The organism is Zestomonas ipomoeae, from assembly GCF_057128665.1.
In genome coordinates this window covers 1-56,584 of sequence record NZ_JBSKHQ010000026.1, presented here as the reverse complement: position 1 = coordinate 56,584, position 56,584 = coordinate 1, and the positions used below count along the sequence as shown (strand labels likewise).

General features: G+C 66.7%; 49 protein-coding genes and 1 pseudogene (1 of these 50 cut by a window edge). 28 read left to right on the top strand and 22 right to left on the bottom strand.

What is annotated here, in order from left to right; genetic code table 11:
* Positions 1–1,846, bottom strand: the 5' portion of a protein-coding gene (gene mrcB, locus ACWKV7_RS21785; protein WP_483859802.1) for a penicillin-binding protein 1B. The gene continues 482 nt to the left of window position 1, outside the view; 1,846 of the gene's 2,328 nt are visible here — the first part of the coding sequence; its start codon is at positions 1,844–1,846; the stop codon falls past the left edge of the window.
* A gap of 115 nt (positions 1,847–1,961) precedes the next feature.
* Between mrcB and ACWKV7_RS21780 the strand changes: the two genes are divergently transcribed.
* The 5 genes from ACWKV7_RS21780 to ACWKV7_RS21760 all read left to right on the top strand — a co-directional run bounded on the left by ACWKV7_RS21780 (position 1,962) and on the right by ACWKV7_RS21760 (position 5,881).
* The gene (locus ACWKV7_RS21780; protein ID WP_483859801.1) at positions 1,962–3,524 is read left to right on the top strand and encodes a bifunctional aminoglycoside phosphotransferase/ATP-binding protein; all 1,563 of its coding nucleotides are present in this window, start codon (positions 1,962–1,964) and stop codon (positions 3,522–3,524) included.
* Between the two features lie 55 nt (positions 3,525–3,579).
* Positions 3,580–3,924 carry a pentapeptide repeat-containing protein gene (locus ACWKV7_RS21775; protein ID WP_483859800.1) on the top strand — a complete coding sequence of 115 codons (345 nt, stop codon included), beginning with the start codon at positions 3,580–3,582 and terminating at the stop codon, positions 3,922–3,924.
* Positions 3,921–4,673 carry a class I SAM-dependent methyltransferase gene (locus ACWKV7_RS21770; RefSeq protein ID WP_483859799.1) on the top strand — a complete coding sequence of 251 codons (753 nt, stop codon included), beginning with the start codon at positions 3,921–3,923 and terminating at the stop codon, positions 4,671–4,673. The genes ACWKV7_RS21775 and ACWKV7_RS21770 overlap by 4 nt, the downstream gene beginning before the upstream one ends.
* Before the next feature lie 30 nt (positions 4,674–4,703).
* Positions 4,704–4,976 carry a TfoX/Sxy family protein gene (locus tag ACWKV7_RS21765; RefSeq protein ID WP_483859798.1) on the top strand — a complete coding sequence of 91 codons (273 nt, stop codon included), beginning with the start codon at positions 4,704–4,706 and terminating at the stop codon, positions 4,974–4,976.
* A 104-nt stretch (positions 4,977–5,080) separates the two neighbouring features.
* A complete protein-coding gene (locus ACWKV7_RS21760; RefSeq protein WP_483859797.1) occupies positions 5,081–5,881 on the top strand; it encodes a Crp/Fnr family transcriptional regulator in 801 nt (266 codons plus the stop codon).
* Between the two features lie 297 nt (positions 5,882–6,178).
* On the opposite strand, the gene ACWKV7_RS21755 is transcribed toward ACWKV7_RS21760, so the two are convergent.
* The 8 genes from ACWKV7_RS21755 to cdd all read right to left on the bottom strand — a co-directional run bounded on the left by ACWKV7_RS21755 (position 6,179) and on the right by cdd (position 13,517).
* Positions 6,179–6,586 (bottom strand): nuclear transport factor 2 family protein, encoded by a 408-nt coding sequence (locus tag ACWKV7_RS21755; protein WP_483859796.1) that lies wholly within the window; start codon positions 6,584–6,586, stop codon positions 6,179–6,181.
* A 161-nt stretch (positions 6,587–6,747) separates the two neighbouring features.
* Complete coding sequence (deoD, locus tag ACWKV7_RS21750; RefSeq protein ID WP_483859795.1) at positions 6,748–7,452, bottom strand: purine-nucleoside phosphorylase; 705 nt, start codon at positions 7,450–7,452, stop codon at positions 6,748–6,750.
* Positions 7,453–7,489: 37 nt separating this feature from the next.
* On the bottom strand, positions 7,490–8,698 hold the full coding sequence (locus ACWKV7_RS21745; RefSeq protein WP_483859794.1) for a phosphopentomutase: 1,209 nt from the start codon (positions 8,696–8,698) through the stop codon (positions 7,490–7,492).
* A complete protein-coding gene (gene deoA, locus ACWKV7_RS21740; protein ID WP_483859793.1) occupies positions 8,691–10,016 on the bottom strand; it encodes a thymidine phosphorylase in 1,326 nt (441 codons plus the stop codon). Before deoA ends, ACWKV7_RS21745 begins: the two co-directional genes overlap by 8 nt.
* 1 nt (position 10,017) lies before the next feature.
* The gene (gene deoC / locus ACWKV7_RS21735; protein WP_483859792.1) at positions 10,018–10,791 is read right to left on the bottom strand and encodes a deoxyribose-phosphate aldolase; all 774 of its coding nucleotides are present in this window, start codon (positions 10,789–10,791) and stop codon (positions 10,018–10,020) included.
* Positions 10,792–10,871: 80 nt separating this feature from the next.
* Complete coding sequence (locus ACWKV7_RS21730; RefSeq protein ID WP_483859791.1) at positions 10,872–11,666, bottom strand: outer membrane protein OmpK; 795 nt, start codon at positions 11,664–11,666, stop codon at positions 10,872–10,874.
* Positions 11,667–11,762: 96 nt separating this feature from the next.
* The gene (locus ACWKV7_RS21725) at positions 11,763–13,022 is read right to left on the bottom strand and encodes a NupC/NupG family nucleoside CNT transporter (protein ID WP_483859790.1); all 1,260 of its coding nucleotides are present in this window, start codon (positions 13,020–13,022) and stop codon (positions 11,763–11,765) included.
* Between the two features lie 69 nt (positions 13,023–13,091).
* Positions 13,092–13,517: a cytidine deaminase gene (gene cdd / locus ACWKV7_RS21720; RefSeq protein ID WP_483859789.1), complete on the bottom strand. Its 426-nt coding sequence runs from the start codon at positions 13,515–13,517 to the stop codon at positions 13,092–13,094.
* 392 nt (positions 13,518–13,909) lie between these two features.
* Between cdd and ACWKV7_RS21715 the strand changes: the two genes are divergently transcribed.
* A complete protein-coding gene (locus ACWKV7_RS21715) occupies positions 13,910–15,256 on the top strand; it encodes a choice-of-anchor Q domain-containing protein (RefSeq protein ID WP_483859788.1) in 1,347 nt (448 codons plus the stop codon).
* Positions 15,257–15,260: 4 nt separating this feature from the next.
* Here the strand turns inward: ACWKV7_RS21715 and ACWKV7_RS21710 are convergent, their stop codons facing one another.
* The 9 genes from ACWKV7_RS21710 to ACWKV7_RS21670 form a co-directional block, all read right to left on the bottom strand.
* On the bottom strand, positions 15,261–17,378 hold the full coding sequence (locus ACWKV7_RS21710; protein ID WP_483859787.1) for a 3'-5' exonuclease: 2,118 nt from the start codon (positions 17,376–17,378) through the stop codon (positions 15,261–15,263).
* Positions 17,379–17,381: 3 nt separating this feature from the next.
* Positions 17,382–17,753 (bottom strand): response regulator transcription factor, encoded by a 372-nt coding sequence (locus ACWKV7_RS21705; RefSeq protein WP_483859786.1) that lies wholly within the window; start codon positions 17,751–17,753, stop codon positions 17,382–17,384.
* Positions 17,750–20,485: an ATP-binding protein gene (locus ACWKV7_RS21700; RefSeq protein ID WP_483859785.1), complete on the bottom strand. Its 2,736-nt coding sequence runs from the start codon at positions 20,483–20,485 to the stop codon at positions 17,750–17,752. Before ACWKV7_RS21700 ends, ACWKV7_RS21705 begins: the two co-directional genes overlap by 4 nt.
* A gap of 13 nt (positions 20,486–20,498) precedes the next feature.
* On the bottom strand, positions 20,499–20,699 hold the full coding sequence (locus tag ACWKV7_RS21695) for a hypothetical protein (RefSeq protein ID WP_483859784.1): 201 nt from the start codon (positions 20,697–20,699) through the stop codon (positions 20,499–20,501).
* Positions 20,700–20,967: 268 nt separating this feature from the next.
* Positions 20,968–21,843: a ChaN family lipoprotein gene (locus ACWKV7_RS21690; RefSeq protein WP_483859783.1), complete on the bottom strand. Its 876-nt coding sequence runs from the start codon at positions 21,841–21,843 to the stop codon at positions 20,968–20,970.
* 37 nt (positions 21,844–21,880) lie between these two features.
* Positions 21,881–22,648: a heme ABC transporter ATP-binding protein gene (locus tag ACWKV7_RS21685; protein ID WP_483859782.1), complete on the bottom strand. Its 768-nt coding sequence runs from the start codon at positions 22,646–22,648 to the stop codon at positions 21,881–21,883.
* Entirely contained in the window at positions 22,648–23,685 is a 1,038-nt protein-coding gene (locus ACWKV7_RS21680) for a FecCD family ABC transporter permease (protein WP_487249233.1), read from the bottom strand. The genes ACWKV7_RS21685 and ACWKV7_RS21680 overlap by 1 nt, the downstream gene beginning before the upstream one ends.
* On the bottom strand, positions 23,682–24,578 hold the full coding sequence (locus ACWKV7_RS21675; protein ID WP_483859781.1) for a heme/hemin ABC transporter substrate-binding protein: 897 nt from the start codon (positions 24,576–24,578) through the stop codon (positions 23,682–23,684). Before ACWKV7_RS21675 ends, ACWKV7_RS21680 begins: the two co-directional genes overlap by 4 nt.
* A gap of 1 nt (position 24,579) precedes the next feature.
* A complete protein-coding gene (locus ACWKV7_RS21670; protein ID WP_483859780.1) occupies positions 24,580–25,632 on the bottom strand; it encodes a hemin-degrading factor in 1,053 nt (350 codons plus the stop codon).
* Positions 25,633–25,819: 187 nt separating this feature from the next.
* On the opposite strand from ACWKV7_RS21670, the gene ACWKV7_RS21665 reads away from it, so the two are divergent.
* Entirely contained in the window at positions 25,820–28,114 is a 2,295-nt protein-coding gene (locus tag ACWKV7_RS21665) for a TonB-dependent hemoglobin/transferrin/lactoferrin family receptor (RefSeq protein ID WP_483859779.1), read from the top strand.
* Between the two features lie 68 nt (positions 28,115–28,182).
* Positions 28,183–28,500, top strand: a complete 318-nt coding sequence (locus ACWKV7_RS21660; protein WP_483859778.1) for a Rieske (2Fe-2S) protein — start codon at positions 28,183–28,185, stop codon at positions 28,498–28,500.
* A 39-nt stretch (positions 28,501–28,539) separates the two neighbouring features.
* Here ACWKV7_RS21660 and sfsA read toward each other — a convergent pair whose 3' ends face one another.
* Both sfsA and ACWKV7_RS21650 read right to left on the bottom strand, forming a co-directional pair.
* The gene (gene sfsA / locus ACWKV7_RS21655) at positions 28,540–29,247 is read right to left on the bottom strand and encodes a DNA/RNA nuclease SfsA (protein WP_483859777.1); all 708 of its coding nucleotides are present in this window, start codon (positions 29,245–29,247) and stop codon (positions 28,540–28,542) included.
* Positions 29,247–30,419 (bottom strand): pyridoxal phosphate-dependent aminotransferase, encoded by a 1,173-nt coding sequence (locus tag ACWKV7_RS21650; RefSeq protein ID WP_483859776.1) that lies wholly within the window; start codon positions 30,417–30,419, stop codon positions 29,247–29,249. The genes sfsA and ACWKV7_RS21650 overlap by 1 nt, the downstream gene beginning before the upstream one ends.
* A gap of 186 nt (positions 30,420–30,605) precedes the next feature.
* Here ACWKV7_RS21650 and dksA point away from each other — a divergent pair, with 186 nt between their 5' ends.
* The 11 genes from dksA (at position 30,606) to pgi (ending at position 43,453) form a co-directional block, all read left to right on the top strand.
* Entirely contained in the window at positions 30,606–31,052 is a 447-nt protein-coding gene (dksA, locus tag ACWKV7_RS21645) for an RNA polymerase-binding protein DksA (RefSeq protein WP_483859775.1), read from the top strand.
* Between the two features lie 41 nt (positions 31,053–31,093).
* Positions 31,094–31,981 (top strand): tRNA glutamyl-Q(34) synthetase GluQRS, encoded by an 888-nt coding sequence (gene gluQRS / locus ACWKV7_RS21640; RefSeq protein ID WP_483859774.1) that lies wholly within the window; start codon positions 31,094–31,096, stop codon positions 31,979–31,981.
* Positions 31,982–32,059: 78 nt separating this feature from the next.
* On the top strand, positions 32,060–32,236 hold the full coding sequence (locus tag ACWKV7_RS21635) for a hypothetical protein (RefSeq protein WP_003244646.1): 177 nt from the start codon (positions 32,060–32,062) through the stop codon (positions 32,234–32,236).
* Positions 32,220–35,174 (top strand): sensor histidine kinase, encoded by a 2,955-nt coding sequence (locus ACWKV7_RS21630; RefSeq protein ID WP_483859773.1) that lies wholly within the window; start codon positions 32,220–32,222, stop codon positions 35,172–35,174. The genes ACWKV7_RS21635 and ACWKV7_RS21630 overlap by 17 nt, the downstream gene beginning before the upstream one ends.
* Before the next feature lie 33 nt (positions 35,175–35,207).
* Positions 35,208–36,650, top strand: coding sequence for a sigma-54-dependent transcriptional regulator (locus ACWKV7_RS21625; protein ID WP_483859772.1), 1,443 nt, complete (start codon positions 35,208–35,210; stop codon positions 36,648–36,650).
* Positions 36,651–37,415: 765 nt separating this feature from the next.
* Positions 37,416–38,819, top strand: a complete 1,404-nt coding sequence (gene pcnB, locus ACWKV7_RS21620) for a polynucleotide adenylyltransferase PcnB (protein ID WP_483859771.1) — start codon at positions 37,416–37,418, stop codon at positions 38,817–38,819.
* 3 nt (positions 38,820–38,822) lie between these two features.
* Positions 38,823–39,302: a 2-amino-4-hydroxy-6-hydroxymethyldihydropteridine diphosphokinase gene (gene folK / locus ACWKV7_RS21615; RefSeq protein ID WP_483859770.1), complete on the top strand. Its 480-nt coding sequence runs from the start codon at positions 38,823–38,825 to the stop codon at positions 39,300–39,302.
* 194 nt (positions 39,303–39,496) lie between these two features.
* Entirely contained in the window at positions 39,497–40,297 is an 801-nt protein-coding gene (gene panB, locus ACWKV7_RS21610) for a 3-methyl-2-oxobutanoate hydroxymethyltransferase (RefSeq protein ID WP_483859769.1), read from the top strand.
* The gene (gene panC / locus ACWKV7_RS21605; RefSeq protein ID WP_483859768.1) at positions 40,294–41,145 is read left to right on the top strand and encodes a pantoate--beta-alanine ligase; all 852 of its coding nucleotides are present in this window, start codon (positions 40,294–40,296) and stop codon (positions 41,143–41,145) included. The genes panB and panC overlap by 4 nt, the downstream gene beginning before the upstream one ends.
* A 90-nt stretch (positions 41,146–41,235) precedes the next feature.
* On the top strand, positions 41,236–41,616 hold the full coding sequence (gene panD, locus ACWKV7_RS21600) for an aspartate 1-decarboxylase (protein WP_483859767.1): 381 nt from the start codon (positions 41,236–41,238) through the stop codon (positions 41,614–41,616).
* 172 nt (positions 41,617–41,788) lie between these two features.
* Positions 41,789–43,453, top strand: a complete 1,665-nt coding sequence (pgi, locus tag ACWKV7_RS21595) for a glucose-6-phosphate isomerase (RefSeq protein ID WP_483859766.1) — start codon at positions 41,789–41,791, stop codon at positions 43,451–43,453.
* 70 nt (positions 43,454–43,523) lie between these two features.
* Here the strand turns inward: pgi and ACWKV7_RS21590 are convergent, their stop codons facing one another.
* Positions 43,524–44,504, bottom strand: a complete 981-nt coding sequence (locus ACWKV7_RS21590) for a GlxA family transcriptional regulator (protein ID WP_483859765.1) — start codon at positions 44,502–44,504, stop codon at positions 43,524–43,526.
* A 94-nt stretch (positions 44,505–44,598) separates the two neighbouring features.
* Here ACWKV7_RS21590 and ACWKV7_RS21585 point away from each other — a divergent pair, with 94 nt between their 5' ends.
* From ACWKV7_RS21585 to ACWKV7_RS21545, 9 genes are all read left to right on the top strand, one after another.
* On the top strand, positions 44,599–45,651 hold the full coding sequence (locus ACWKV7_RS21585; RefSeq protein ID WP_483859764.1) for a DJ-1/PfpI family protein: 1,053 nt from the start codon (positions 44,599–44,601) through the stop codon (positions 45,649–45,651).
* Between the two features lie 87 nt (positions 45,652–45,738).
* The gene (gene acs, locus ACWKV7_RS21580; protein ID WP_483859763.1) at positions 45,739–47,676 is read left to right on the top strand and encodes an acetate--CoA ligase; all 1,938 of its coding nucleotides are present in this window, start codon (positions 45,739–45,741) and stop codon (positions 47,674–47,676) included.
* 50 nt (positions 47,677–47,726) lie between these two features.
* Positions 47,727–48,605, top strand: coding sequence for an oxygenase MpaB family protein (locus tag ACWKV7_RS21575; RefSeq protein WP_483859762.1), 879 nt, complete (start codon positions 47,727–47,729; stop codon positions 48,603–48,605).
* A 104-nt stretch (positions 48,606–48,709) separates the two neighbouring features.
* Positions 48,710–49,888, top strand: coding sequence for an acetyl-CoA C-acetyltransferase (locus ACWKV7_RS21570; protein ID WP_483859761.1), 1,179 nt, complete (start codon positions 48,710–48,712; stop codon positions 49,886–49,888).
* 266 nt (positions 49,889–50,154) lie between these two features.
* A complete protein-coding gene (locus tag ACWKV7_RS21565) occupies positions 50,155–51,171 on the top strand; it encodes a class I SAM-dependent rRNA methyltransferase (RefSeq protein WP_483859760.1) in 1,017 nt (338 codons plus the stop codon).
* A gap of 82 nt (positions 51,172–51,253) precedes the next feature.
* Positions 51,254–54,127: a DUF748 domain-containing protein gene (locus tag ACWKV7_RS21560; protein ID WP_483859759.1), complete on the top strand. Its 2,874-nt coding sequence runs from the start codon at positions 51,254–51,256 to the stop codon at positions 54,125–54,127.
* A 4-nt stretch (positions 54,128–54,131) separates the two neighbouring features.
* Positions 54,132–54,431 (top strand): DUF2845 domain-containing protein, encoded by a 300-nt coding sequence (locus tag ACWKV7_RS21555; protein WP_483859758.1) that lies wholly within the window; start codon positions 54,132–54,134, stop codon positions 54,429–54,431.
* 34 nt (positions 54,432–54,465) lie between these two features.
* Positions 54,466–54,765, top strand: coding sequence for a DUF2845 domain-containing protein (locus ACWKV7_RS21550; RefSeq protein ID WP_483859757.1), 300 nt, complete (start codon positions 54,466–54,468; stop codon positions 54,763–54,765).
* 60 nt (positions 54,766–54,825) lie between these two features.
* Complete coding sequence (locus ACWKV7_RS21545) at positions 54,826–56,289, top strand: rhomboid family intramembrane serine protease (protein WP_483859756.1); 1,464 nt, start codon at positions 54,826–54,828, stop codon at positions 56,287–56,289.
* 61 nt (positions 56,290–56,350) lie between these two features.
* Here ACWKV7_RS21545 and ACWKV7_RS21540 read toward each other — a convergent pair.
* Positions 56,351–56,584: pseudogene (locus tag ACWKV7_RS21540) on the bottom strand (hypothetical protein); the annotation flags it as partial.

Here is a 56,584-nt window from a genome sequence, read left to right as displayed (position 1 = left end):
GCTGGATCTGGAAGGGATAGCGCTTGAGCGGTTCGCCTTCGGCGGTGAGCACACTGCGAATGGCGCGCAACGGGGTGTTGAAGCCGCCGTTGGCCAGCGTCAGGTACATGGTGGTGACTTCCATAGGGCTGAGGGCACCCGCCCCCAGCAACATGGACGGATAGGCCGGCCACTCCCGCGACACTCCGAGCCGCTCGAGGGTTTTCAGTACCTGCGGTACGCCAAGCTCCAACCCTAGCTTGGCACTCGACAGGTTGTAGGAATGCGCGAGCCCCTGGTAGAGGTAGATGGTGCCGTGAGCCTGGTGGTCGTAGTTCTGCGGCGTCCAGACCTGGCCGTCCTGCCCCTTGATGGAGAAAGGCTCGTCGGCCAGCCAGCTGGTCAGCGTGTACTGGCTCGGGCGCTCCAGAGCCGTGAGGTAGATTGCCGGCTTGATCAGCGAACCTATCGGCCGCACCGCGTCCAACGCCCGGTTGAAGCCAGCGAAGCGCGGCTGGCGACTACCCAGCATGGCCTGAAGCTCGCCGGTTTCCGGATTGGTCACCACCATCGCCGCCTCGACCTGATCGACACCTTTGCGGCCATCGAGACGCTTGAGGGTTTCGGCCAGGGCGTTTTCTGCCTTGCGCTGCAGGATCGGGTCGAAGCTGGTGAAGATGCGCAACCCCTCCTCGGTGAGGTCTTCCTCGCGATAGTCCTGGCGCAACTGGCGCTTGACCAGATCGAGGAACGCCGGATACGAACTGTCCGCCAGGCTGCCGCGCGAGGTCACGCCCAACGGCCTGGCCTTGGCCTCGGATGCCTGCTCGGCGCTAACCACGCCCTGCTCCGCCAGCACGTCGAGCACCAGGTTGCGCCGCTCCAGTGCGCGCTCCGGAAAACGACGCGGATTGTAGTAGGACGGGCCCTTGACGATGCCCACCAGCAAGGCGACCTGATGCAGCTTGAGCTCGGCCAGCGGCTGGCTGAAGAAATACTGACTGGCCAGCCCGAAACCATGGACCGCCCGTTGACCGTCCTGGCCGAGGAAGACCTCATTGAGATACGCCTCGAGGATGTCCTGCTTGTCGTAGTGCAACTCCAGCAACAGGGCCATCATCGCCTCGTTGGCCTTGCGACTGAGGCTGCGCTCGTTGGTCAGGAAAAAGTTCTTCACCAACTGCTGAGTCAAGGTACTGCCGCCCTGGCGCAGGTGGCCGGCGGTGGCGTTCACCCAGATGGCGCGGGCAATCGACTTCAGGGAGACGCCGTGGTGGTTGAAAAACTCACGATCCTCCACTGCCACCAGGGTTTCCACCAGGTATGGGGGGACCTGGTCCAACTTGATCAGGATGCGGTCTTCCTGGTGAGCGGGATACAAGCCGCCGATCAGCAACGGCTCGAGCCTGGCCACCGGCAGCTTTTCGCCATTGCCCTGGCTCAGGCCGGCGACGAAATCACCGGAAAAATGCACGCGAATGCGTTGCGCGGGCTCGGCGCCCTCATAGAACTGGAAGCCGCGGGTATGCAGCTCGACGTCGTTGCCGGCCACCACCGAGGCACCAGGGCTGCTGGCCGTGCTTTCGCGGCGATAGCCCAGCGCCGACAGCTCGGTCAGGAAGTCTTCCTTGGCCAGCTTCAGGCCGACGAACAGCTCCAGCGGACGGGCATAGACCTTGGCCGGCACGGTCCAGCGCTTGCCGGAGAACTTCTCCTGCACGACGGCATCCAGATACACGGCGAAGCCAGCCAGCACCACCAGCCCCACGAGGCCGAGTTTGAAAGCCCAGCCGAGCCAGGGGCGCAGCCCGGAAGAGCGGCGCTTGCCGCGCGAGCGAGGAGAACGGGGGGAACGGGAACGAGTCATGGCGGCGCATTATACGCACTTTATCCACAGCCAACAGACGCGTCCCGGCGGTTTGCAGAGCCGCTCACAGCGGCCATAATGCCGCCTTTCGCCTGTCCAATAGCAAGGATTGACCGTGAGCCAAGCATTGATCGCAGCCCTGCAGAACCCGGCCCTCTTCCCCCACCCGGTGGAGGCGTTCCAGGTCATCGAGACACATATCTCCTGGGTGCTGCTCACCGGCCCCTATGCCTATAAATTCAAGAAGCCGGTGGACTTCGGCTTTCTCGACTTCACCGGCCTGGACGCGCGCAAGCACTTCTGCGAAGAAGAGGTACGCCTGAACCAGCGCCTGACCCAGGGCCTGTACCTGGAAGTGCTGCCGATTACCGGCAGCGAGCAGGCGCCGCGACTGGGCGGCGAAGGCCCGGCGATCGAGTACGCGATCAAGATGCGCCAGTTTCCGCAGGAGTTCCTGCTCGGCGAGATCCAGGCACGGGGCGAACTGAGCGCCGAGCACATCGACGCGCTGGCGGAGCTGATCGCCCGCTTCCACCTCGAAGCCCCGCGCGTGCCGGCGGAAAATCCGCTGGGCTCGCCGGAAACGGTGATGGCCCCGGTGCGGCAGAATTTCGAACAGGTCAGGCCCCTGCTCAGCGACAAGGCCGACCTGCAGCAGCTCGATGCCCTCGAAGCCTGGGCGGAGAGCAGCTACGAACGCCTGAAGCCCCTACTGGAGGAGCGTAAGGCCCAGGGCTTCATTCGCGAGTGCCATGGCGACATCCATCTGGGCAACGCCACCCTGCTCGACGGCCAGGTGGTGCTGTTCGACTGCATCGAGTTCAACGAGCCGTTCCGCCTGACCGATACCACCGCGGATGCCGCCTTCCTAGCCATGGACCTCGAAGACCGAGGCCTCAAGCCGCTGGCCCGACGCTTCGTCAGCAGTTGGCTGGAGCATACCGGCGACTACGCCGCCCTGGAGCTGCTGCATTTCTACAAGGCCTATCGCGCCATGGTGCGCGGCAAGGTCAGCCTATTCTCCCTGGGCCAGGAACAAGACGCCGTGCAGCGCGCGGTGATCCTGCGCCAGTACCGCCGCTACGCCGCCCTGGCGGAAAGCTACAGCGCCATCCCGTCGCGCTTTCTGGCCATCACCCATGGCGTATCGGCAGTAGGCAAGAGCCATGTAGCGATGCGCCTGGTAGAGGCGCTCGGCGCCATTCGCCTGCGCTCGGACATGGAGCGCAAGCGGCTGTTCGGCGAGCAGGCGGAGGCCGACAAGGGCAACCTGTCGACCGGCATCTACAGCCAGGATGCCAGCGCGGCCACCTATGCGCGCCTGCACCAGTTGGCCGACGCCGCGCTACATGCCGGCTTCCCGGTGGTGATCGACGCCACCTACCTAAAGCATGCCCAGCGCGATGCCGCGTGGCAGGTGGCCGAAGCCACCGGCGTGCCGTTCCTGATTCTCGACTGCCAGGCGCCGGAAGCGGTGATCGCCGGCTGGCTGGAACAACGCCAGGCGGAGGGCAAGGACCCGTCCGATGCCACCCTCGAAGTCGTAAAGGCCCAGCAGGCCAGCCGCGAGGCGCTTACGAACGAGGAGCTGGACCATAGCAAACGCGTCGACACCAACGACAGCTCCAGCCTCGACAGCCTGGTAGCGCGGATTCGCCAGCGTCTGCCCGGACTCTGAGCGCAGCGGCGCGAGGGCTTCTATACTCCCGGTGGACCTCCACCGGGAACGCACCATGAGCCAACCGCGCCAACTCGACCATCCGCTCTATCGACTGCTGCGCAACGACGACATCAAGGCCTTCAACGCGCAAAGACCGCAAGACGGCGGCGTCGATCTTTCCGGGGGCGACTTTCGCGGCATCGACCTGCGCACCCTCGACGCCCGCCATATCGACTTTACCGATGCCTATTTTCGCGGTGCCGACCTGCGCGGCGTGGACCTGCGTGAAACCCGCATGGAAGGCGCTAGCCTGGCCCATGCACAGATTTCCGGCACCTATTTCCCCGTGGAATTGAGTGCCGACGAGATCCTCATGTCGGTGAATTTCGGCACGCGACTACGCTATCGCACACGATGAGCGATGTCGTTCGCCTGTTCAGCGCCCGCGCAGGCGCCTATGCAAGTTTTCGCCCCCGTTACCCGGACGAATTGTTCGACTGGCTCGCCGAGCACAGCCCGACCCCGCAACGAGCCCTGGATATCGCCTGCGGCAACGGCCAGGCGAGCCACCCACTGCTCCGGCACTTCCAGCAGGTCCTGGCCTGCGATGCGAGCCTCGAGCAACTGGCTGAGATCGAGCGCCAGCCCGGGCTGGAAGTGTTCGCCGCGAATGCCGACGCACTACCCCTGGCCGATGCCAGCCTCGACCTGGTGGTGGTCGCACAAGCGCTGCACTGGTTCGCCGGCCCGGCGTTCTTCGCCGAGATGCGCCGCGTACTCAAGCCCGGAGGGCTGTTCTGTGCCTGGTGCTACAGCCTGATGCGCATCGAACCTGCGCTCGATCGACTGATCGAGCGCCTGCACGACCAGACCCTCGCCGGCTACTGGCCAGCAGGACGCAGCAGCGTGAACGCCGGCTACCGAGACATCGTCACCCCCTTCCCCCGATTACCCATGCCCGCGTTCGCCATCGTCGAGCGATGGACGTTCCAGCACCTGCTCGGCTACCTGCGCACCTGGTCGGCGGTACAGCGCTGGGAGGCAACCCACGGTCGAGATCCGCTGGACGACCTGACTGATGACCTGCATCAAGCCTGGGGCGATATCAATGAGCCACGCTATGCCCAGTGGCCGCTACACTTCATAACGGGCACGCCCAATCAGTGATCTTGCGCTTTGCGCTCCGCAGGAGGCTCGATGAATGACGAATTGCAGCATTTAAAGAATCTCGGCAAAACCTCGGCGCAATGGCTGCATGCAGTGGGTATTCACAGCGCTTCCGACCTGCGCCGCCTGGGCGCGGTCGACGCCTACCGGGCCGTACGGGCCCGCGGCTTCCGCGCCTCGAAAGTACTGCTGTACGCCATCGAGGGCGCCCTGCTGAACGTGCACTGGAGCGAACTGCCCCCTGCCCACAAGGCGCAGCTCAACGGCCAGCTCGACGCCCTGAGCACCCGCAACAAGAGCTAGCTCACATCCTTGACCAACGACGATTTACGGAAGACTCGGCACCGCCTATTGTTTCAGGGACGTTCGTGTATTCGTCAGCCTAGCCAGTCCAAGGAATTACCGTCATGTACCTACTCGGGGAGCAACCGGCCTACGCCGATCAGTTGATCAACCGTCTGCAAAGCATCCCCGCCCAGCTACTGGATGGGCTCGAACCCTCCGGCCCCGCACTGATCCTCGAGCGGGTCGACGATCTGGCCGAGGTACTGCCGGGCAACCAGCTGTTCATCATCGCCGACGGCCTGCTGCATGCGCTGATCGATGGGCGTCCGCTGTTCTACCTGCACGAAGGCGACCTGGTCGGCCTGCGCCAGGGCATCGAGCTGCCGAGCTGCCGCTACAGCAGCGAGGAACCGATCAGCCTGATCCCGTACAACCGCAGCGAGGTGTTCAAGCACATCTACGCCGACGAACAGCGCCAGGAATTGCTCATCCAGTACCTGATCGGCCATACCGCCCTGCTCTCCGACGCACTGGCGCGCCTCAAGCAGCCGGATATCCGCCCGGCCACCGGCTTCCAGCATTTCGCCGCTGGCGAGGAGCTGATCCTGCAAGGCGACGAGGCCGACCATGTGTTCATCATCATCGAGGGCCACGCCGAGGCATTCGTCGACGGGCACAAGGTGGGCGACGTACAGAAGGACGAGATCTTTGGCGCCATGGCCGTGTTCACCCGCGAGCGCCGCAGCGCCACGGTGATCGCCAGCGAAGCCTGCACCGTGATGGTGATCCCCAAGGACCAGTTCCTCAGCCTCATGCAAAGCAACCCGCGCATCGCCCACAGCCTGATCGAGAGCATGGCTCGGCGCATCGACCTGATGAACAAGGAAATCACCCAACTGCGCCACCCGCAGCCGACCGAGTAGCACCCCTCGTCGCCCGAAGCCCGGCCCAGCGCCGGGTTTTTCGTTGGTGGATCACGCGGCGCCGACCGGGCAAAAAAACCGGGAAAAGCGGTTGACATGATAATGAGAACCGTTATTATTATCACCAACTGGTCGCGAGATCAGCCGGTAAACTGAGGATTCCAGGTCGGATTTTTCAGGTTATCTCCTCATCAGGCTAATCACGGTTTTTGACCCGGCTGTTGCCGGGTCTTTTTTTGCCTGCGCAAAAAGGACCGCGAGAGCCGCCCGGGCCGAGGCCTGGGCGGCCAGCGCCGCTCAGGGGTCGACCTGGGCCAGCCAATCCGGCAGGTTGAAGTGGTAGCTGACCCGGGCGATGCCGAGGTCGCGAATCTCGAAGAAGGCACCGGCGTGGACCTGGTAGCGCTGGCCACAGGCATCCGGCAGGCCGTCGTCGGTGGCCAGGTATTCGCCGTCGATACGATACTCGCAGGCGGCATGGCGGCCGGTCGGCTCGGTGAGGATCACCAGGTCCTCGAAGCTTTCCCGGTAGCAGCGCAATTGCCGCTCGAGGAAGATGGCGAAGGCTTCGCGCCCCTGCTCGCGCAGCCCCTGGTTGATGTCAAGCACGGCGTCTTCGCAGAGCAGCGCCAGGCAGCCTTCGAGGTCGCGCTCATTGAGGGCCCGAAAGTACCGGGTCAGTAGATCGTGTGCAGCAGCGGACATGGGAATGACGGTCTCCTTGCGCGAAAAGCGCCGAGATTACCCCGCGCGCGAGAACCGCGACGCGTCTGGCGTCGCAGTTTCACGCTGCGGCACGGCCTGGATGTCGAGTGCGCACGGGTGGCCGGCGCACCCTTCAACTGTAGCCGCTGGCTCCCTGTTCGCTAGATCACTGCATCCAGGGTCAGACGCAGCATGTCGTGGAAGTCCTGCTGGCGCTGTTCGGCGGTCAGGTGTTCGCCTTCCAGGATGTGGTCGCTGACGGTCAGCACGCAAAGGGCCTGGCGTCCCAGTTCTGCCGCCACGCCGTAGAGCCCGGCGGCCTCCATTTCCACGGCCAGAATGCCCATCTTGGTCATGCGTGCGAACAGCTCCGGATCGGGCTCGTAGAACAGGTCGGCGGAAAACACGTTGCCCACGTGCACGGCCTGGCCATTCTCGTCGGCGCGACGCACCACGCGTTCGAGCAGGCGGAAGTCGGCGATGGCAGCGAAGTCGAAGCCGCCCAGACGCTTGCGGTTGACGGTCGAGTCGGTGGAGGCGCCCATGGCAATCACCACATCCCGCACCCGCACATGGCTCTGTACCGAACCACAACTGCCAACCCGCACGATGCGCTGCACGCCGTACTGGCTGAACAGTTCGTGGGCGTAGATGGACAGCGACGGAATGCCCATGCCCGAGCCCATCACCGAGACCGGCTTGCCGTTGTACTGACCGGTGTAACCGAGCATGTTGCGCACGCCGTTGACCTGGCGCACGTCGCTCAGGTAGGTATCGGCGATCATCTTCGCCCGCAGCGGGTCGCCGGGCATCAGCACGGTTTCCGCGAAGTCGCCCGCCTGGGCGCTGATATGAGGGGTTGCCATAGAAACTCCGTTTTTAGAACGACGCGGACCAGCCGCGTTACAGGAAGGATTGTCCGTGACTGCAGGGAGGCAGGCCGAAGAAGGTCGCCAGGCTCTGGCCGATATCGGCGAAGCTGCCGCGCTCGCCGAGGCTGCCGGGACTTACGCCAGCGCCGTAGGCCAATAGCGGGACGTGTTCGCGCGTGTGATCGCTGCCCGGCCAGCTCGGATCGCAGCCGTGGTCGGCGGAAAGGATCAGCAGGTCGTCCGGTTCCAGCAGCGCCATCAGCTCCGGCAGTCGCCGGTCGAAATCCTCGAGTGCCTGGGCATAACCGGCGATATCGCGGCGATGTCCGTAGAGCATGTCGAAATCGACGAAGTTGCTGAACACCAGTGTGCGTGGCGGTGCCTCGCGCAGCGCCTGCAAGGTGGTGTCGAACAGCGCGTGGTTGCCGTCGGCCTTGTCCAGCCGGCTGGTGCCGCGATGGGCGAAGATGTCGCCGATCTTGCCCACCGCGAACACCTGGCCGCCGGCCGCGCAGAGGCGGTCGAGCAAGGTCGGTGCCGGCGGCGGCACGGCGTAGTCATGGCGATTGCCGGTGCGCCGGAAATTCGCGGCGTTGTCGCCGAGGAACGGCCGAGCGATGACCCGGCCGATATTGTAGTCATCGCACAGTTCGCGGGCGATCTCGCAGATGTCGTAAAGACGCTCCAGGCCGAAGTGCTCTTCATGGGCGGCGATCTGGAACACGCTGTCGGCCGAGGTATAGCAGATCGGCTTGCCCGTGCGAATGTGCTCCTCGCCGTACTGCTCGATGATGGTGGTGCCGGAGGCGTGGCAGTTGCCGAGTATGCCCGGCAGACCGGCACGCTCGATCAGCTTGTCGAGCAGCTCGGGCGGGAACTGCTCGCCGAAGTAGCCCCACTCGAACAACACCGGCACCCCGGCCATTTCCCAATGGCCGGAGGGCGTGTCCTTGCCGCTGGAGAGTTCGCGGCAATAGCCATACGCACCGTTCACCGGTTGATCGGCACTGAAGCCGGGCGGGTAGCTGCCTCCGCTCAATGCCGCGGCGTGCCCAAGGCCGAGCTTCGCCAGGTTGGGCAGGTGCAGCGGGCCCTGCCGCTGGGCATTGTCCGCCTCGCCACGGGCGCAGGCCTCGGCGATGTGCAGCAGCGTGTTGGCGCCGACATCGCCGAAGCGGTCGGCGTCGGCGGTGGCGCCGATGCCGAAGGAATCCAGGACCAGCAGCAGGGCTCTATTCATGGTCGGGCTCCAGTACGCGTTCACTGATCAGCGGCGTCCCCGCCACCTCGCCTTCGCCCAGCCGATACGCCGCCCGCAACGCCTGGGCCGCTCGCTCGGCGCTGGCGGCGTCGCGAGCATGGACCAGGCCGAGCGGTCGGCTGGCATCGACGCACTCGCCCGGCAGCGCCAGCTGGCTGAAACCCACCGCGTGGTCGATGGAATCCTCGGGACGCCGGCGGCCACCGCCCAAGCCAATCACTGCCAGCCCGACACCTCGGGTATCGACCCCTTGCACGCAGCCCTCGCCCTGGGCATAGACCGGCTGCACCACAGGCGCCTGCGGCATGTGCTGCCACGGCTGCCGGTGCAGGTCGGCCGGGCCACCCAGGGCCGCGACCATCGCGGTGAAGCGCTGCAGCGCCGCACCGCTGCGCCAGGCCTCCAGCAGCTGCTCGCGGGCGGTTTTGCGATCCTGGGCCAGGCCGGCGGCCAACAGGGTTTCCTCGGCGAGGGCCAGGGTCACCTCCCACAGGCGCGGGCTGCGCACCTCGCCCTGCAACAGCGCCAGGGCTTCTTCCACTTCCAGCGCGTTGCCGGCACTGCGGGCCAGCGGCTGGTTCATGTCGGTGATCAGCGCGCGGGTCTTCACCCCCGCGCCGTTGGCCACCGCGACGATGCTTTCGGCCAGGCCGCGGGCCTCGGCCGGGTCCTGCATGAAGGCACCGTTACCGACCTTGACGTCCATGATCAGCACATCGAGCCCGGCCGCGAGTTTCTTCGACAGGATCGACGCGGTGATCAGGTCGATGGACTCCACCGTGCCGGTGACGTCGCGAATGGCATACAGACGCTTGTCCGCCGGGGCGAGGTCGGCGGTCTGGCCGATGATCGCGCAGCCCACGTCGGCCACCACCTGGCGCAGGCGCTCGGGCTCCGGTTGGGTGCAGTAGCCGGCGATGCTTTCCAGCTTGTCCAGGGTGCCGCCGGTATGACCGAGACCGCGCCCCGAGATCATCGGCACGTAGCAGCCGCACGCCGCCAGCAGCGGCGCCAGCGGCAGGCTGACCAGGTCGCCGACGCCGCCGGAGGAATGCTTGTCCACCACCGGGCCGGGCAGTTGCCAGTGCAGGACCTGCCCCGAGTCGCGCATGGCCTTGGTCAGTGCGATGCGTTCCGGCAGGCTCAAGCCCTTGAGCAGCACGGCCATGGCGAAGGCGGCGATCTGCCCCTCGCTCAGGCTGCCATCCTGGATGCCCTGCACGAAGCGCTGGATATCCGCCTCGTCCAGCTCCTTGCCATCGCGCTTGCGGCGGATCACTTCCTGAGCCAACCACATATCAATAACCCTCCCGGGAGACGTTCGCAGCCGCCAGGCCGAGGTGTTGCAGCAGGTCGTCGAGCAGGCTGGAGGCGCCCAGGCGCAGATGCGCCGGGCTCACCCAGTCAGCACCGAGGCGTTCGGTAGCGAGGTCCAGGTAGACGCGCGCATCGGCCAGCGTGCGCATGCCGCCAGCGGGCTTGAAGCCGACCTTGCCACCGGTTTCGGCAATCACGTCGAGCATGATCCGGGCGGCCTCGGCGGTGGCATTGACCGCCACCTTGCCGGTGCTGGTCTTGATGAAGTCGGCGCCCGCCTCGATGGCATCGCGGCTGGCCTGGCGGATCAGGTCGGCATCGCGCAGCTCGCCGGTTTCCAGGATCACCTTGAGCAAGGCCCGGTCGCCGCAGGCCTGCTTGCAGGCACGCACCAGGGCGCGGCCCACCTCTGCATCGCCGGCGCGCAGGGCGTTGTAGGGATAGACCACGTCCACCTCGTCCGCTCCCGCCTGCACCGCGGCGCGGGTTTCCTCGGCAGCCGCCTCGACATCCGCGGCACCCGCCGGGAAGTTGGTCACTGTGGCCACGCGTACCTGCTGGCCACCGAGGCTGTCCAACGTCTGCCGCGCCAGGGCGACGAAGCGCGGAAAGACACACACGGCCGCCACCGCGCCGGCCGGGGTCATGGCCCGCTGGCAGAGGGTTCGAATGCGGGTGTCGTCATCGTCGGTGTTGAGCGACGTCAGGTCCAGCAGACCGATCGCCTGGCGGGCGAGTTGTGGTTCCATGTCCATGGGGCAAATCTCTCTAGGCAGCAAGATAGAAGCTTAGGCCGCCCCGCCGCGACGGGGCACCTGCGCTTGGAACATCAAGGTTATTTGAAGTTGTATTTGACGGTGTAGATCATCGCGTTCTGGTAGTCGTCAGGGGTTCCCAGCTTGTTGTGCGAATAGCGGTACTGCACGCCGGTGGTGATCGCCTTGACCGGATGCCACCAGAGGGCCACGGCGCCGTTGGTGCCCAACTCGCCGGCACTGCCGTTGACGTAGTTCTCGTCGAGATAGCGGCGATTGCGCTCGAAAGTCTGCTCGTGCCAGTTGGTCACGCTGAAGTTCTGCTCCGCCAGCTTGAAGTCGTAGCCGGCGACCCAGCCGAGCATGTAGCCGTTCATGCCGGTGTAAGCGCTGCTGGTGACGTGGGCCGCACCGAGGAACGGCTTGAACCACAGGCCATTGCCGAACGTATGGCGATAGCCGAGGCCGAGGATCTGGTCCTGCTCGCGCACATTGAAGCCGAAGTCGCGGAAGTCGTACACGTGCAGGTAGACCGAGAACGGCGACTCCCCCAGATAGATGTGCGAGGTGACCTTGGCGGCACTGCGGCGGTTGTCCCGACCGTCTTTCTCCAGGCGATGGTTGCCGGGGTTCTCCAGGTCGGCGAAGCCGTAGAACTCGCCCCACTTATAGCCGACCCCGCCTTCCAGTTCGAGGAAGAAGAAGTCGCCCTTGCTGGCGTTGGTGGAGGTGCGGTCCTCGGTGCCGTTGGACCAGTCCAGGTAGTTCAGCGAAACGTTGGCGAACGACCAGACCGGCTCGAACATGTCGTCCGCCTGGGCATGCGCAGCAGGAGCCACCAGGGCCAACGCGGCAATCATTGTTCTTTTAATCACGATGTTCTCCTTGCAAGGTGCATCACTTTTCATTGGGAAAAAGGCCCCTCGCCGGCGGCCCCGAGGGGGTCGCCGGGCAGGGATGGTTCAGGGAACTCAGAGCGCCACGAAGACGCCGGCCAGTGCCGCGCTCATCAGGTTCGACAGGCTGCCGGCCAGCACTGCGCGCAGGCCGAGCTGGGCCAGTTCGTGGCGGCGATTGGGCGCCATCACCCCGAGGCCGCCGAGCAGGATGCCGATCGACGACAGGTTGGCGAAGCCGCACAGCGCGAAGGTGACGATCACCTGGGTCTGCGCAGATAACACCTGCACACCCGCCGCCGCGGCCTTCACCGGATCGATGTACTGGGCGAAATCGATGTAGGCGACGAACTCGTTGAGCACCACCTTCTGGCCGATGAAACTGCCCGCCTGTACCGCCTCGCTCCAGGGCACGCCGAGCACGAAGGCCAGCGGCGCGAACAGATAGCCGAGCAGCATCTGCAAGCTGACCTGCGGGTAGCCGAACCAGCCGCCGACCCAGCCGAGCAGGCCATTGAGCACGGCGATCAGGGCGATGAACACCAGCAGCATGGCGCCGACGTTCAAGGCCAGTTGCAGGCCGCTGGAGGCGCCGCTGGCGGCGGCGTCGAGCACGTTGATCGGCTTGTCCTCGACCAGTTCGTCGATATCGCGCGGGTCGTCCTGGGGCTTGGCGGTTTCCGGCTCCATCAGCTTGGCCATCAGCAGGCCGCCTGGGGCAGCCATGAAGCTGGCGGCGATCAGGTACTTCAGCTCCACGCCGAGGCTGGCGTAGCCGATCAGCACCGAGCCGGCCACCGAGGCCAGGCCGCCGACCATGATGGCGAACAGCTCGGAGCGGGTCATGCGCGGGATGAACGGCCGCACCACCAGCGGCGCCTCGGTCTGGCCGACGAAGATGTTGGCGGTGGCCGACATCGACTCGGTGCGACTGGTGCCCAGCACCCAGCGCAGCGCGCCGCCGATGACCCGGATGATCAGCGTCATCACGCCCAGGTGGTACAGCACCGCGATGAAGGCGCTGAAGAACACGATCAAGGGCAGCACGCGAATGGCGAAGACGAAGCCGCCGCTACCGAAGACCTCGAACATCTTGTCGCTACCCAGGCCGCCGAAGAGGAACTTGATGCCCTCGTTGGCGTAGCCCTGCAGCGAAGAGACCGCGCCGGAAATGCCCGCCAGGGCATCTTGCCCCCAGGGCACGTACAGCACGAAGGCACCCAACCCGGCCTGCACCAGGAAGGCGCCGACCACGGTGCGCGGGCGAATGGCCCGGCGGTTGCTGGAACAGGCGATGGCAATCGCCAACAGAACGACAATACCCAAGAGGCTCATAGGGTGGAGCTCCCGCAATCAGTAGGGAAATCAGGAAGTCAGCGGATTCGGGCAAAGATCCCGGCGCGGCTAGAGGCGGAAGGCGCCGGGTAGCAGCTCATCGCTGAGCCAGGTCCGGTACGCGTTCTCGTCGCTGCCGCAGCAGTAAATGGGGCAGTCGGCGGCGAGCAGCTCGCTGATCACCTGGCGGCAGGCACCGCAGGGCGAGACATCGGCCATTTTCGGCGCATACACCAGCAACGCCTTGAAACTGCGCGGCGCATGGCCCTGGGCAATCGCGGCATAGAGCGCCGTGCGTTCGGCGCAATTGGTCAGCCCGTAGGAAGCGTTTTCCACGTTGCAACCGCTGACGATCTCGCCGTCGGCGGTGAGCAACGCGGCGCCGACAGGAAATTGCGAGTAGGTGCAGTAAGCGCGGCCGGCCGCTTGTCGTGCCGCATCCAGCAATGCGGAGAACTGGGGCTGGGAAGCCGGCAAATCGTTGTTGTTATTCATTTATCGTCCTTATTGGCACAGCGTGAACTTGTCCAGTCGGTCAGCGTTAGCAAGAGCCGGGCCAGTTGGAGCAAAGACCCTCCAACCCATGGCCATCGAGGCCGCCCGCGGAAAAAGTGCCTGCCGCCTTCACTGGCGGATACGTCTCCTGACGCACCAAAACGGGAAAAGCTGTCATGACGGACAGCTTTTTGGTGCGATGGTGCAATAAACCACAGCAGAAATCGAGCAGGCGTCGAAGCGGTCACACAACCGGCAACCGACAGGCCCCTACCCTGGAAACCCTGCGTTACGCTCACCCGGGCCGCGAACATCCTTCGCCGAGCCCGGTCCAACCCCCGCCCGCGGAAGCCAGGCCGTCTCCGTGCTTTTCAACCAACGGAGACAAGCCCATGCCTATCCGTACCGCCCTCCACTCTCCCCTCGCCGGCCTTGCGCTGATCGCCGCCTCAGGCACCCTGCAAGCTGCCGACCTGGTGGTCACCAAGACCACCGACAGCGCCGACGGCGTCTGCGACGCCGACTGTTCGCTGCGCGAAGCCTTCGAGGTGGCCAACCAGAGTTCCGACTACTACTTCGTGCAACTGCCCGCCGGTGTGTTCACCCTGAGCCTGGCTTCGCCCGAAGACAGTGCCGAAGAGGATGACAACCTGAACGGCGACCTCGACCTGCACGGGGAAATCCATCTGGTGGGTGCCGGCATGGGGCGCACCATCATCGATGCCCAGCAGATCGACCGCCTGATCGACGTGCACGACAGCGGCTACCTCACCCTCGGTCAGTTGGCGCTGCGCAACGGTCGCACCACAGGCTATGGCGGCGCGCTGCGCAACCAGGGCACGGCGGAACTGTCCCACGTGGCCATGGTGGACAATGCCGTGGACTCATCGACCAGCGGCGGCGGCGGCGGCGGTGCCATCGCCAACTACCGTGAGCTGGACGTGCGCTCCTCGTACTTTTTCCAGAACCAGGCTTCCGCCGCCGCATCCTTCGGCCAGGGGGGCGCGATCTACAACGACACCTACGGCATGGCGTTCCTGTTCAACAGCGTGGTGAGCGGCAATCTCAGCACCGACGCGCTCGGCACCGGACGCGGCGGCGGCATCTACAACCAGGGATCGATGGACATCTATCGCAGCGAGTTCAGCTTCAACCGGCTCGGCGGCGAAGGCTTCGGCTCGGCCATCCTCAACTCGGGCCGTGGCTACCTGACCCTCGAAAACAGCACGCTGACCGGCAATCTTGCCGGCAACGGCCAGGGCGCGCTGGCCAACGGTATGCCCGGAGACACGACCGTGGGGGTCCATGCTACGGTCAGGAATGTCACGCTGGCCGCCAACAGCGGCCATGACGCCCTCTACAGCCACGCATCGCTGGATATCACCAACAGCATCGTTGCCGGCAATCGCCTGGCAGAAGACCCTGCAAAGCCAAGCAACTGCTTTCAGAATGCGGCCGGCTGGTTCGATGCCGAAGGGCTGATGCTCGGCGCCGACGGCCAGGCTTGTGCGGCGGACCTGCCGATCGACGACGCCCTGACCTTCACCGAGGTGCTGGCGCCCACGGCGAAGAATGGCAGCAGCACCCTGACCCATGCCCTGCTCGACGGCAGCCCGGCCATCGACGCGGCGGTCGGCAAGTGCCGCAAAGGCGACCAACGGAAAATGCCGCGTCCGCAAGATGGCGATGGCGACGGCGTGGCGGTCTGTGACCTGGGGGCGTTCGAGTGGCAACCCTGAGCGGTCAGTATTTCAGCTTCGCATAGGGCGTGCGCCGCGAGGCCTCCCGCGCCTGGCCAAGGGTGTGGATGCCCTGCTCGGCGAGCAGCGGGATCAGTTTGAGCAGCACTTCGCCGGTGACCTGGGCGTCGCCCAGGGCGGTGTGGCGGCCGACCACCGTGACGCCCAGGCGCTCGGCGATGCATTCCAGGCGATGGGCGTCGTCGCCGTGGCCCGGGTGGACCAACGCCGACAGCAGCAGCGTGTCGAGCACCGGCTGGATGAAGCGTACGCCGGTCTGCACCTCCTTCAACTGCAGGAAACGCATGTCGAAGGCGGCGTTGTGTGCCACCAGCACGGTGTCTTCGGCGAAGCGATGGAAGGCCGGCAGCACCTCCTCGATGCCTGGCTGGTCGGCAAGCATCTGCGCGGTGAGGCCGTGGATCGCCTGGGATTCGCGGCGGATTGGCCGACGCGGGTTGATCAGGCGGTCGAAGCACTCCTGCGGCAGCAGGCGACCGTTGACCACCCGCAGCGCGCCGATGGAAATGATCTCGTCGCCTTCCGACGGCGACAGGCCGGTGGTCTCGGTATCGAACACGGTATACGACAGCTCGCCGAGCGGCCGCTGGTCCAGCTCGGCGCTCTGGCCCGGCTGGCTGAACAGATCGAAGTCGTAATACACCGGCCGTCCTTGCACCCTCGTGGCAGGCGCCAGCGGCTGGGTGGTGGGCAACTGCAGGCAGAGGCGATTGCGCCCGCTGGCGCGGTCGGTCTGGTGCCACAGCTCGCCGCCATGCCGCTCCAGCAGCTCCTTGATGCTGCGTCCGGCCGGGTCGGTGCCGCCCAGTTGCAGCGGTCGCTCTTCCCACTGCTGCATCAGTCCAGGATCGAGCGCGCGCCCCCCCCAGCACAGGGCCAGGCGAGCGAAGCGGCCGGCGGCGGACAGCTCCAGGCTGACTTCGCGAGCGCCGCAGGCGGCCAGCAGGTCGCCGAGCAACTGGCTCAGCCCCTGCACCAGCGAGTAGCTGTCGACACTCAGCCACAGTGGCTCGGCGTAGTCGCGACAACGCACCTTGAGCCCCTGCACGCCGTTGAGGTGGCGTTGCAGGGCCACCGCCAGGTCGCTGGCGAGCATGTCCTCCAACGGCCACTGCCCCCCGGGCAACGCCTCCTGCTGCGCCAGGCTCTGTTCGAGCTGGACCGTCAGGCGCTCGGCCTCGTCGCGGATCACCTCGCCGAAGCGCTGCCGGCGCTCGGCGTCCATCTGTGGGTACTGTTCGAGGGTTTCCGCCGCCGCCCGCAGGTTGGCCAACGCCGCGCGGCTGCCTTCGCCAAGCTGGCGCAGCAGGCGTTCGCGCTGGCTGGCCAGGTCGACGCTGCGGGTGACGTCGTCGAGAATCAGCACGAAGCCGAGCATGCCGCCTTCGCCATCCAGGACCGGCGCCAGGCGCCCGCGCAGCAACAGGCCGCCGCGGGCGGTGACGAAGTGCGCCGAAGCGGGGGTGCCGCGCTCCAGGCCCTGGCGCAGTTGGTCCAGCCCATGGGCGATCAGGCGCTGGTCGACGATGCCGTATACCGAGCGACCGAGGCCCACTGCGCCGGGCTCGCGGCCTTCCAGCAACTGGCTGGCCTGTGGGTTGTAGAGCAGGATGCGGCCTTCGACAGTGCACACCAGCACGCTCTCGGCCAGCTCGGACATCAACGCGGCGAGGCGATTCTTCTCCTGCTCGAGACGACCGTTGGCCTCGGCGATGCGCCCTTCGATGTCCTCGCGCTGGGCCAGGTGGGCCTCGGCGAAGGCGTTCAGCGCATGCCCGAGGCGACGCAGCGGCTTGGCCCCGGCGATGACCACCCGGTGACGCGGATTGACCCGGTGAATGATGCCGATCTCCTCCTCCAGGCGTCGCGCCGCCAGCGGATAAGCCCGGCGCCAGTAACGCAGCGAGGCGCCCAGTACGGTAAGCAGCACAAGCCCGAGCAATGCCAGCAAGGCTGCACGCTCGGCCAGCAGACCGCGCACCAGTTCGCGTTCGGCGAGGCTCAGGTCGAGCCACAGCGGCACGCCGACGACGGCGAACAGCAGCGCGGCGAAACCGGCCAGCGCCGCCAGCTGCAGGACGAAGCGGGAGGAAGCGCCCATCGCTCAGTCATCCCCCAGCTGGGCACGTATCTCCGCCAACAGCGCCTGGGTGGCGAACGGCTTGGTGATGTAGGCATCGGCACCCAGCGCCAGCCCCTTGCTCACCTCCACCTCGCGCCCCTTGGCGGTGAGCATGATCACGCGCACGCCCTGCCAAGCCGGGTTCTGGCGAATGCGCTGGCACACGTCGAAGCCACTCAGGCGCGGCATCATCACGTCCAGCAGCACCAGGTCCGGCGCCTCCTGCGCGATGGCGTCCAGCGCTTCCTGGCCCTCGTGGGCGACGCGCACCCGGTAGCCGGCCTGCTCGACGAGGAATTCCAGGGAAAGGACGATGTTCGGCTCATCATCGACGATCAAAATGCTCTTGCTCATGTTGAACTCCCCTTGGCCAAGGGCAGGCTGAAGGAAAAGGTCGCGCCCTGCCCCGGCACACTGTCTACCCACAACCGACCGCCGAAATGCTCGATGATGCGCCGGCTGATCGGCAGTCCCAGGCCAGTGCCCGCCGGTTTGGCGGTGAGACTGTCGCCGACCTGGCGAAACTTCTCGAAGATGGTCTGCTGGTCGGCCGGGGCGATGCCCGCCCCGTTGTCGCGCACGTCCACTTGCAGCGCGCCGGGCTGTTCCCGCAGCGAGATATCGATACGACCCTGCTGGCGGTCGCAGAACTTCACCGCGTTGCCGATCAGATTCAGTAGCACCTGCAGCAGTCGGTCGCGGTCCGCCTGGATCGGCGGCACCCGCTCGGGAAGCTGGCAATGCACCCGCACCTGGCGCTCTTCCAGCAGCGGGCCGGTAGTGCTCAGCGCATCCTCGATCACCGCCTTCAGGTCGACCGCCTCGCTGCGCCACTCGGCGCGCTGCGACTCCAGCTTGGCCAGGTCCAGCACCTGGTTGATCAGCCGGGTCAGGCGCTCGCTCTCCTTGACGATGATGGCGACGAAGCGTGCGCGCTTGTCGGCCGCCAGCTCGGGATTGCCGTCGAGGATTTCCGCCAGCGCGCGAATCGATGTCAGCGGCGTGCGCAGCTCGTGGGTCACGGTGGAGATGAAGTCGTCCTTCAGCCGATCCAGCTCCGTGAGGCGCGCATTGGCGGCACGAAGCTCCGCGCTGGTGGCCTCCAGCTCGGCGGACTTCTGCTCCAGCTGCCGGCTGTAGGCGAGCACCTGAGAGGCCTCGTCGAGAATGTGCAGCACCTCGGGCATGCCCAGCGGCTCCTCCTGCACCACCGAGGCCAGCACCACCCGCGCCGAAGCCGCGCCGATGGCCCCGGCCAGCAGCTTCTCGGCGAAATGCAGCAGTTGGGCGTCCGGCTGCAGCTGCGCGACAGCCAGGCCATGCCGCGCGGCGTAGCTGGCGAACGACTGTTCGGCGCGCACCGGACCGAGAAAGCGCCCGACCAAGGCCATCACCTCAGTCACCGAGGCGCTGCCGCGCCACAGGCTGGCCCCCGCATCGGTCAGGCTGAATACTTCGACGAAGGCATGGGCCTGGGCCTGCTCGCCGACATTGCGGCGACTGAACAGCGATACCGCGATGTACGCCCCGAGATTGGCGCTGAGGCTCCAGAACAGCGCGTGGCTGATCTCGTCCCAGCCCTGCAGGCCGAACAGCCCCAGCGGCTTGAGCCAGGCGATCGCGAACGGGCCCTGATCGAGGATTGCCAGGGGCAACCAGCCGGACTTGACGAACGCCGGCAGCAACAAGGTGTAGCCCCACAGCAGGAAGCCCAGGCTCAGGCCCCAGAGCGCGCCGAGCCGGCTGCCCTGCTTCCAGTACATGCCACCGAGCAGCGCCGGGGCGAACTGGGCCACCGCGGCGAACGACACCAGGCCGATGGACACCAGCGCATAGGCCTCGCCGGCGGCACGATAGTACAGGTAGCCGAGCAACATCAGCAGCAGGATGGCGCCGCGGCGGATACCCAGCAGCAGGCGCGACAGATCCGCCCGCCGCGCCAGGCCCAGGGCCTTCCAGCGCAACAGCAGGGGCATCGCCAGGTCGTTGCAGATCATCGTCGACAGGGCGATGGTCTCGACGATCACCATGCCGGTCGCCGCCGACAATCCGCCGACGAACACCAGCAGGGCCAGCACCTCCTGGCGGTGCGCCATCGGCAGGGTCAGCACGAAGGTATCGGCATCCACCATACCGGGAGCGAAATGCAGCAACCCGGCAAAGGTGATCGGCAGTACGAAGAGGTTGATCGCCAGCAGGTACAGCGGAAACAGCCAGATCGCCTTGTTCAGGTGGTTCTCGTCGACGTTTTCCACCACGCTGATCTGGAATTGCCGTGGCAGCAGCAGCAACGACAACATCGATAGCAGCATCAGTGCCGTCCACGAACCATAGCTGCCAGGCGTACCGCCGAGGCTCAGCAGGCGCCCGATATCCGGCAGGCGCTCGGCCTGGGCGAAGACATCGGCGAAGCCTTGGTAGAGGCCGAAGGTGACGAACAGCCCGACCGCCAGGAACGCCACCAGCTTGACCAGCGACTCGAAGGCGATGGCCGCCACCATGCCCTCGTGGCGCTCGGTGGCATCCAGGTGGCGGGTGCCGAACAGGATGGTGAACAGTGCCAGCAGCAGCGCCACGTACAGCGCGGTGTCCTGCCAGGGCGCCAGGGCCTGGCCCCGGTCGGGCATCTGCACCGCCGGGTACTGCCAGAGGATCAGGAAGCTGCCGGATACCGCCTTCAACTGCAGGGCGATGTAGGGAACCACGCCGACCACCGCGATCAGCGTCACCAGCCCTGCCAGCAACGCACTCTTGCCGTAGCGGGCAGCGATGAAGTCGGCGATGGAGGTGATGCGGTTGACCTTGCTGATGCGGATCATCTTGCGCAGCACCAACCAGAACAGCGCCGCCATCAGCGTCGGCCCGAGGTACACAGGCAGGAATCCGACGCCGCTGGCCGCCGCCCGGCCGACGCTGCCGTAGAAGGTCCAGGAGGTGGCGTACACCGCCAGGGACAAGGCATAGATGTAGGGATTGGCGATGATCGAGCGGCCGGCGTCGGCGCGCTTGTCGCCCCAGTAGGCAATGGCGAACAGCACGCCCAGGTAGCCGAACGAGGCCAGCAGGATCAGGCCGCCAAGCTGCATTCGCCCTGCCCCCTCAACGCCTGGAACGCTCGACGACCAGCACCAGCAGCACGATCAACAGCGCCCAGGCGCCGAACAGGTAGGCGAACAGCACGGGAATGCCGAACAACCGGCCCTCGTGATCGAACAGCGCCAGCAACGGATAACTGAACAGCAGGCCGCCGAGCATGAACAGCGCTACCAGTCGCTGAGCCCGCAGCGTTCGATTGGCCATGGCTACTTACCTCCTGGCGGTAAGTGTGGCCGATTATTCGCTCGGCGCGCTTCGCGACCATGGTAGGGGTGGAAATGCTCTGGGAGAGCGCCCGGCAGAGCCGTCTCCGGCTCGGTGCCGACGGTGGCGGGCCAAGCCAATCGGAACGCCAGGCAGGGGCGAACTCATTCGCCAAACCTGGCCCCGTCAGGCGAATGAATTCGCCCCTATGAGGTATGGCCAGACTGGGCTGGGCAACCCCTGCCAGTTCGCCAGGGCAGCGGGACCCTCACCGAGTACCGAACGCGGCGCAGTAATCCTGCTCCGGCATGGCCGGGGTATACCAGACGAAATCGGCCTGCGCAGCGCGTATCTCGGGGCCGCCCACTTCCGCCAGCATCAGCACCCGCGTGCCCTGCCCAGCGCCCAGGTCGGCCAGGTGCAGCGGCACGCCGAGGTCGCGGCGTGCATGGAAGGCGCCGGCCAGCACTACCGCGGGCGTCGGGGCGGCCAGCAGCGCCTCGGCCATGCGCCGGTCGCGCTGCTGCTGCACGGCAAGCATGGCCGGCAGTTGCGAGGCCGGCAGCTTGCCGCAGTGGGACTCGCGGATTTGCGCCAGCAGCGCCTCATGCACTGCCGAGGTGGTGGATGCCCCGTCCGGCAGGCGCGGCTGTCGGCGATAGACCGCCATCAGCTCGTCGCGACTCAGGTTGGCCGCCAACAAGGGATAGCGTTGAACCAGGGCGTACTCCACCAGCGGTCCATACAGCGCCCAGTCCCAACCGGACTGCCAGCCCAGGGCAACGGGCAGTTCGTCCGGCAACGCGCTGGCCGCACGCACGGCGTCCACCTTGGCCTGCTGCGACGAATCGAGCATCTCCAGCAGCAGACTGCCCGGCTCGCGGCGCACCGCCAGTGCCTTCAGCAGCCAGAGCTGAAGGGCATGGTGGTCGGCGTTGTCATGCTTCTCGCCGATCAGCACCCGCTCGGCGTCGGCCAGGCGGACCACCAGCTCCCCGGCGGTCAGGGCTTCGCCGGTGCGCAGGTCGCGGATCACGCCGAGATCGCCATGCTCGCGGCCATCGGGGCTCTGCCATTCCGGCAGCGGTGGCAAGGTCTGGCAGGCGGTCAGGAAGGCGAAGCCGAGCATCAGAAGTAAGCGCATGAATGACCCGGAAAGTGATTGAGTGAAAGAGGCAACCTTAGCGCGCCACGATCAACGGATGCCCGCGCTCAGGATGCCGCTGCACCAGGACCTCCAGGCCGAACACGGCCTGCAAGGGCTCGGCGCGGAGCACGTCGGCGGGTGTGCCGAGGGCGTGGGGCCGACCTCGGTCGAGCAGCAGCAAGCGGTCGCAATAGCGCGCGGCCAGGTTGAGGTCATGCAGGATCACCAGCACTGCGGCGCCCTGGTCGGCAAAGGCACGAGTGGCCTGCAAGGTGGTGTGCTGGTGCAACGGGTCGAGCATTGAGGTGGGCTCGTCAAGCAGCAGCACCTGCCCCTCCCCGCCCGGCCAGAGCTGCGCCAGCACCCGTGCCAGGTGCACGCGCTGGCGCTCGCCACCGGACAGCTCCAGATAGCTGCGCCCGCGCAGATGCTCCGCATCCGCCGCCTGCAACGCCGCCAGGACGATCTCGTCGTCACGCCGTCGGCCGCTGGCATGGGGCAGGCGACCCATGGCGACCACCGCCTCGACGGTGAAGGCGAAGTTCAGCGTCGAGCTTTGCGGCAGCACCGCCAGGCGCCGCGCCCGTTCCGGGCCCGACCAGTCGTCCAGCGGACGGTCGTGCAACAGCACCCGCCCCTCGGCCGGTTGCAACTCGCCCGCCAGCGCGCCGAGCAGGGTGCTCTTGCCGGCGCCGTTGGGGCCAAGTACGCCAAGCAGTTCGCCGGGGCGCAGTGCCAGGTCGACATCCATCAGGACGGTGGCCGCGCCACGGCGCACCGACAGTCGTTGCGCAATCAGCATCAGGTCCGCCCCCGCACCAGCAGATAAAGGAAGAACGGCGCCCCCAGCAGCGCCGTCACGATGCCGATGGGCAACTCGGCAGGCGCCAGCACCAGGCGGGCAGCCAGGTCGGCAAGCAGCAGCAGGCTGGCGCCGGCCAGCATCGAAGCCGGCACCAGCAGGCGATGGTCGGGGCCGGTCAGCAACCGCACCAGATGCGGCACCACCAGGCCGACGAAGCCGATCATGCCCGCCGCCGCCACCGCCGCGCCGACGCCGAGCGCAGTGCAGAACACCAGCTCGCGCTTCAGCCGCTCGACTTCGAAGCCGAGATGCCGCGCTTCCGACTCGCCCAGCAGCAGCGCATTCAGCGCCCGCGCCCGACGCGGCAGCCACAGAGCCACGCCAAGGGTCACCAGCAGCAGCGGCCAGAGCCGCGAATAGCTGGCACCGTTGAGGCTGCCGAGGTTCCAGAAGGTCAGGCTGCGCAGGGTGGCATCGTCGGCGAGGTAAGTGAACAGGCCGATGGCCGCACCGGCCAGGGCCGTCAGCGCAATACCGGCGAGCAGCATGGTGGCGACGTTGGTCTGGCCGTCGCGACGGCCCAGGCGATAGACCAGCGTAGTCACGGTCAGCCCGCCGGCGAAGGCGCAGGCGGACAGCAGGTAGGGCTCGACGGCCGCCGGGAGTCCGCCGAACGACGCGCTACCGACAATGGCGATGGCCGCACCCAGGGCCGCGCCGCCGGAGACGCCAATCAGGCCGGGATCGGCCAGCGGGTTGCGAAACAGCCCCTGCATGGCCACCCCGGTCAGCGCCAGCACCGCGCCCACCGCCAGCCCGAGCAGGGTGCGCGGCAGACGGATCTGCCCGAGGATCAGCTCGGCCCGCTCCAGGCCGTCGGCCGGCACGGGCACGCCCAGCAGGCGCAAGGCCGCGCCGAGGGTATCGCCCAGCGGCAGGCTCACCGGTCCCAGCGCCAGCGACAGCCAGAGGGCGAGCAGCAACAACAGGCCCAGTGCGATGAACAAGGGGCGGGGCTTTACGACTGAGGTCATCGCGGGGCTTCGGCGGTCAGGGCTTGCGCGGAAGGATAAAAGGCCGCTGCAAGCACCGCCAGCCCATCCGGCACGCGCGGGCCGAGGCCGCCCACCAGCAGGGTCGGATCGAGCGCCAGCAGGCGGCCATCGCGGACCGCGCGGGAGGTGGCCAGGGCGGGATTGTGCTGGAGCAGCGCCTGCAGGGCCGCTGCGCCTTGCAGGCGGCGGTCGGCGACCACCAGCACATCGGGATCGAGCGCCGCCAGGGCTTCGCCGGACAACGGCTTGTAGCCGTGGTGGCGGGCGAGATTGCGGCCACCGGCCTGTTCCAGCAACCAATCGGCGACCGTGTCGCGCCCGGCCACCAGCGGGCTGCCGCCCGCGTGGCCGAGCAACAACAGGACCCGCGGCGCCTTGCCGCCCTGCCGGGCCCGGTCGACCCAGCGCCGCTGCGTCTCCAGGCGCTGGCGATAGTCGACCAGCGCCTGCTCGGCCCGCGCCGGCTCGCCGAGCAACTCGCCCAGGCGCTGCAGATTGCCCTGCAGCACCTGCAAGTCCGCCTGCGCCGACAACCGTTCGATTCGCACGCCGGCAGCGGCCAGTTGCGCCAGCACCGGTGGCGGGCCCATTTCCTCGCTACCCAGCAGCACCTGAGGGCGCAGCGCGAGAATGCCTTCGGCGGCCAGTTGGCGCTGGTAACCGATGCTCGGCAGCTCGGTCAGCGAAGCGGGATGCTGACTGGTGGTATCCACCCCCACCAGGCGATCTTCGCCGCCCAGCACCACCACCCATTCGCTGAGCGCGCCGCCGGCACTCACCCAGCGCGGCGCCTCGGCCTGGCCGGCGGTGCAGAACAGCGCAGCGGCCCAGGCCAGCAGGGTGCGCGGCGTGACACGGATTACGTGGCCCATCTCAGTGCTCCTGCGCCGGCACACGTTCCGCCAGCGCACGCCAGTCGTCGCGCTCCGGCACGCCGGGCTTGCGGGCGCCGAACAGCTGCACAATCAGCTCGCCGTCGGCATCGAACGCCTCCCAACTGGTGATCACCCCGTCGCTGCTGGGCTTGCGCACGCGCCACAGCTGGGCAACGCCTGTGGTTTTCAGATGCAGATTGAATTCGGGGTCGAGCACGTTGAACCAGGTGTCCAGCCAGCGCAGGTTCTTCACCGGGCCGCTGTGGATCTGGATGCAGTGGGCATTGCCGACGAACACCATGATCGGCATTTCCTGTGCCGCAGCGGCCTCCAGCAGTCGCGGCAACTCCGCCGGCTCCAGCCGCTCGGCCCATTGCCGGCCCGCCAGGCGCAGGGCCTGGGTCCGGGTGACGCCATGCCGCTTCAACAGAGCGAAGAAGTGGTGGGTGTCCTGCAGCGCGGCCCAGCCATCGCGCAGCGCCGCAGCGTCCACCAGGGCATCGGCCTTGCGGATCGCGGGCAGCGGCGCGGGCTGCAAGTACAACTCGGCGTCCTGCTGCTCGGCGGCGAAGCGCACCAGCAACGGCGCCCAGGCCGCCTGCTCGCTGCGCTCGGTGAGATATACCTTGTGCACCGCGGTACCTTGCCGGTCGAACACCTGGATGCTGCGCTGGCCGGAATCCTCTTCCACGGCAAAGACACTGGCCCAGCCGCCGAGAAACAGGCGCAGGTCGATGTCGGCCGACACCACCAGGCCCATCTGCCCACTGCCGGCCACGGTCACTTCGCGGTAGCAGCCCTTGCGCTCATGCACGCAGTGCTCGTTGCGGGTCAGCGCCATCACCTGGCCCAGTTCGCCCAGGGCCGGCAGCAGCCTGGCCCAGTCCGGGCGAAGGCGCAGCGTGCCCTGGCCAAGACGACTGGCGACCAGCTCAGCCTCGCTCACCGCCAACTGCGCAGCGGCATCCCGCGCGCGCAGCCGCGGCTGCTCGGCACGCAGGGCCTGCCAGGCCTGGTAGAGGGGGTTGGCGCTGGGGCTTTGGGTCTGCATGTCAGGCACTCCTTTGGACGGATCGGGTTATGCCAGGCAGGGACACCTGGCGAAGAGAAAAGCGGTCGACTATCACACTCAAATCTATTTGATAATTGTTTGCATTTGAAAGTCAACCGCATTACCGTCTGCCGCCGACGCAATCCGGCGGACACAGAAGCCGCCGCCCGCACCCTCAGGAGTCCACATGCCGAACCACCCGCCATTCGCGCGCCGTTCATGGCTCGCCTTGCTGCTGCTCAGTCCCTCCCTCGCCCTTGCCGAAACGCCTGCCGAGCTGCCGCCACTGCAGGTAACAGCACCCGCCGCGCAGACACTGCCAACCCGCACGCGCACCGACACCGATGCCCTCGACAAGCGTATGGTCCGTGATTTCGCCGACCTCGGTCGGCGCGCCGAGCCGGGGGTCTACTTCAACCGGGTCAATGAGAGCATCAATATCCGCGGCCTGGATCGAGACCGGGTGCTGACCACCATCGACGGCATCCGCCTGCCATGGCTGACCGATGGCGCACGCAGCCAGGGACCGACCGGCGGCGCCCAGGGCGGCCTCGGCGCGGTCGACTTCGACGGACTGTCGGCGGTGGACATCGTGCGCGGTGCCAACTCCAGCCGGGTCGGTTCCGGCGCGCTGGGCGGCGCGGTGCAGCTGTTCACCCTCGACCCGGAGGACCTGCTGACCGCAGATCGCGACTTCGCCAGCCTGATCAAGAGCGACTACGACAGCGCCGACCACAGCTGGGGGCTGAATGCTGCCCTGGCCGGCCGCGCCGACGACACCTACTGGCTGCTGCAAGGTGGCCAGCGCCAGGGCCACGAGCGGGAGAGCCAGGGCGACGCCAACCTCCATGGCACTCGGCGCAGCGAGGCCAACCCCGCCGACACCACGCAACAGAGCCTGCTGATCAAGCTGCAACAGCGTTTCGACGGAGGCCATCGCCTCGGCTTGACTGGCGAGCTGTTCGAGCGCGACGAAGACATCGACAGCCGCAGCAACCAGGGCAGCACCTACCTGATCGGGGAAAACAGCACGCGGGAAACCTCCCGCCGCCAGCGCCTGTCGGTGGACTACGACTACCGCGCCATCGACCGGCAAGGCCTGGTCGACCGCGCCCAGGCCATCGTCTACTGGCAGCAGGTCGAACGCGAGGACGACCAGGACGCCATGCGGGCCGCAGACGCCCGCGCCGGCATTCCGGATTTCGTCTTCGGTCCCGGCGGCAATCCCTACAAATACCCGAGCGGTGCGTTCGGTCGAACGAACCGCATCCAGAAGGAGCTGTACGGCGCCTCTGGCAGCCTCGGCAAGCAGTTCGAATGGGCCGGGCTCGACCATGACCTGACCGTCGGCGGCGAGCTGTACTGGATCGACACCGAGCAGGTCTCCGAAGGCTACGACAATTGCCCGGCCAACCTGGTGGTACCGCCGCCCGCTTCGCCACTGTACATGGGCCCGGCGGCCTGCCAGTTCCTGCACACCAACCAGGCGGACATGCCCAAGGCCGAGGGCCGCCAGTGGGCGCTGTACCTGGCCGACGAGATCAGCCTGCTCGACGGCCGGCTCAAGCTCACGCCTGGCCTGCGCTACGACGCCTACCGCCAGGAGCCGCAATCCGGCGGCGACTACGCCAGCAACTCCAACCCGGGCAACCGCTCCGCCCTGCAGGCCAGCGAGGACGAAAAGCTCTCCGCCAGCCTGCTGGCCACCTGGCAACTGGCGCCGGAGGCGCTGCTCTACGCGCAATGGGCACAGGGCTTCAAGGCCCCGGATGCCACCCAGCTGTACATGAACTACGGCGCCCCCGGCACCTACCTGCGCCTGGGCAATCCCGATCTCGAGCCCGAGGAAAGCAACGGCTTCGAGGTCGGCACACAGCTCGGCGACCGCCAACTGGGTGGCAGCCTCGCCCTGTTCGACAACCGCTACCGGAACTTCATCGATGACGGCATCGCCATCGATTCCGCCGCCATCGCCGCGCTGGGCCTGGACCCGGCCGACTACCCGATGGGCGTGACCCGCGCCGAGAACCGCGCCAAGGTGCGCATCTACGGCGCCGAAGGCCGGGCCCACTGGCAGTTCGTGCCGCACTGGACGCTCTGGGGTTCGCTGGCCTGGGCGCAGGGCAAGGACCGCGACAGCGGCCAGCACCTCAACTCGGTGGCGCCGCTCACCGCCCTGCTCGGCCTCGGCTACGAGCATGACCGCTACGGCGCCGACCTGACCCTGACTGCCGCCCGCGCCCGCGACAAGGTGGAAAACGCCAACGACTTCCAGGCGCCCGGCTACGGCGTGGTCGACCTCAGCGGCTACTGGAAACCCGCCGCGCTACCGGGCGTGAAGCTCCAGGCCGGCCTGTTCAACCTGCTGGACAAAACATACTGGAACGCGCTGAACGTACCCGATGGCAACCTGACCCAGCCGGACGACTACTACAGCGAGACCGGTCGCAGCCTGCGCCTGGCCGCCACCTGGCAGTATTGATCTCCACCGCGCAAGGATGCGCACACCTTGGCACTACGCGATAATCCGCCTTCACTGTGGAGGTTGCGATGAAGCGTCTATGCGCCCCGGAAGACCTGGCCGAAGGCCAGAGCCGGGGCTTTTTGCTCGATGGGCTGAAAGTGCTGGCGGTGCGCCGGCATGGCCGGGTCCACGTCTATGAGAACCGCTGCCCACACCGCGGCATTCCCCTGGAGTGGCTGCCCGACCAGTTCCTCGACGCCAGCGGCAGCCTGATCCAATGCGCCACCCACGGCGCGCTGTTCCTCATCGACTCCGGCGAATGCGTCGCCGGCCCCTGCGCCGGGCAGTCGCTGCGCACGGTGAACTGCCAGGAAGATGCCGACGGCATCTGGATCGATGCTTAATCGTCCGTAACCCGCCGCTGCCAACCTGACGCACCCGCCCTATAGCCGTACCTCGAGCCGACGAACCAGACGGATCTTTTCCGGGCTCAGTTCAGCGCCATAGGCCAGCACTTCCACGCCGGCCTCCACCGCTTCGCGCAAGGCCGACGCGTAGAGCGGATCGATTTCCTGCGCCGGGCGAACCGCGTCGATGCCGGACAGGTTCACGCAATACAGCTGCACGGCCCGCACGCCCTGCCGGGCCAGGGTGGCCAACTCGCGCAGATGCTTGGCACCCCGCTGCGTCCGCGCATCGGGAAAGGCCGCCACCGGCGTGTCGGCGAAGCCCAGGGTGACGCTCTTCACCTCTACGTAAGCAGGCCCTTCGGCGAACTCCAGGCGAAAGTCGATGCGGCTGTTCTCCTCGCCATAGGCGACTTCGCGCTTGAGCCCGCTGAAACCACGCAACTCGCCGATCACCCCGGCAAGCAACGCTTCCTCCACCAGCGGGTTGGCCCGCGCGGTGTTGACGCAGGCCAACCGTCCCTGCGGGGTCTCGCTCAGTTCCCAGGTACCCGGCAGCTTGCGCTTGGGATCTTGCGAGCGCCTGAACCAGACACGGCCGCCCTCGGCCATGCAATTGAGCATCGACCCGGTGTTCGGGCAGTGAATGCATAGCTCTTCGCCGTCGGCGGTTTCGATATCGGCGAGAAAACGCTTGTAGCGGCGCAGCAGACGGCCTTCTTCGAGCGGCGTGGCAAAGCGCATCAGGGCTGCCAGCGCTTCAACCCACGGGCGATGCGCTCGACCGCCTGCTCCAGCACCGGCAGGCTCTGGGTATAGGCGAAGCGCACATGCTGGCCGGCCAGGTGACGGCCGAAGTCGACTCCAGGGGTGAAAGCCACGTGCTCGGTTTCCAGGAAGTGCTGGCAGAAGGCGAAGGCATCGCCGCCAAACGCCGAGATGTCCGCATATAGATAGAAGGCGCCCTCGGGCTCCACGGCGATGCGGAAGCCCAGCTCGCGCAGTGCCGGCAGCAGGTAGTCGCGCCGGCGGGCGAACTCTGCGCGGCGCTGCTCGAGGATTTCCAGGGTAGCCGGTTCGAAGCAGGCCAGCGCCGCGTGCTGGGCCAAGGTCGGCGCGCTGATGTAGAGGTTCTGTGCAAGCTTCTCCAGCTCCGGCACGGCGGGTTTCGGCGCCACCAGCCAGCCCAGGCGCCAGCCGGTCATGCCGAAGTACTTGGAGAAACTGTTGAGCACGAAGGCGTCGTCGTCCACCTCCAGCACGCTGGCGGCATCCATGCCGTAGGTCAGGCCATGGTAGATCTCGTCCACCACCAGATGGGCGCCGCGCTGTTTCAGGGCAACGGACAGCGTCGCCAGCTCCTCGCGCTGCAACAAAGTGCCGGTAGGATTGGCCGGCGACGCCACCAGAGCGCCGACGCAGTCCTTGTCCCAGTGCCGCGACACCAGTTCGGCGCTCAGCTGGTAGCGGGTTTCCGGTCCCACCGGCACCAGTTGCGCCGCGCCTTCCACCAAGCGCAGGAAGTGCCGGTTGCACGGATAGCCGGGATCGGCCAGCAACCAGTGCTTGCCCGGATCGACCAGCAGGGCGACCGCCAACAGCAGCGCGCCGGAACCGCCGGGCGTAATAAGGATGCGTTCGGGGTCTATGCTTAATCGATAGCGTTGCGCGTAGAAGCCGGCGATCGCCTCGCGCAGCTGCGGCAGGCCACGGGCGGCGGTGTAGCGGGTGTGCCCGGCTGCCAAGGCGGCCTGGCCGGCGGCGACGATGGGCGCGGCGGTGGAGAAGTCCGGCTCGCCGATCTCCAAGTGGATAACGTCATGGCCTGCCGCTTGCAACTCATTGGCCCGCGCCAACAGCGCCATGACATGAAAGGGTTCGATGGCGCGACTGCGTGCACTGAATGACGAGGACATGATTATCTCTGGCTGAAGCGAAACATGAATTCTACCCATAGTCCCAACGCTGCTGCAGCCGCCATGGCATCCGGGAGTAGCGCACCCCGACGTGTTCTGGTAAGTTCGCCCGCTTGCAGCCGCAGGGTCGGTCGTCCGGCGAGGGACAACAACCTGCGCAATGGATATAGCGAGAGGCGGTCATCCATGCCCATTACCAAAACGACACCCACCAGCAATCAACTCGTTCGCGGTTTCGAGCCCTACCAGGCCACCAAGGGCGAGGAATACATGAGCGATCGCATGCGCGCTCACTTCACCGGCATCCTGAACAAGTGGAAGCAGGAGCTGATGGAGGAAGTCGACCGCACCGTACACCACATGCAGGATGAAGCCGCCAACTTCCCCGACCCGGCCGACCGCGCCAGCCAGGAAGAGGAATTCAGCCTCGAACTGCGCGCCCGCGACCGCGAGCGCAAGCTGATCAAGAAGATCGACGAAACCCTGCAGTTGATCGAAGACAACGAATACGGCTGGTGCGATTCCTGCGGCGTCGAGATCGGCATCCGTCGACTGGAAGCCCGCCCCACCGCCACCCTCTGCATCGACTGCAAGACACTGGCGGAGATCAAGGAAAAGCAACTCGGTTCCTGATCCCACGACGGGGCGCTACGGCGCCCCGTTTCGTTTTACCCATGAATAATCCTGCCTACGTCGGGCGCTTCGCCCCCACCCCCAGCGGCTACCTGCACTTCGGCTCCCTGGTCGCGGCGCTCGCCTCCTATCTCGACGCCCGCGCCGTCGGCGGCCACTGGCTGCTGCGCATGGAAGACCTCGACCCCCCGCGCGAAGTACCCGGCGCCCAAGCCGCGATCCTGCGCACCCTGGAAACCTACGGCTTCGAGTGGGACGGCGAACTGGTGCGCCAGAGCGAACGCCACACGGCCTATGCCGCAGTGGTCGAGCGCCTGCTGGAGCAGGGCCTGGCCTACGCCTGCACCTGCTCGCGCAAGCGCCTGGAAGGCTACGCCGGCATCTACCCCGGTTTCTGCCGCGACGCCGGCCAGCCCGTCGCAGGCGCCGCGATTCGCCTGCGCGTGCCCGAGCTGGAATACGCCTTCGTCGACCGGGTGCAGGGCGAGTTCCGCCAGCACCTCGGCCGCGAGGTCGGCGATTTCGTCATTTGCCGCCGCGATGGCTTCTACGCCTACCAGTTGGCCGTGGTGCTCGACGATGCCTCGCAGGGGGTGACCGACGTGGTACGCGGCGCCGACCTGCTCGACTCCACCCCGCGCCAGCTATACCTGCAGGAGCTGCTCGGCCTGCCCCAGCCCCGCTACCTGCATGTTCCGCTGCTGATCCAACCGGACGGCCACAAGCTCGGCAAGAGCTATCGCTCGCCGCCGCTGCCGGCGGACCAGGCCGGCCCGCCGTTGCTACGCGCGTTGCGCGCCCTCGGCCAGCAGCCCCCGGCCGACCTCGACGGCGCCGGTGCCGGCGAGCTGCTCGCCTGGGGCATCGCCCACTGGGACGCCGGACGCATTCCGCGCTGCCGCACGCTGGCGGAGGCGCAACTGCGCTAAGCCGCCGGCCACGTGAAACTTGCGGCTGGCGGCTCGAGGCTTCTACCATCCCCCCTACCGCCCGACACGAGCCCCTCCATGTATATCTATCGACTGGTCCTGATCCTGGTGGTGGGGATCTACCTGTTCTCCCCCGCCATCATGGACTGGTGGATCGACCCCAATGGCGCCTGGTACCGGCCCTATCTGCTGTGGCTGATTCTCATCGTCGTGACCTTCATCCTGCAGAGCCAACGCGATGCTGACGAGCTTTAGCCTTAGCCAACTGATCCTGATCAGCGCCGCCTACCTGCTGGTGCTGTTCGGCGTCGCCTGGGTCAGCGAGCGCGGCCTGATCCCGCGCTGGATCACCCGCCATCCGCTGACCTATGTGATGTCGCTGGGCGTCTATGCCAGCGCCTGGACCTTCTATGGCACCGTCGGCCTCGCCTATCAATATGGCTACGGCTTCCTCGCCAGTTACCTCGGCGTGTCTGGTGCCTTCCTGCTGGCGCCGGTGTTGCTCTACCCGATCCTGCGCATCACCCGCACCTACCAGCTATCCTCGCTGGCCGATCTGTTCGCCTTCCGCTTTCGCAGTACCTGGGCCGGGGCGCTGACCACACTGTTCATGCTGATCGGCGTGCTGCCGTTACTGGCGCTGCAGATCCAGGCGGTGGCCGACTCCATCGGCATCCTCACCCGCGAGCCGGTACAGGAACGCGTGGCGCTGGCGTTCTGCGGGTTGATCATCCTGTTCACCATCCTGTTCGGCGCCCGCCACATCGCCACCCGCGAGAAACACGAGGGTTTGGTATTCGCCATCGCCTTCGAGTCGCTGGTCAAGCTGGTGGCGATCTCGATCATCGGCCTCTACGCGCTGTACAACGTGTTCGACGGCCCGCAGCAACTGGAGCAGTGGCTGCTGCAGAACAAGGAGGCCCTGGCCACCCTGCACACGCCGTTGCAGGAAGGCCCCTGGCGCACTCTGCTGCTGGTGTTCTTCGCCTCGGCCATCGTCATGCCGCACATGTACCACATGACCTTCACCGAGAACCTCAACCCGCGGGCGATGGTCAGCGCCAGCTGGGGCCTGCCGCTGTTCCTGCTGCTGATGAGCCTGGCGGTGCCGCTGATTCTCTGGGCCGGCCTCAAGCTCGGCGCCACCACCAACCCGGAGTACTTCACCCTGGGCCTCGGCATCGCGGTGAACAGCAAGGTGCTGGCACTGGTCGCCTATGTCGGCGGCCTGTCCGCGGCCAGCGGCCTGATCATCGTGCTGACTTTAGCGCTGTCCGGCATGGCGCTGAATCACCTGGTGCTGCCGCTCTACCAGCCGCCGGCCGAGGGCAACATCTACCGCTGGCTGAAATGGACCCGCCGCGCGCTGATCGCCACCATCATCCTCGCCGGCTACGGCTTCTACCTGCTGCTCGGCGCCGAGCAGGACCTGGCCAACCTCGGCCTGGTCGCCTTCGTCGCCACCCTGCAGTTCCTGCCCGGCGCGCTCTCGGTACTCTACTGGCCGGCCGCCAACAGTCGCGGCTACATCGCCGGCCTGCTCGCCGGCATCGCGGTCTGGGCGGTGTCCATGCTGCTGCCGCTGGTGGGCAACCTGCAAGGCTTCTACCTGCCGATGTTCAACCTGGTGTATGTGCTCGACGACACCAGTTGGCACCTGGCGGCCATCGCCTCGCTGGCGGCCAACGTGGTGGTGTTCTCCCTGGTCTCGCTGTTCACCGATACCAGCGCCGAGGAAAAGAGCGCCGCCGAAGCCTGTGCCGTAGACAATGTGCGCCGCCCGCAGCGACGCGAACTAATGGCCGCCTCGCCGCAGGAGTTCGCCACCCAGCTGGCCAAACCGCTTGGCGCCAAGACCGCCCAGCGCGAAGTCGAACAAGCCCTGCGCGACCTGCACCTGCCGTTCGACGAAAGCCGCCCGTACGCCCTGCGCCGCCTGCGCGACCGCATCGAGGCCAACCTGTCGGGCCTGATGGGACCGAGCGTGGCCCAGGACATCGTCGAGACCTTCCTGCCCTACAAGACCGGCAGCGAAGGCTACGTCACCGAGGACATCCACTTCATCGAGAGCCGCCTGGAGGACTACCACTCGCGGCTCACTGGCCTCGCCGCCGAACTGGATGCCCTGCGCCGCTACCACCGGCAGACCCTGCAGGAGCTGCCGATGGGCGTCTGCTCGCTGGCCAAGGACCAGGAAATCCTCATGTGGAACAAGGCCATGGAGGAACTCACCGAGATTCCCGCGCAGCGCGTGGTCGGCTCACGCCTGTCGACCATCGGCCAGCCCTGGCGCGGTCTGCTGGAAGACTTCATCGCCGCCCCCGACGAACACCTGCACAAGCGTCGCCTGGGCCTGGACGGCGAAACCCGCTGGCTGAACCTGCACAAGGCCGCCATCGACGAACCCCTGGCGCCGGGCAACAGCGGCCTGGTGCTGCTGGTGGAAGATCTCACCGAGATCCAGGCGCTGGAAGACAAACTGGTGCATTCCGAACGCCTGGCCAGCATCGGCCGGCTGGCCGCCGGGGTGGCTCACGAGATCGGCAACCCGATCACCGGCATCGCCTGCCTGGCGCAGAACCTGCGGGAGGAGCGCGAAGAGGACGGCGAGATCATCGAGATCAGCAGCCAGATCATCGAGCAGACCAAGCGCGTCTCGCGCATCGTGCAATCGCTGATGAGCTTCGCCCACGCCGGCGGTCGCCAAGGCGGCAACGAACCGGTCTGTCTCGCGGACATCGCCCAGGAAGCCATCGCCCTGCTGTCGCTGAACAAGCGCAGCGTCGAGGTGCAGTTCTACAACCTCTGCGAGCCGGAGCACTGCGTCGAAGGCGACCCCCAGCGCCTGGTGCAGGTGATGATCAACCTGCTCTCCAACGCCCGCGATGCCTCGCCCGCCGGCGGCGCCATCCGCGTGCGCAGCGAGGCCACCGAGCACACCGTCGACCTGATCGTCGAGGACGAGGGCAGCGGTATTCCCAAGGCGATCCGCGACCGCCTGTTCGAGCCCTTCTTCACCACCAAGGACCCCGGCCAGGGCACGGGGCTCGGCCTCGCACTGGTCTATTCCATCGTGGAAGAGCATTATGGGCAAATCACCATCGACAGCCCGGCCGAGCCGGAGCAACAACGCGGCACCCGGTTCCGGGTCACTCTGCCCCGTTATGTCGTAGCGACGTCCGCCGTTATCTAGCCAGCGATTTGAGATCGTCGAGAGACCGAATTAATGCCACATATTCTGATCGTCGAAGACGAAACCATCATCCGTTCCGCCCTGCGCCGCCTGCTCGAGCGCAACCAGTACCAGGTCAGCGAAGCCGGCTCGGTGCAGGAAGCCCAGGAGCGTTTCAGCATTCCCAGTTTCGACCTGATCGTCAGCGACCTGCGCCTGCCAGGCGCGCCGGGCACCGAGCTGATCAAGCTGGCCCAGGGCACCCCGGTGCTGATCATGACCAGCTACGCCAGCCTGCGCTCGGCGGTGGATTCGATGAAGATGGGCGCAGTCGACTACATCGCCAAGCCCTTCGACCATGACGAAATGCTGCAGGCGGTGGCCCGCATCCTGCGCGAGCGCCAGGAAGCCAAGAGCGCCGGCCCGAGCGAGCGCAGCGCCGGCAATGGCGGCCGCGATGCCGACAAGCCGGCGACCAACGCCGACGGCGAGATCGGCATCATCGGTTCCTGCACCTCCATGCAGGAGCTGTACGGCAAAATCCGCAAGGTCGCGCCGACCGACTCCACCGTGCTCATCCAGGGCGAATCCGGTACCGGCAAGGAACTGGTCGCCCGCGCGCTGCACAACCTCTCCCGCCGCGCCAAGGCGCCGATGATCTCGGTGAACTGCGCGGCCATCCCGGAAACCCTGATCGAGTCCGAACTGTTCGGCCATGAGAAAGGCGCCTTCACCGGCGCCAGCGCCGGCCGCGCCGGCCTGGTGGAAGCGGCCGACGGCGGCACGCTGTTCCTCGACGAGATCGGCGAACTGCCGCTCGAGGCCCAGGCACGCCTGCTGCGCGTGCTGCAGGAAGGGGAAATCCGCCGGGTCGGCTCGGTGCAGTCGCAGAAGGTCGACGTGCGCCTGATCGCCGCCACCCACCGCGACCTGAAGAGCCTGGCCAAGGTCGGCCAGTTCCGCGAGGACCTCTACTACCGGCTGCACGTGATCGCACTCAAGCTGCCGGCGCTGCGCGAGCGCGACGGTGACGTCAACGAAATCGCCCAGGTCTTCCTGGCGCGCCAATGCGCACGTCAGGGACGCGGCGAGCTGCGCTTCGCCCCCGATGCCGAGCAGGCGATCCGCCATTACCCCTGGCCGGGCAACGTGCGCGAACTGGAAAATGCCATCGAGCGCGCGGTGATCCTTTGCGAAGGGCCGCAGATCGCCGCCGACCTGCTGGGCATCGACATCGAACTGAGCGACCTGGACGACGAGGACTTCCTCGATGGCGGCCTGTCCCACAGCGCCGGCGGCACCGGTAACGGGGGCAACGAACCGACCGAGGACCTGTCGCTGGAGGACTACTTCCAACACTTCGTACTCGAGCACCAGGACCACATGACCGAAACCGAACTGGCCCGCAAGCTCGGCATCAGCCGCAAGTGCCTGTGGGAACGCCGTCAGCGCCTGGGCATCCCGCGGCGCAAATCCGGTGCCGCGACCGGTTCCTGAACGCCCTGCTTCCCAGCCCCTGGCATCCAGGGGCACGGCCCCGCGCAGCCCACTCAAGCCGGCAAAAGCCTCACCCCTCCCCCGGGCCGCCATCAGCCCCGTCGCGTGACATGGACAACCCTGCCAGGTTCCCCACGCTGTTACCTTCCAAACATTGCGTAACAAAGCCGGGTCTTATCGTAACGGGAATTCGCTCTTTTTCGGCCCACCGGAAAACGCGAAATGACACCAAGGCATTGATTTACAAGGGTTCGCAAAAGTTGGCATGGCATCTGCTTTATCTCTGGCACAACAACAATAACAAGCAATGCCCTACACAATAAAAATAAGACGTATCGACTCCAGCACAACAAAAACAATAAGGCGGAGGCGCAGCTAACTGATTCTTTTGGAGAGGAGTTGCCTTCGGGGTTCGCCCCACAACCAGGCCGAGAACAACAAGACTGCCCCGAGGCAGTGCCAGAACTGGTTGGGTCACATGGCAACATCAGCGTTCAAAGAAATCCGTTTGCTCTTGGCTCCCGATCTGGGAGGCAATCTGCGGGCCACAGGCTTGGCAGACTATGTCGGACAACAAAAACAACAAGGCCGACCTAATAATAAAAACAAAGCACGCAACTACTTGAGGGGGAGCTTCGGCTCCCCCAGTGCTTTGCCCCCTCCCCGGCCATCGCCTACCCCATCTTCCGAGCCAATGCTAGAATCCGCGGCAACCATGCGGTCATCTTTCGTTCTGGCCGGCCATTTCGTCACACAGTGCATCCCATGCTGAAGAAGCTGTTCCAGTCTTTCCGCTCGCCCAAGCGCCGCGTCCACCACCCCCGCAGCACCCCCGAAGTGCTGAGCGCCAGGCAACACCCGCTGCGCCGCGAGCAAATCAGCCGCTATGCCGTCAGCGTCGTCGAGCGCCTTCAAAAGGCCGGCTACCAGGCCTACCTGGTGGGCGGCTGCGTGCGCGACCTGCTGCTGGGCCTCGAGCCGAAGGATTTCGACGTCGCCACCAGCGCCACTCCCGAACAGGTCCGCGCCGAGTTCCGCAATGCGCGGGTGATCGGCCGGCGCTTCAAACTGGTGCATGTGCACTTCGGTCGCGAGATCATCGAGGTCGCGACCTTCCGCGCCAATCATCCGGAAGGCGACGACGAGGAGGACAGCCACCTGTCCTCGCGCAACGAAAGCGGCCGCATCCTGCGCGACAACGTCTACGGCAGCCTGGAAGACGACGCCCAGCGCCGCGACTTCACCATCAACGCGCTGTATTACGACCCCGTCACCGAGCGCATTCTCGACTACGCGCGCGGCGTGCACGACATCCGCAACCACCTGGTACGGCTGATTGGCGATCCGGAGCAGCGCTACCAGGAAGACCCGGTACGCATGCTGCGCGCGGTGCGTTTCGCTGCCAAGCTCGACTTCGACATCGAGAAGCACAGCGCCGAGCCGATCGGCCGCCTCGCGCCGCTGCTCAATGAAATTCCGTCGGCCCGCCTGTTCGACGAGATCCTCAAGCTGTTCCTCGCCGGGCAGGCCGAGTACACCTTCGACCTGCTGCTCGAGTACGACCTGCTGGCACCGCTGTTCCCGGCCACCGCCAAGGCGCTGGAACGCGACCCGGAGTACACCGAGAAGCTGATCCGCCAGGCGCTGGCCAATACCGACGAGCGCATCGAACTGGGCAAGCCGGTGACACCCGCCTTCCTTTTCGCCGCCCTGCTCTGGCCGGCCCTGCCGGAGCGCGCGGCGCAACTGCAGGCGAACGGCATGCCGCCGATTCCGGCTATGAACGAGGCGGCCCACGAGCTGATCGCCGAGCAGTGCCGCCGTACTGCGGTGCCCAAGCGCTTCACTATTCCGATCCGCGAAATCTGGGACATGCAGGAACGCCTGCCGCGCCGCCATGGCAAGCGTGCCGACCTGCTGCTGGAGAACCCGCGCTTCCGCGCCGGCTACGACTTCCTGCTACTGCGGGAACAGGCCGGCGAACAGACCGACGGCCTCGGTGAGTGGTGGACCGAATACCAGGAGGCCAGCGACAGCGAACGCCGCGCCATGATCCGCGATCTCAGCGGCAAGGACGAAGGCGGCAGCGCTCCCCGCAAGCGTCGTCGCAGCGGCCGCAAGCGCCGCGGACCGCGCACCGAAGGCTCCTCCGCCCCGCTCGACGAGTAACCGATGGAACGGGTCTATATCGGCCTCGGCAGCAATCTCGCCGAACCGCTGGCGCAGTTGCGGGACGCCCTGGCAGCGCTGGGCCGTCTGCCGGACACGCGGGTAGCGCAGGTATCTTCCTTCTATGCCAGCGATCCGCTCGGCCCGCCGGACCAGCCGCGCTACGTGAATGCCGTGGCCGCACTCGACACCGAACTGGAGCCTTGGGCGCTGCTCGACGAGCTGCAACGCATCGAACTGCGGCAGGGCCGCCAGCGCAAGGCCGAACGCTGGGGCCCACGCACCCTCGACCTGGATATCCTGCTGTTCGGCGAGCGTCGCATCGACGACCCGCGCCTGACCGTGCCGCACTACCACATGCATGCGCGCGCCTTCGTGCTCTACCCGTTAGCGGAAATCGCCGCCGACCTGCACCTGCCGGATGGCCGCACGCTCGCCGCATTGCTCGCCGATTGCCCGTTCCAGGGCCTGGAGCGGCTCTGACCGTTCTGTCCCGGCCGGTAACGGGCGTAACAATGGGGTAACACTCCCAATTGACTTCATGCCCCCCCATCGGGACTATAGGCGTCCCGTTGCCCCGCCCCGGCGCCCAGCGCCACCGCGACACGGACCCGATCTTCGCGGATCGAGCCGGACGGGATGCCCAATTGAGGCCGAAATTGGCTGAGGACCGCACCATGACCGACATCACCGTGACCACCCTGCATAGCCTCAAGCAGAGCGGCGAAAAGATCGCCATGCTGACCTGCTACGACGCTACCTTCGCCCAGGCGGCCTGCCAGGCCGGCGTCGAAGTGCTGCTGGTCGGCGACTCCCTCGGCATGGTCCTGCAGGGTCACGACAGCACCCTGCCGGTCAGCGTCGCCGACATGGCCTACCATGTCGCCAGCGTCAAGCGCGGCAACCAGGGCGCACTGATCCTGGTCGACCTGCCGTTCATGGCCTATGCCACGCTGGAACAGACCTTCGCCAACAGCGCCGCGCTGATGCAGGCCGGCGCGCACATGGTCAAGCTGGAAGGCGCGGCCTGGCTCGCCGAGCCGGTGCGCCAACTGGCCGAACGCGGCATTCCCACCTGCGTGCACCTGGGGCTGACGCCACAGGCCGTGAACATCCTCGGCGGCTACAAGGTCCAGGGCCGCCAGGAGGCCCAGGCCCGGCAGATGCGCGCCGACGCCATGGCGCTGGAACAGGCCGGCGCCGCCATGCTGCTGCTGGAGTGCGTACCCAGCGAACTGGCCGAGGAGATCAGCCAGGCGGTGAAGATTCCGGTGATCGGCATCGGCGCCGGCAGCGCCACCGACGGCCAGGTGCTGGTGCTGCATGACATGCTCGGCCTGTCTCTCACCGGCCGTACGCCGAAGTTCGTGAAGAACTTCATGGAAGGCCAGCCGAACATCCAGGCGGCCATCGCCGCCTACGTCAGCGCGGTGAAGAGCCGTGAATTCCCCGCCGCCGAACACGGATTCTCCGCATGAACACCGTCAAGACCGTGCGCGAACTGCGCGCCGCCGTTGCCCGCGCCCGCGGCGAAGGCAAACGCATCGGTTTCGTGCCGACCATGGGCAACCTGCACGCCGGCCACGTGGCGCTGGTGGAGAAGGCCGGCCAGCGCGTCGACTTCGTGGTCGCCAGCATTTTCGTCAACCCGCTGCAGTTCGGCCCCAGCGAGGACCTGGCCAAATACCCGCGCACCCTCGCCGCCGACCAGGAGAAACTCTTCGATGCCGGCTGCCATCTGCTCTTCGCGCCGACGGTCGAGGAGATGTACCCGGACGGCATGGACGGCCAGACCCGCGTCAGCGTGCCCGGCGTCTCCGAAGGCCTGTGCGGCGCCAGCCGGCCGGGGCATTTCGAAGGCGTGGCGACGGTGGTGACCAAGTTGTTCAACATGGTGCAGCCCGATCTCGCCGTGTTCGGCCAGAAGGACTTCCAGCAACTGGCGGTGATCCGCGCGCTGGTGCGCGACCTGAACATGCCGATTCAGATCGTCGGCGAGCCGACGGTGCGCGCCGACGACGAACTGGCCCTGTCTTCGCGCAACGGCTACCTGAGCGAAGCCCAGCGCGCCGTCGCGCCGGCGCTGTACCGTAGCCTGAAGAACATCGCTGCCGCCCTGCGCGACGGCGAGCGGAATTTCGCCAGGCTGATAGAAGCCGGCAAGGCCGAACAGGAAACCGCCGGCTTCCGCCCGGACTACCTGGAGATTCGCGAGGCCAACAGCCTGCGCCAGGCCACCGCGGAGGACCGCCAACTGGTGATCCTGGCCGCGGCGTTTCTCGGTTCCACCCGGTTGATCGACAACCTCACGGTCGATCTGCAATAACCCGCCATAGGCGTCGTTTCGTGACCTTGATCACCCTCTGGGGTTCGGGCACACTCTGCCGCCGCTTGTGCACCTGACGAGGAAACCGCCATGCACACCATCATGCTCAAGGCCAAACTGCACCGCGCCGAAGTGACCCACGCCGTGCTCGATTACGAAGGCTCCTGCGCCATCGACGGTGAGTGGCTGGACCTGGCAGGGATTCACGAGTACGAGCAAATCCAGATCTACAACGTCGACAATGGCGAACGCTTCACCACCTACGCCATTCGCGGCGAGCCGGGCTCGAAGATGATTTCGGTGAACGGCGCAGCCGCCCACAAGGCCCAGGTCGGCCATCGCGTGATCATCTGCGCCTACGCCCAGTACAGCGAGGCCGAGCTGGCCAATTTCAAACCACGCATGCTGTACATGGCCCCGGGCAACGAGCTCAGCCACACCAGCAATGCGATTCCCGTGCAGGTCGCCTGACGCCATTCGCCGTACACTCGAAGCCCGGATGATTCCGGGCTTTTTCATGCTGGCGAGGTCCCCAGGCCGGTGACCCGATCCAGCGAAGCGCACGTCTGAACCTTTCCGCTGCCTAACAATCTCGCTAACAAAATCTCGAACGGCCGAGTCAATAAGAAGGAAGACGCAGCCCATGGCCTACTACCAGCACCCGCTCGATGCCACCACCCTCTCCTCCTGGCAGGCCCTCGGCCAGCACCGCGAGACCATGCAGCGCTTCAGCATGCGCGAGGCTTTCGCCAGCGATGCCGCCCGCTTCGAACATTTTTCCCTGAGCAGTTGCGGCCTGTTTCTCGACTACTCGAAGAACCTGATCAACGCCGAAACCCGCGCCCTGCTGGTCAGCCTGGCCCGCGAGGTCGGGCTGGAGCAGGCGATCCGAGCATTGTTCGAGGGCGAGACGGTGAACGCCTCGGAAGGACGCCCGGCTTTGCACGCCGCGCTGCGCCAGCCGGTCGGCGCCAGGCTGACGGTCAACGGCGTCAACGTGATGCCGGAAGTGCACCGGGTACTGCACCAGATGACCGAGCTGGTCGGCCGCATCCACGACGGCCTGTGGCGTGGCTACAGCGAGAAGCCGATCACCGACGTGGTGAACATCGGCATCGGCGGTTCGTTCCTCGGCCCGCAACTGGTGTCCGAAGCGCTGCTGCCGTTCGCCCAGCGCGGCGTGCGTTGCTACTACCTGGCCAATATCGATGGCAGCGAGTTCCACGAGTTGTCCGCCAAGCTGCGCGCGGAAACCACGCTGTTCATCGTCTCTTCGAAGTCCTTCGGCACGCTGGAAACCCTGAAGAACGCCCAGGCCGCCCGTAGCTGGTACCTGGCCCAGGGCGGCTCGGAAAGCGAGCTGCACCGCCACTTCATCGCCGTTTCCAGCAACACCAAGGCAGCGGTCGAGTTCGGTATCCGCGAGGAAAACATCTTCCCGATGTGGGACTGGGTCGGCGGGCGCTACTCGCTGTGGTCGGCCATCGGCCTGCCGATCGCCCTGGCCATCGGCATGTCCAACTTCAAGGAACTGCTGTCCGGCGCCTACAGCATGGACCAACACTTCCAGAGCGCACCCTTCGAGGAAAACATGCCGGTGCTGCTGGCCCTGCTCGGGGTCTGGTACGGCAACTTCTGGGGTGCGCAGAGCCACGCCATCCTGCCCTACGACCACTACCTGCGGAACATCACCAAGCACCTGCAGCAGTTGGACATGGAATCCAACGGCAAGAGCGTGCGCCAGGACGGCAGCCCGGTGACCTGCGCCACCGGCCCGGTGATCTGGGGCGGCGTCGGCTGCAACGGCCAGCATGCCTACCACCAGCTGCTGCACCAGGGCACCGAGCTGATCCCCGCGGACTTCATCGTGCCGGTGGTCAGCTACAACCCGGTGTCCGACCACCACCACTGGCTGTACGCCAACTGCCTGTCGCAGAGCCAGGCGCTGATGCTCGGCAAGACCCGCGAGGAAGCCGAAGCCGAGCTGCGCCGCAAGGGCCTGCCGGAAGCGGAAGTGCAGCGCCTGGCGCCGCACAAGGTGATCCCCGGCAACCGGCCGAGCAACACCCTGGTGCTGGAACGCATCGACCCCCGCCGCCTGGGCGCGCTGGTGGCCTTGTACGAGCACAAGGTATTCGTGCAGAGCGTGGTCTGGGGCATCAACGCCTTCGACCAGTGGGGCGTGGAGCTGGGCAAGGAGCTTGGTCAGGGCGTCTACCAGCGTCTCGCCGGTACCCTGGAAAGCAGTGCCGAGGATGCCTCGACCCAGGGTCTGATCGACTACTTCCGCGGCCGCCATCGCGGCTGAGCCCAGATACCCCTCTCGCAGGGCGGGTGCAACCCGCCTTTGCCCTCAGGACTGGCGGGCTGCACCCGTCCTACCCATGGCGTTCAACCTTGCGGCAGAAGCGCTGGCGATATTCGCCCGGCGTCACGCCGAGCGCCTGGACGAAGGCGCGCCGCAGGTTGTATTCGCTGATGAAGCCGCTCTGCCGCGCCACCCGCTTGAGCGCCGTGGCGCCGCCCTCCAGCAACCGGCAGGCCTGCTCCAGGCGAAGCTGCTGCAACAGCTTCGCCGGCGTGGTGCCCAGCTCCGCCTGGCACTGCCGATGCAGGGTACGCGGCGACATGGCCATGGCGTCGGCCATCGCCTGCACGTCGGGCACTTCGCTGAGGTGCTCGCGCAGCCAGCCTACCAGCCGCTCCATCGCACCTCCGGGCCGCGCCTGCTGGGCCAGCAGCTCGGCGCTGAACTGGCGCTGCCCACCCGGTCGCTGCAGATACACCACCAGCCCCTTGGCCACCTGCAGCGACATCTCGCGGCCGTGATCGGCTTCCACCAGGCTCAGGCACAGGTCGATGCCGGCGGTGACGCCGGCCGAGCTGTACAGGCCCCGGTCCTCGACATAGAGCGCATCCTCCAGCAGCCGCACGCGGGGAAACAGCCGTTGCAGCAAGGCGGCGTAACGCCAGTGGGTAACCGCCTGGCGATCTTCGAGCAGACCGGCCTGGGCCAGCAGGAAGGCGCCGGTGCATACCGAGCCGCAACGTGCCAGATGCGGCTCGACCTGGGCCAGCCAGCGGGCCAGGCGCCCCTCGACCATGGCCTGCTGCACGCCGAAGCCGCCGGCCACCAGCAAGGTACCACCGGCCAGGCTGGCGGGCTCGGGCAGCGCTTCGCTGTGCATCTGCAAACCGGTCGAGGAACGCACCAGCCCACCGTCGAGGGAGTACAACCGCAAGCGGTAGACCTCCTGCCGCCGCAGCTCGTTGACCGCGGCGAACACTTCCGCCGGGCCGCTGGCGTCGAGCAGCTGGAACTGGGGAAAGATCAGCAATGCCACCTCATGCGCGGGCATGGAAGGCTCCTGGCAGTTTTTCAACCTAGCTTGTCATTTCCGCCAAAGTCCGCCAAGGCATGCTTACAGCTCACCTCATCCATGGAGCCTCTTCATGCGTGCCCTGCTTCTGCTGTGCCTGTTCGCGGCCGCCGCAACCTTGGCCAGCGAGCGCATTCCCCCCTACCAGCCGCGCTTCGAACGCGAGCGCCCTGTGATCGCGGTGGTCGGCGACAACCGCATGACCGAGCTGGTTGACTACGTGGTGCCCTACGGCGTGCTCAGCCACGCTGGCGTCGCCGAGGTGGTCGCCCTGGCCAGCGAACCTGGCCCATTGAACCTGATGCCGGCGCTGACCCTGTTGCCGCAGACGACCCTCGCCGACTTCGACCGGCAGCAGCCGCAGGGAGCCGACTACGTGATCGTGCCCGCGGTGCACCACAGCGACGACCCGACGCTGACCGCCTGGCTGCGCGCGCAGGCGGGCAAGGGTGCGACCCTGGTCGGCATCTGCGACGGTGCGCTGCTGCTGGCCCACGCCGGGCTGCTCGACGGCCGCCGCGCCACCGGGCACTGGTATTCGCAAGAGGAACGCGAGGCGGACTTCCCCCAGGTGCGCTGGCAACGCAACCGCCGCTACGTGGTGGACGGCCCGTTCATTACTTCTTCCGGGGTGAGCGCGGCCCTGCCGGTTTCCGTCGCACTGGTGGAGGCCATTGCCGGCCGCGCCAGGGCCGCGGCGGTGGCCGGCGAATTGGGCCTGGCCGACTGGTCGCCGATCCACGACAGCGACGCCTTTCGCCTGGGCGCTGGCGACTACCTCACCGTCGCCGGCAACTGGCTGGCCTTCTGGGGCCATGAGCGCCTGGGCCTGGCGGTAACTCCCGGCGTCGACGAAATCACCCTCGCCCTTCGCGCGGACGCCTATTCGCGCACCTATCGCTCCGAAGCGCTGGCGGTAGCCGACGACGACTCACCGCTGCGTACCCGCCACGGCCTGGTCCTGCTGCCGGAAAACCGCGCCACACTGCCTCCCGACCTGCCCATGTTGCCGCCACCCGCCAGCACCGCCCAGGCCGCGCTCCAGCAGGCCCTGCACGACATTGCCGGACGCTACGGCACAGCCACCGCCCGCCTCGCCGCCCTGCAATTGGAATATCCACGCTGAAGCGCAGCAGCCTGCCAGTACTTGAACCGCTCCGTGCCTGGGTGCACCCTACCGGGCTACGTGGATACAACAACAAAGGGACCCGCCATGTTCGAGATCACCACCCATCCGGTCACCGAAGCCGTTCGCCAGCGCGCGCACCTGGATGACGACGGCTATCGGCGCCTGTACCAGCAATCCATCGAACAGCCCGAGCAGTTCTGGGGCGAACAGGCCAAGGCCTTTCTCGACTGGTCCAAACCCTGGCAGCAGGTCTGCGAAGCGGACCTGCGCAAGGGCCACGCCGCCTGGTTCAAGGGCGGCCAGCTGAACGTCAGCCACAACTGCATCGACCGCCACCTCGAACGGCGCGGCGAGCAGATCGCGATCATCTGGGAAGGCGACAATCCCGGCGAGTCCGCGCAGATCACCTATCGCAAGCTGCACTCCCATGTCTGCCGCCTGGCCAACGTGCTGAAGAGCCGCGGCGTGAAAAAGGGCGACCGGGTGTGCATCTACATGCCGATGATTCCCGAAGCTGCCTACGCGATGCTCGCTTGCACCCGCATCGGCGCGATCCACTCGGTGGTGTTCGGCGGCTTCTCGCCGGATGCCCTGCGCGACCGCATTCTCGATGCCGACTGCCGCACCGTGATCACCGCCGACGAAGGCGTGCGCGGGGGCAAGTACGTGCCGCTCAAGCGCAACGTCGACAAGGCCCTGCAGGGCTGCCCGGACGTTTCCACCGTGGTGGTGGTCGAGCGCACCCAGGGCGAGATCGACTGGGTCGAGGGCCGCGACCTCTGGTATCACAAGGCCCTGCAAACCGTCGGCGACGACTGCCCGGCCGAGCCGATGGATGCCGAGGACCCGCTGTTCATCCTCTACACCTCCGGCAGCACCGGCAAACCCAAGGGCGTGCTGCACACCACCGGCGGCTACCTGCTGCAGGCGGCGATGACCCACAAGTACGTGTTCGATTACCACGACGGCGACATCTACTGGTGCACCGCCGACGTCGGCTGGGTTACCGGCCACAGCTACATCGTCTACGGTCCGCTGGCCAACGGCGCCACCACGCTGATCTTCGAAGGCGTACCGAGCTACCCGGACAGCTCGCGCTTCTGGCAGGTCATCGACAAGCACCAGGTGAACATCTTCTACACCGCGCCGACGGCGCTGCGCGCGCTGATGCGCGAAGGCGCGGGCCCGGTGCAGAAGACCTCGCGAGAGAGCCTGCGCCTGCTCGGCTCGGTGGGCGAGCCGATCAACCCGGAAGCCTGGGAGTGGTACTACCACGTGGTCGGCGAGACCCGCTGCCCCATCGTCGATACCTGGTGGCAGACCGAAACCGGCGCCATCATGATCACCCCGCTGCCCGGCGCCACTGTGCTCAAGCCCGGCTCGGCGACCCGCCCGTTCTTTGGCGTGCAGCCGGTGCTGCTGGACGAACAGGGCAAGGAAATCGACGGCGCCGGCAGCGGCGTGCTGGCGGTCAAGGCCAGTTGGCCGAGCCAGATCCGCAGCGTCTACGGCGATCACCAACGCATGATCGACACCTACTTCAAGCCCTACCCCGGCTACTACTTCACCGGCGACGGCGCGCGCCGCGACGAGGATGGCTACTACTGGATCACCGGGCGGGTGGACGACGTGATCAACGTCTCCGGGCACCGCATCGGCACCGCCGAAGTGGAAAGCGCCCTGGTGCTGCACGATGCGATCGCCGAGGCGGCGGTGGTCGGCTGCCCCCACGACGTCAAGGGCCAGGGCGTCTACGCCTTCGTCACCCTGATGGCCGGCAGCTCGCCGAGCGACGAACTCAAGCAGGAGCTGATGGCCCTGGTGGCCAAGGAAATCGGCTCCTTCGCCAAGCCGGACTTCCTGCAATGGGCGCCGGGCCTGCCGAAGACCCGTTCCGGCAAGATCATGCGACGCATCCTGCGCAAGATCGCCTGCAACGAGCTGGAAAACCTCGGCGACACCTCGACCCTGGCCGACCCGTCGGTGGTGGACGAGCTGATCGACAACCGCCTGAACCGTTGACCTCGACGCTGCCGGCCCCGCATCGGGTCGGCAGCCAGCCAAGGATTTCCATGGAACTGCTACGCCGTCGTATCGAAGCCCAGGCCCTGAGCCTCACTGGCCTGGCCATCGGCGGCGTCGACTATGCCAACCCACCAGGCGACCCCGGCCTGTTCGGCCCGCAATCGGTGTGCTGGCGCGTACATGGCGACTTCAGCTGCATGCTGGTGGGCGGCATTTCCGCCCTGCTCCTGCAGCTGCTGCACCCGCTGGCGCTGGCCGGCGTCTGGGACCACTCCAACTTTCGCGACGACATGCTCGGCCGCCTGCGCCGCACCGGCCAGTTCATCGCCGCCACCACCTACGGCAGCCGCGCCGACGCCGAACGGCTGATCGAGCGGGTCAAGGCCATTCACCTGGGCGTCAACGGCCAGGCACCGGATGGCCGCCCCTATGCCGCCAGCGACCCGCGATTGCTGACCTGGGTGCACGTGGCCGAGGTCAGCAGCTTCCTGCACGCCCACCTGCGCTACCGCGACCCGCACATGTCGCCGGCCGAGCAAGACCGTTACTACGGCGAAATCGCAGAGGTGGCCGAGCGCCTGGGCGCCAGCGACGTGCCGCGCTCCGTGCGCCAGGTCGCCGACTACCTGCGGGACATGCAACCACAACTGCTCTGCGACGAGCGCGCCCGCGAGGTCCTGCGCGTGCTGCGCGAAGCGCCCGCGCCCAATGCCCTGATGCAGCCGTTTGCCAGCCTGATGATGCGCGCTGGCATCGAACTGCTGCCGGACTGGGCCCTGGCCATGCACGGCATCCAGTTCAGCCCGCTGCAGCGCCGGCTGATCCGCAGTGGCGTGCGCGCCAATGCCGGCGTGCTGCGCTGGGCGATCCACGACGCAGCCGTGCACCGCTCGCGGCGGCGCATGGGGTTGCCGGCAAGGACCTGAGCGACGACCGCACGGTCACCCTGCGGTATGGAAGCGGTCAAACGTCCTATGCCACCATAGCCACCCTCCGCGGCCCGCCGCGCCCCTTCTTCGAGGAACCGCACATGCAAGACGTCGTCATCGTCGCCGCCACCCGCACCGCCGTCGGCAGCTTCCAGGGCTCGCTGGCCAACATTCCCGCCGTCGACCTGGGCGCCGCAGTGATCCGCCGCCTGCTGGAACAGACCCAGCTGGACGGTGCCGAGGTGGACGAAGTGATCATGGGCCAGGTGCTCACCGCCGGTGCCGGGCAGAACCCGGCCCGGCAGGCCGCGGTCAAGGCCGGCCTGCCCCACGCGGTGCCGGCGCTGACGCTGAACAAGGTCTGCGGCTCCGGCCTCAAGGCGCTGCACCTGGGCGCCCAGGCGATCCGCTGCGGCGATGCCGAGGTGGTCATCGCTGGCGGCCAGGAAAGCATGAGCCTCGCCCCCTACGTGATGCCCGGTGCCCGCACCGGCCTGCGCATGGGCCACGCCCAACTGATCGACAGCATGATCCAGGATGGCCTGTGGGACGCCTTCAACGACTTCCACATGGGCATCACCGCCGAGAACCTGGTGGAGAAATACAGCCTCAGCCGCGAGGAACAGGACGCCTTTGCCGCCGAGTCGCAGCGCAAGGCCATCGCTGCCATCGAGGCCGGACGTTTCAAGGCCGAGATCACGCCGATCATGATCCCGCAGCGCAAGGGCGACCCGGTCGCCTTCGACACCGACGAGCAACCGCGCGCCGAAACCACCACCGACTCCCTGGCCAAGCTGCGCCCGGCATTCAAGAAGGAAGGCTGCGTCACCGCCGGCAACGCCTCTTCGCTCAATGACGGTGCGGCCGCCGTGCTGCTGATGAGCGCCGACAAGGCCGCCAAGCTCGGCCTGCCGGTCCTGGCACGCATCGCCGCCTACGCCAGTGCCGGGGTCGACCCGGCGATCATGGGCATCGGCCCGGTGCCCGCCACCCGCCGCTGCCTGGACAAGGCCGGCTGGAGCGTCGGGCAATTGGACCTGATCGAAGCCAACGAAGCCTTCGCCGCCCAGGCGCTGTCGGTGGGCAAGGAGCTGGGCTGGGATGCCGACAAGGTCAACGTCAACGGCGGCGCCATCGCCATCGGCCACCCCATCGGCGCATCCGGCTGCCGCGTACTGGTGACCCTGCTGCATGAAATGATCCGCCGCGACGCCAAGAAAGGCCTGGCCACCCTGTGCATCGGCGGCGGCCAGGGCGTGGCGCTGGCTATCGAGCGCTGATCGCACCGAGGTAGGGTGGATCACGCTTCATCGATCCACCATCACGGCGGATGTAAACAGCGACATCCACCCTACCGGCCGAGTATCGGTCGCGACCATCGAGCGCTGGTGCCCACCTGGCCTGGTAGGGTGCGGTTGAGGAGCGCAGCGACGAAGCCCAACGATTCCCTTCCCAGTGCCGCGCCCTGCGCCCACGTCCAGCCGGTTCGGCGCGCGCTCCCGACGCCTGTTAAACTGCCCGCCTTCCATCCTTCCGAGACCCGCGCATGCCCTCTCTCGATCAGGCGCTGCGCGCCGCTCTCGCCGCCCGCCAGGGCCTGCTGGGCGAACTGCACGGCCAAGGCACCGACTGCTACCGGCTGTTTCACGGCAGCCAGGAAGGCGCGCCCGGGCTGACCATCGACCGCTACGGTAAACAGCTGCTGGTGCAGAGCTTCCACCAGCCGCTCGATCACGCACGCCTGCCGGAACTCACCGGCCTGGTGGAAGCGCAGCTCGGCGAGAAACTGCTGCTGGTCTACAACGACCGCTCCGGCGGCAACTCGCGCATCGATCGCAGCGACGCCAGCCACCAGGCCGAGGCCCTGGCGCTGGAAGACCAGATCGGCCGCGAGTGGGGCCTCAACTACCGTGTGCGCGGCCGCCACGCCGGGCAGGACCCGCTGTTGTTCCTCGACCTGCGCAACGCCCGCGGCTGGGTCAAGGCCCACAGCGCCGGCAAGTCGGTGCTCAACCTGTTCGCCTACACCTGCGGCGTCGGCCTGTGCGCTGCCGCGGGCGGGGCACGCGAGGTACTCAACCTGGACTTCGCCGAAGGCAACCTGGCGGTCGGCCGGGAAAACGCCGCGCTCAACCCACAGCTGGCGCCGATGGGCTTCCTGCAATCGGACTACTTCCCGGCGATCCGCCAGCTTGCCGGGCTGCCCGTCGCCAAGCGCCGCGACCAGCGCCTGCCCAGCTACCCGCGCCTGGAAGCCCGCTCGTTCGATCTGGTGTTCCTCGACCCGCCGGCCTATGCCAAGAGCGCCTTCGGCACCGTCGACCTGCTGCGCGACTACCAGAGCCTGCTCAAACCAGCCCTGCTGGCCACCGCCGAACACGGCGTACTGATCTGCTGCAACAACCTGGCGAAGGTGGCGCTGGATGACTGGCGTGCGCAGGTGTTGCGCTGTGCGGAGAAGCTCGGCCGGCCGGTGCGCGATTGCCAGGTCCTGAGCCCGGCCGCCGACTTTCCCTCGCTGGACGGGCAGCCGCCACTGAAGACCCTCATCCTGCAACTCTGAAACGCGCACGCCGCAACGTTAGGAACCCAGGCGGCATGCCATACTCCAAGGCATTTCTTGCCGGGACGGATGAAGCCTTACCATGCCCAAAGGATTGAAACGCACACTCATCGCGGCGCTGCTTGCCGTCGGCCTCTACAGCCTGCTCGGGTTCCTGGTGCTGCCCGGCGTGGCGTTGCATATCGCCAACCAGCAACTGGCCCAGTACGTCACCCAACCGGCCAAGCTGGAGCGCATCGAGTTCAATCCCTTCAGCCTGGAGCTGACCCTCTACCAGCTGCGCCTGGGCGAGCCTGGCGCGGAGCAACTGGCCTTCGAGCGGCTGTATGCCAACCTGCAACTGTCCAGCCTGTGGCGCGGTGCCCTGCAGCTGGCGGCAGTGGAACTGGACCGGCCGCAGCTGGAGCTGCTGCTGGACAAGCAGCGCAAGAGCAACCTCGGCAGCCTGTTCCGCCTGCCGGAACAAACCGCACAGGACGAGTCGCCGAGCGACGAGCCCTTCGCCGTGCGCATCGAGCGGCTGCAGCTGAATCGCGGCGAGTTGCACTTCCAGGACCGCAAGCCGGGTGAAGGCGTCGACTACCGTCTCGCGCCCATCGATCTCGAGCTGCACAACTTCAGCACCCTGCCCGACGAGCAAGCCGACCTGAACCTGACCGCCAACGGAGCCCAGGGCGGTCGCCTGGAGTGGCGCGGCGACTTCAACCTGACGCCGCTGGCGTCCACCGGGCACCTCAAGCTCGACGACCTCGCCCTGCAGACCTTTTGGCCCTATGTGCGCGACGCCGTGCCGCTGGCACTGGAGCAAGGCCGGCTGAGCCTGGCCAGCGACTACCGCCTCAGCCTGGACAAGCAGCTGCAACTGACGTTGAGCGACGCCTCCCTGGAGCTGGCCCCATTCGCCATGCAGGCATCGGACGGCAAGCCCCTGCTGCAGCTCGAAAGACTGGCGCTGAAGCAGATCGCCTTCGACCTGGCCAAACGCCAAGTCAGCGTGGGCCAGATTCGCAGCCAGGGCCTGCAGGCCTGGGCCGCCCGCGAGACCGATGGACGCCTGGACTGGCAGAGGCTGGTTACCGGCAGCGCGTCGACAAACGCCGAACCGCCCGCCGCCAAGGCCGATGGCAAACCCTGGCGGGTGCAAGTGGGCGATGCGCAACTGAGCGGCGCACAGCTGCACCTGGCGGACCGGGTGCCGGCGGAGGCGGTCACGCTCGACGTCGGGCCGCTCGATCTGGAACTGCATGACCTCGACAGCCAGGGCCAGTCGCCCTTCGCGATCCAGCTGAAGACCGCCGTCGGGCGCCAGGGCCGGCTCACCGCCAGCGGCCAGGTGCAACTGGACCCGCTCAGCGCCGAGCTGCAGGTCACCAGCAGCGACCTGGACCTGCGCCCGGCGCAAGCCTATCTGACGCCCTACGTTCGCCTGGAGCTGCGCAGCGGCTTTTTGTCCAGCGACCTCAAGGTCACCGTGAAAGGCGCCCAACCGCTGGGCCTGAACATCGGCGGCAGCGCGTCCATCCGGCAACTGCATACCGTCGATACCCTCAACGACCGCGACTTCGTCCGTTGGCAGCAACTGCAGGTGCAGGGCATCGACTACCGCCATGGCGAGGGCCTGGCAATCGGCAAGATCGACCTGGCTCAGCCCTATGCACGGATCATCATCAACGAAAACCTGAGCACCAACGTCAAGGCGCTGCTGGTGGAGCAACCCACCAAGCCCGCGGCGGACAGCGCCGAGAAACGCGAACCGCTGGCCATTCGCATCGACGACATCGCGATCCGCGACGGCTCGGCGAACTTCGCCGACTTCAGCCTGACCCCGAACTTCGCCACGGCCATCCAGCAGCTCAACGGTCGCATCGGCCGCATCGACAACCGCAACCCGCAGCCTGCCAGTGTCGCCATCAAAGGCAAGGTCGACCGCTACGCGCCAGTGAGCATCGACGGCAGCCTCGACCCCTTCGACCCGCTGCAGCGACTGAACCTGGCCGTCAGTTTCAAGGGCGTCGAACTGACCACCCTGACGCCCTACTCCGGCAAGTTCGCCGGCTACCGCATCCGCAAGGGCCGCCTCAACCTGGATCTGCACTACCGCATCGACCACGGCAAGCTCAACGCCGAGAACCGGCTGGTGCTCGAGCAATTGCAGCTCGGCGAGCAGGTCGACAGCCCCGATGCGGTGGACCTGCCCCTGCGGCTGGCGGTGGCCTTGCTGAAGGACAGCCAAGGCAAGATCGACATCAGCCTGCCGGTGCAGGGCGACCTGAACAACCCGGAATTCAGCGTCGCACCGATCATCTGGAAGAGCCTGCGCAGCCTGATCGCCAAGACCGTGCGCGCGCCGTTCAAGCTGCTGGCCAAACTCGGCGGCGGCAACAATATCGACCTGAGCCAGATCGAGTTCGCCGCCGGCAGCGCCGAGCTGGACCAGCAGGCCCAGCGCACCCTCGACACACTGGCCGAGGCCCTGCAGAAGCGCCCGGAACTGCGCCTGGAAATCCAGGGCACCAGTTCCCGCGCAGTGGACGCGCCGACGCTCGCCGAGCAGCGCCTGGAGCGCGAGTTGAAGCGGACCTACTACCGCATGCTGCAGCGGCGCGGCGACCCGGTACCGGACCAGACCCTGGACATCGTGGTACCTGAGGAGGAAAAGGGGCCGCTGCTGGAAGGCCTCTACCGCGCCCGCCTCAAGCACCAGCCTCCGGAAGAATGGGCAGCGCTGGAAGACGAGCAACGCTACTACCGTTTGCGCCAGGCCTTGCTCGACCTGTGGAATCAGAGCACCCTGATGCCGCGCCAACTGGCCCAGGATCGCGCATCGAGCATCAAGGACTATCTGGTCGAGCGCGGCGACCTGCACGCCGACCGTCTCTACCTTCTCGATGTCGAGCTGACCGATGCGCAAAGCGACGGCAGCGTCGCCACCCCTCTACACCTGGATAGCGAATAGAACCATGAATCGCTCGATACTCACCCTGTCCGCGCTGGTCTGCGCCTTGATCGCCCCCCTCAGCCAGGCGGAGACCATGCGCTGCGGCAGCCAGTTGGTCAGCCTCGGCGACCGCGCCTTCGAAGTACTGAACAAGTGCGGCGAACCGCAATACCGCGACCGCATCGGCTACACGCTGGGCGCCAACGATCGCCGCGAACTGAAGCTGGAGGAATGGGTATACGGGCCGGGCGGCGGCATGCTCAATATCCTGACCTTCGAAGGCAACCGCCTGACCCGCATCGAAACCCGTCGCTCCAACTGACTGCCCGCCCTCTTCCCTGCCCCATGGAACCGAAGTGAAAGCCCGATTCGTTTTTCTCGCCCTGCTACTGGCCGGCAATGCCCAGGCCAGTTCGACCCTGCGCTGCAACAGCAAGCTGATCAGTCTGGAGGACAGCAGCGCCGAGGTGCTGCACAAATGCGGCGAACCGGCCAGCCGCGACCTGATCGGCTATGTGGAGGTGGTCGACGAATACGGCTTCAGCCACGAACTGGCGGTGGAAGAGTGGATCTACGGGCCCCGCAGCGGCATGTACCACTATCTGCGTTTCGAGGGGAACCGCCTGCAGCGGATCGACAGCAAGCGCGGCCACTGACAGCAACGGAGCGAGATGCTAGGCTCGCCACCCCTCCTCGCCGCCATGGACAGGTAGTCGATGCTGATCGTACCCGCCGAACACCCGCTGGACTGGAAGAAGCCGCCGCTGATCACGCTGCTGCTGATTCTGCTCAATACCCTGATCTATTTCGGCTACCAGAGCGGCGACGACCAGCGCCGTGAAGCGGCGCTCGACGCCTACCTCGACGGCGGCCTGCTCAATCGCGAACGGCAGCTGTTCCTCGACGCCTTCGCCGCCGAACATGGCCTGGACGAAGAGGAGCGCCGCTCGGTCGACGCCATGCGCCGCAGCGACCTGGCCGAACTGATGCTCTACAGCCTGGACTTCGAACACCAGCTGCATGGCAACCCGCAATACCAGGCCGACCCGGCCTGGCAATCGGCCCGGCAGCGCGCCGAAGCGGCGCGGGACCGCATCAGCTCGTTCCGCTTCGGCTTCATCCCGGCACGCTTTACCGTCGAAGGGTTGTTCGGCGCGATGTTCCTGCATGGCAGCTTCATGCACCTGTTCGGCAACATGTTGTTCCTGTTCATCTTCGGCTTCGCCCTGGAAATCGCCCTCGGCCGCGCCGCCTATCTCGGCCTCTACCTGCTCAGCGGCCTGGGCTCGCACCTGCTCTGGTGGGCCTGCCAACCGGACACCTGGATACCCGGCGTCGGCGCATCCGGCGCCATCTCCGGCCTGATGGGCATGTACCTGGCGGTCTACGGACTGCGCAAGATCAACTTCTTCTACTGGCTGGGGCCGATGATCGGCTATTTCCGCGCGCCGGCACTGTGGATATTGCCGGTGTGGATGGGCAAGGAGCTGTACGGCCTGCTGCTGGCCAACGATAGCACCAACTACTATGCCCACCTCGGCGGCCTGGGCGCCGGCTACCTCGCCGTCTGGCTTCCACGCCTGGGCGGCCGGTTGAAGGTCGACGAAGCCTACCTGCACAAGGAAGACCCGGACGCGCCGTTCAAGCGCGAACTGGCGGCGCTGGACCAGTTGATCGGCCGCTTCGCCCTCGACCAGGCCGCCAGCCGCGGCCCCGACCTGCTGATCCGCTACCCGGGACGCCTCGAACTGCTCGAACGCCTCTACCCGGTGGCCAAGACCCGCCAGGATAAAGTGCTGCTCAGTGGCCTGCTCAAGCAGTTGTTCGCCCTGCCGGACACCGCGCAAAGCCTGCCGCTGCTGCAGCGCCTGGCCGACGACAGCGCCGAACAACGCCTGCTGCAACACCCCGCCGTGCAACTGCATCTGTTGCAGCGCCTGCTGCGTGCCGGCGACGGCACCCGCGCCCTCGGCGCCTGGCGCCGCCTCGGCCAGGCCGCCAAACACCCGCCACAGATGCCGGCACTGAGCCTGCAGCTGGCCAAGCAGCTTGGCCAGAAGCACGACCTGCATGGCTTGGGTGAACTCAGCCGATTCCTGGTGCTGCACTACCCGGAGGCGGAGCAGACTCAGCAGGTGGCGTTGTATCGGCAGCATCTGAGTCAGCAGTCGGTGGTTTGAGCCTTCATGGGCAAACTGGAAAAGGCACCCGTGGTGCCGCTTGCGAAAAAGGGGGACAGATTTATTTTTCGATGGCCTTCCTAGCCCTACCTTGCTCTCTTCGTTCGATGCGAAGCCCGGCAATTCGCTCTACTTCGTCTACAAAGCGGCTATCGCCCGTCAACTGACCACGCTGCAGACCATCTCGGATCATGGATAGCTCCGCCTGCAATACAGCTTGAATCGCCCCGGGTTTCGTGGAGGCCTCCACTCTTGAGAAGATGAGGCTATGAGAAAATCCACGACCTACTCCCCC

What these genes read in the sequence shown, in the direction of transcription:
- ACWKV7_RS21710 (WP_483859787.1), bottom strand. Translation starts at nt 17,378, where the DNA reads ATGGGCGCTTCCTCCCGCTTCGTCCTGCAGCTGGCGGCGCTGGCCGGT.
- panB (WP_483859769.1), top strand. Translation starts at nt 39,497, where the DNA reads ATGACCGACATCACCGTGACCACCCTGCATAGCCTCAAGCAGAGCGGC.
- ACWKV7_RS21700 (WP_483859785.1), bottom strand. Translation starts at nt 20,485, where the DNA reads ATGCAGCTTGGCGGCCTGATCCTGCTGGCCTCGTTCGGCTACCTGGGC.
- ACWKV7_RS21765 (WP_483859798.1), top strand. Translation starts at nt 4,704, where the DNA reads ATGAATGACGAATTGCAGCATTTAAAGAATCTCGGCAAAACCTCGGCG.
- ACWKV7_RS21690 (WP_483859783.1), bottom strand. Translation starts at nt 21,843, where the DNA reads ATGCGCTTACTTCTGATGCTCGGCTTCGCCTTCCTGACCGCCTGCCAG.
- ACWKV7_RS21695 (WP_483859784.1), bottom strand. Translation starts at nt 20,699, where the DNA reads ATGGCCAATCGAACGCTGCGGGCTCAGCGACTGGTAGCGCTGTTCATG.
- pcnB (WP_483859771.1), top strand. Translation starts at nt 37,416, where the DNA reads ATGCTGAAGAAGCTGTTCCAGTCTTTCCGCTCGCCCAAGCGCCGCGTC.
- ACWKV7_RS21555 (WP_483859758.1), top strand. Translation starts at nt 54,132, where the DNA reads ATGAATCGCTCGATACTCACCCTGTCCGCGCTGGTCTGCGCCTTGATC.
- ACWKV7_RS21585 (WP_483859764.1), top strand. Translation starts at nt 44,599, where the DNA reads ATGCGTGCCCTGCTTCTGCTGTGCCTGTTCGCGGCCGCCGCAACCTTG.
- ACWKV7_RS21665 (WP_483859779.1), top strand. Translation starts at nt 25,820, where the DNA reads ATGCCGAACCACCCGCCATTCGCGCGCCGTTCATGGCTCGCCTTGCTG.
- dksA (WP_483859775.1), top strand. Translation starts at nt 30,606, where the DNA reads ATGCCCATTACCAAAACGACACCCACCAGCAATCAACTCGTTCGCGGT.
- ACWKV7_RS21565 (WP_483859760.1), top strand. Translation starts at nt 50,155, where the DNA reads ATGCCCTCTCTCGATCAGGCGCTGCGCGCCGCTCTCGCCGCCCGCCAG.
- ACWKV7_RS21570 (WP_483859761.1), top strand. Translation starts at nt 48,710, where the DNA reads ATGCAAGACGTCGTCATCGTCGCCGCCACCCGCACCGCCGTCGGCAGC.
- deoD (WP_483859795.1), bottom strand. Translation starts at nt 7,452, where the DNA reads ATGGCAACCCCTCATATCAGCGCCCAGGCGGGCGACTTCGCGGAAACC.
- deoC (WP_483859792.1), bottom strand. Translation starts at nt 10,791, where the DNA reads ATGGACATGGAACCACAACTCGCCCGCCAGGCGATCGGTCTGCTGGAC.
- gluQRS (WP_483859774.1), top strand. Translation starts at nt 31,094, where the DNA reads ATGAATAATCCTGCCTACGTCGGGCGCTTCGCCCCCACCCCCAGCGGC.
- ACWKV7_RS21545 (WP_483859756.1), top strand. Translation starts at nt 54,826, where the DNA reads ATGCTGATCGTACCCGCCGAACACCCGCTGGACTGGAAGAAGCCGCCG.
- ACWKV7_RS21575 (WP_483859762.1), top strand. Translation starts at nt 47,727, where the DNA reads ATGGAACTGCTACGCCGTCGTATCGAAGCCCAGGCCCTGAGCCTCACT.
- sfsA (WP_483859777.1), bottom strand. Translation starts at nt 29,247, where the DNA reads ATGCGCTTTGCCACGCCGCTCGAAGAAGGCCGTCTGCTGCGCCGCTAC.
- acs (WP_483859763.1), top strand. Translation starts at nt 45,739, where the DNA reads ATGTTCGAGATCACCACCCATCCGGTCACCGAAGCCGTTCGCCAGCGC.
- ACWKV7_RS21625 (WP_483859772.1), top strand. Translation starts at nt 35,208, where the DNA reads ATGCCACATATTCTGATCGTCGAAGACGAAACCATCATCCGTTCCGCC.
- ACWKV7_RS21770 (WP_483859799.1), top strand. Translation starts at nt 3,921, where the DNA reads ATGAGCGATGTCGTTCGCCTGTTCAGCGCCCGCGCAGGCGCCTATGCA.
- deoA (WP_483859793.1), bottom strand. Translation starts at nt 10,016, where the DNA reads ATGTGGTTGGCTCAGGAAGTGATCCGCCGCAAGCGCGATGGCAAGGAG.
- pgi (WP_483859766.1), top strand. Translation starts at nt 41,789, where the DNA reads ATGGCCTACTACCAGCACCCGCTCGATGCCACCACCCTCTCCTCCTGG.
- ACWKV7_RS21680 (WP_487249233.1), bottom strand. Translation starts at nt 23,685, where the DNA reads ATGACCTCAGTCGTAAAGCCCCGCCCCTTGTTCATCGCACTGGGCCTG.
- ACWKV7_RS21635 (WP_003244646.1), top strand. Translation starts at nt 32,060, where the DNA reads ATGTATATCTATCGACTGGTCCTGATCCTGGTGGTGGGGATCTACCTG.
- ACWKV7_RS21670 (WP_483859780.1), bottom strand. Translation starts at nt 25,632, where the DNA reads ATGCAGACCCAAAGCCCCAGCGCCAACCCCCTCTACCAGGCCTGGCAG.
- ACWKV7_RS21660 (WP_483859778.1), top strand. Translation starts at nt 28,183, where the DNA reads ATGAAGCGTCTATGCGCCCCGGAAGACCTGGCCGAAGGCCAGAGCCGG.
- ACWKV7_RS21755 (WP_483859796.1), bottom strand. Translation starts at nt 6,586, where the DNA reads ATGTCCGCTGCTGCACACGATCTACTGACCCGGTACTTTCGGGCCCTC.
- ACWKV7_RS21560 (WP_483859759.1), top strand. Translation starts at nt 51,254, where the DNA reads ATGCCCAAAGGATTGAAACGCACACTCATCGCGGCGCTGCTTGCCGTC.
- ACWKV7_RS21590 (WP_483859765.1), bottom strand. Translation starts at nt 44,504, where the DNA reads ATGCCCGCGCATGAGGTGGCATTGCTGATCTTTCCCCAGTTCCAGCTG.
- ACWKV7_RS21650 (WP_483859776.1), bottom strand. Translation starts at nt 30,419, where the DNA reads ATGTCCTCGTCATTCAGTGCACGCAGTCGCGCCATCGAACCCTTTCAT.
- ACWKV7_RS21745 (WP_483859794.1), bottom strand. Translation starts at nt 8,698, where the DNA reads ATGAATAGAGCCCTGCTGCTGGTCCTGGATTCCTTCGGCATCGGCGCC.
- ACWKV7_RS21630 (WP_483859773.1), top strand. Translation starts at nt 32,220, where the DNA reads ATGCTGACGAGCTTTAGCCTTAGCCAACTGATCCTGATCAGCGCCGCC.
- cdd (WP_483859789.1), bottom strand. Translation starts at nt 13,517, where the DNA reads ATGAATAACAACAACGATTTGCCGGCTTCCCAGCCCCAGTTCTCCGCA.
- ACWKV7_RS21685 (WP_483859782.1), bottom strand. Translation starts at nt 22,648, where the DNA reads ATGCTGATTGCGCAACGACTGTCGGTGCGCCGTGGCGCGGCCACCGTC.
- ACWKV7_RS21775 (WP_483859800.1), top strand. Translation starts at nt 3,580, where the DNA reads ATGAGCCAACCGCGCCAACTCGACCATCCGCTCTATCGACTGCTGCGC.
- folK (WP_483859770.1), top strand. Translation starts at nt 38,823, where the DNA reads ATGGAACGGGTCTATATCGGCCTCGGCAGCAATCTCGCCGAACCGCTG.
- ACWKV7_RS21705 (WP_483859786.1), bottom strand. Translation starts at nt 17,753, where the DNA reads ATGAGCAAGAGCATTTTGATCGTCGATGATGAGCCGAACATCGTCCTT.
- ACWKV7_RS21760 (WP_483859797.1), top strand. Translation starts at nt 5,081, where the DNA reads ATGTACCTACTCGGGGAGCAACCGGCCTACGCCGATCAGTTGATCAAC.
- panC (WP_483859768.1), top strand. Translation starts at nt 40,294, where the DNA reads ATGAACACCGTCAAGACCGTGCGCGAACTGCGCGCCGCCGTTGCCCGC.
- ACWKV7_RS21725 (WP_483859790.1), bottom strand. Translation starts at nt 13,022, where the DNA reads ATGAGCCTCTTGGGTATTGTCGTTCTGTTGGCGATTGCCATCGCCTGT.
- panD (WP_483859767.1), top strand. Translation starts at nt 41,236, where the DNA reads ATGCACACCATCATGCTCAAGGCCAAACTGCACCGCGCCGAAGTGACC.
- ACWKV7_RS21675 (WP_483859781.1), bottom strand. Translation starts at nt 24,578, where the DNA reads ATGGGCCACGTAATCCGTGTCACGCCGCGCACCCTGCTGGCCTGGGCC.
- ACWKV7_RS21715 (WP_483859788.1), top strand. Translation starts at nt 13,910, where the DNA reads ATGCCTATCCGTACCGCCCTCCACTCTCCCCTCGCCGGCCTTGCGCTG.